The organism is Levilactobacillus lindianensis (assembly GCF_003946095.1).
GTDB lineage: Bacteria > Bacillota > Bacilli > Lactobacillales > Lactobacillaceae > Levilactobacillus > Levilactobacillus lindianensis.
Window position 1 is genome coordinate 57,672 of sequence record NZ_RHOD01000002.1, and the last position, 57,671, is coordinate 115,342.

At 49.7% G+C, this 57,671-nt stretch carries 55 protein-coding genes and 2 tRNA genes (2 of these 57 cut by a window edge); 6 read left to right on the forward strand and 51 right to left on the reverse strand.

What is annotated here, in order from left to right; all coding sequences use genetic code 11:
- From EKM70_RS00950 to EKM70_RS01015, 13 genes are all read right to left on the reverse strand, one after another.
- On the reverse strand, positions 1-678 hold the 5' portion of the coding sequence (locus EKM70_RS00950) for a DUF5776 domain-containing protein (RefSeq protein WP_125544405.1). It extends 1,158 nt beyond the left edge of the window; 678 of the gene's 1,836 nt are visible here — the first part of the coding sequence; it begins with the start codon at positions 676-678; the stop codon falls past the left edge of the window.
- 349 nt (positions 679-1,027) lie between these two features.
- The gene (locus tag EKM70_RS00955) at positions 1,028-1,675 is read right to left on the reverse strand and encodes a FusB/FusC family EF-G-binding protein (protein WP_125544407.1); all 648 of its coding nucleotides are present in this window, start codon (positions 1,673-1,675) and stop codon (positions 1,028-1,030) included.
- A gap of 303 nt (positions 1,676-1,978) precedes the next feature.
- Positions 1,979-2,452, reverse strand: a complete 474-nt coding sequence (gene smpB / locus EKM70_RS00960) for an SsrA-binding protein SmpB (RefSeq protein ID WP_125544409.1) — start codon at positions 2,450-2,452, stop codon at positions 1,979-1,981.
- A gap of 15 nt (positions 2,453-2,467) precedes the next feature.
- Positions 2,468-4,870, reverse strand: a complete 2,403-nt coding sequence (rnr, locus tag EKM70_RS00965) for a ribonuclease R (protein ID WP_125544411.1) — start codon at positions 4,868-4,870, stop codon at positions 2,468-2,470.
- 17 nt (positions 4,871-4,887) lie between these two features.
- The gene (locus EKM70_RS00970) at positions 4,888-5,631 is read right to left on the reverse strand and encodes an alpha/beta hydrolase (RefSeq protein ID WP_125544413.1); all 744 of its coding nucleotides are present in this window, start codon (positions 5,629-5,631) and stop codon (positions 4,888-4,890) included.
- A 78-nt stretch (positions 5,632-5,709) separates the two neighbouring features.
- Positions 5,710-5,946: a preprotein translocase subunit SecG gene (gene secG, locus EKM70_RS00975; RefSeq protein ID WP_057878697.1), complete on the reverse strand. Its 237-nt coding sequence runs from the start codon at positions 5,944-5,946 to the stop codon at positions 5,710-5,712.
- 104 nt (positions 5,947-6,050) lie between these two features.
- Positions 6,051-7,595 carry a ClC family H(+)/Cl(-) exchange transporter gene (locus tag EKM70_RS00980; RefSeq protein WP_125544415.1) on the reverse strand — a complete coding sequence of 515 codons (1,545 nt, stop codon included), beginning with the start codon at positions 7,593-7,595 and terminating at the stop codon, positions 6,051-6,053.
- 464 nt (positions 7,596-8,059) lie between these two features.
- Positions 8,060-8,677: a hypothetical protein gene (locus EKM70_RS00990; RefSeq protein ID WP_125544417.1), complete on the reverse strand. Its 618-nt coding sequence runs from the start codon at positions 8,675-8,677 to the stop codon at positions 8,060-8,062.
- A 114-nt stretch (positions 8,678-8,791) separates the two neighbouring features.
- The gene (gene eno, locus EKM70_RS00995) at positions 8,792-10,111 is read right to left on the reverse strand and encodes a phosphopyruvate hydratase (protein ID WP_125544419.1); all 1,320 of its coding nucleotides are present in this window, start codon (positions 10,109-10,111) and stop codon (positions 8,792-8,794) included.
- Between the two features lie 108 nt (positions 10,112-10,219).
- Positions 10,220-10,978 carry a triose-phosphate isomerase gene (gene tpiA, locus EKM70_RS01000; RefSeq protein WP_125544421.1) on the reverse strand — a complete coding sequence of 253 codons (759 nt, stop codon included), beginning with the start codon at positions 10,976-10,978 and terminating at the stop codon, positions 10,220-10,222.
- Between the two features lie 143 nt (positions 10,979-11,121).
- A complete protein-coding gene (locus tag EKM70_RS01005; RefSeq protein ID WP_125544423.1) occupies positions 11,122-12,324 on the reverse strand; it encodes a phosphoglycerate kinase in 1,203 nt (400 codons plus the stop codon).
- Positions 12,325-12,505: 181 nt separating this feature from the next.
- Positions 12,506-13,516, reverse strand: coding sequence for a type I glyceraldehyde-3-phosphate dehydrogenase (gene gap / locus EKM70_RS01010; RefSeq protein ID WP_125544425.1), 1,011 nt, complete (start codon positions 13,514-13,516; stop codon positions 12,506-12,508).
- A 69-nt stretch (positions 13,517-13,585) separates the two neighbouring features.
- The gene (locus EKM70_RS01015; protein WP_125544427.1) at positions 13,586-14,614 is read right to left on the reverse strand and encodes a sugar-binding transcriptional regulator; all 1,029 of its coding nucleotides are present in this window, start codon (positions 14,612-14,614) and stop codon (positions 13,586-13,588) included.
- Positions 14,615-14,870: 256 nt separating this feature from the next.
- On the opposite strand from EKM70_RS01015, the gene EKM70_RS01020 reads away from it, so the two are divergent.
- Positions 14,871-14,942 (forward strand) — tRNA-Arg (locus EKM70_RS01020).
- A 53-nt stretch (positions 14,943-14,995) separates the two neighbouring features.
- Here EKM70_RS01020 and EKM70_RS01025 read toward each other — a convergent pair.
- Positions 14,996-15,598, reverse strand: coding sequence for an ECF transporter S component (locus EKM70_RS01025; RefSeq protein WP_125544429.1), 603 nt, complete (start codon positions 15,596-15,598; stop codon positions 14,996-14,998).
- A 126-nt stretch (positions 15,599-15,724) separates the two neighbouring features.
- Here EKM70_RS01025 and EKM70_RS01030 point away from each other — a divergent pair.
- A tRNA-Arg gene (locus tag EKM70_RS01030) sits at positions 15,725-15,796 on the forward strand.
- An 87-nt stretch (positions 15,797-15,883) separates the two neighbouring features.
- On the opposite strand, the gene EKM70_RS01035 is transcribed toward EKM70_RS01030, so the two are convergent.
- Both EKM70_RS01035 and EKM70_RS01040 read right to left on the reverse strand, forming a co-directional pair.
- The gene (locus EKM70_RS01035; protein ID WP_125544431.1) at positions 15,884-16,618 is read right to left on the reverse strand and encodes a LiaF transmembrane domain-containing protein; all 735 of its coding nucleotides are present in this window, start codon (positions 16,616-16,618) and stop codon (positions 15,884-15,886) included.
- A gap of 5 nt (positions 16,619-16,623) precedes the next feature.
- Positions 16,624-17,070 carry a LytTR family DNA-binding domain-containing protein gene (locus tag EKM70_RS01040; RefSeq protein WP_125544433.1) on the reverse strand — a complete coding sequence of 149 codons (447 nt, stop codon included), beginning with the start codon at positions 17,068-17,070 and terminating at the stop codon, positions 16,624-16,626.
- Positions 17,071-17,376: 306 nt separating this feature from the next.
- Here EKM70_RS01040 and clpP point away from each other — a divergent pair, with 306 nt between their 5' ends.
- Positions 17,377-17,973: an ATP-dependent Clp endopeptidase proteolytic subunit ClpP gene (gene clpP / locus EKM70_RS01045; protein ID WP_048732353.1), complete on the forward strand. Its 597-nt coding sequence runs from the start codon at positions 17,377-17,379 to the stop codon at positions 17,971-17,973.
- A 101-nt stretch (positions 17,974-18,074) separates the two neighbouring features.
- Here the strand turns inward: clpP and whiA are convergent, their stop codons facing one another.
- The 29 genes from whiA to EKM70_RS01190 all read right to left on the reverse strand — a co-directional run bounded on the left by whiA (position 18,075) and on the right by EKM70_RS01190 (position 49,078).
- The gene (whiA, locus tag EKM70_RS01050) at positions 18,075-19,013 is read right to left on the reverse strand and encodes a DNA-binding protein WhiA (RefSeq protein ID WP_057878708.1); all 939 of its coding nucleotides are present in this window, start codon (positions 19,011-19,013) and stop codon (positions 18,075-18,077) included.
- 3 nt (positions 19,014-19,016) lie between these two features.
- Positions 19,017-20,030, reverse strand: coding sequence for a gluconeogenesis factor YvcK family protein (locus tag EKM70_RS01055; RefSeq protein WP_125544434.1), 1,014 nt, complete (start codon positions 20,028-20,030; stop codon positions 19,017-19,019).
- Entirely contained in the window at positions 20,027-20,911 is an 885-nt protein-coding gene (rapZ, locus tag EKM70_RS01060; protein ID WP_125544436.1) for an RNase adapter RapZ, read from the reverse strand. Before rapZ ends, EKM70_RS01055 begins: the two co-directional genes overlap by 4 nt.
- A 170-nt stretch (positions 20,912-21,081) precedes the next feature.
- A complete protein-coding gene (locus EKM70_RS01065; protein ID WP_125544438.1) occupies positions 21,082-21,627 on the reverse strand; it encodes an HdeD family acid-resistance protein in 546 nt (181 codons plus the stop codon).
- Between the two features lie 146 nt (positions 21,628-21,773).
- Positions 21,774-24,644: an excinuclease ABC subunit UvrA gene (gene uvrA, locus EKM70_RS01070; protein ID WP_125544440.1), complete on the reverse strand. Its 2,871-nt coding sequence runs from the start codon at positions 24,642-24,644 to the stop codon at positions 21,774-21,776.
- 15 nt (positions 24,645-24,659) lie between these two features.
- Positions 24,660-26,666, reverse strand: coding sequence for an excinuclease ABC subunit UvrB (gene uvrB / locus EKM70_RS01075; RefSeq protein WP_125544442.1), 2,007 nt, complete (start codon positions 26,664-26,666; stop codon positions 24,660-24,662).
- Positions 26,667-26,785: 119 nt separating this feature from the next.
- Entirely contained in the window at positions 26,786-27,307 is a 522-nt protein-coding gene (locus tag EKM70_RS01080) for an acetyltransferase (RefSeq protein WP_125544443.1), read from the reverse strand.
- A 1-nt stretch (position 27,308) separates the two neighbouring features.
- Complete coding sequence (locus EKM70_RS01085; protein WP_125544445.1) at positions 27,309-27,947, reverse strand: YfbR-like 5'-deoxynucleotidase; 639 nt, start codon at positions 27,945-27,947, stop codon at positions 27,309-27,311.
- Between the two features lie 79 nt (positions 27,948-28,026).
- Positions 28,027-28,968 (reverse strand): thioredoxin-disulfide reductase, encoded by a 942-nt coding sequence (trxB, locus tag EKM70_RS01090; RefSeq protein ID WP_083488549.1) that lies wholly within the window; start codon positions 28,966-28,968, stop codon positions 28,027-28,029.
- A 64-nt stretch (positions 28,969-29,032) separates the two neighbouring features.
- Positions 29,033-29,938: a UTP--glucose-1-phosphate uridylyltransferase GalU gene (galU, locus tag EKM70_RS01095; RefSeq protein WP_125544447.1), complete on the reverse strand. Its 906-nt coding sequence runs from the start codon at positions 29,936-29,938 to the stop codon at positions 29,033-29,035.
- Between the two features lie 32 nt (positions 29,939-29,970).
- A complete protein-coding gene (locus EKM70_RS01100) occupies positions 29,971-30,984 on the reverse strand; it encodes an NAD(P)H-dependent glycerol-3-phosphate dehydrogenase (protein WP_125544449.1) in 1,014 nt (337 codons plus the stop codon).
- Between the two features lie 15 nt (positions 30,985-30,999).
- Entirely contained in the window at positions 31,000-31,860 is an 861-nt protein-coding gene (gene lgt, locus EKM70_RS01105) for a prolipoprotein diacylglyceryl transferase (RefSeq protein WP_125544451.1), read from the reverse strand.
- Positions 31,861-31,865: 5 nt separating this feature from the next.
- On the reverse strand, positions 31,866-32,810 hold the full coding sequence (hprK, locus tag EKM70_RS01110; RefSeq protein ID WP_125544453.1) for an HPr(Ser) kinase/phosphatase: 945 nt from the start codon (positions 32,808-32,810) through the stop codon (positions 31,866-31,868).
- Between the two features lie 88 nt (positions 32,811-32,898).
- Positions 32,899-33,270: a phage holin family protein gene (locus EKM70_RS01115; protein WP_125544455.1), complete on the reverse strand. Its 372-nt coding sequence runs from the start codon at positions 33,268-33,270 to the stop codon at positions 32,899-32,901.
- A 1-nt stretch (position 33,271) separates the two neighbouring features.
- Entirely contained in the window at positions 33,272-33,604 is a 333-nt protein-coding gene (locus EKM70_RS01120; RefSeq protein ID WP_125544457.1) for a PspC domain-containing protein, read from the reverse strand.
- A gap of 141 nt (positions 33,605-33,745) precedes the next feature.
- Positions 33,746-34,423, reverse strand: a complete 678-nt coding sequence (gene phoU / locus EKM70_RS01125) for a phosphate signaling complex protein PhoU (RefSeq protein ID WP_125544459.1) — start codon at positions 34,421-34,423, stop codon at positions 33,746-33,748.
- Positions 34,424-34,433: 10 nt separating this feature from the next.
- Complete coding sequence (gene pstB / locus EKM70_RS01130; protein ID WP_125544461.1) at positions 34,434-35,192, reverse strand: phosphate ABC transporter ATP-binding protein PstB; 759 nt, start codon at positions 35,190-35,192, stop codon at positions 34,434-34,436.
- A gap of 17 nt (positions 35,193-35,209) precedes the next feature.
- On the reverse strand, positions 35,210-36,034 hold the full coding sequence (gene pstB, locus EKM70_RS01135; RefSeq protein ID WP_125544463.1) for a phosphate ABC transporter ATP-binding protein PstB: 825 nt from the start codon (positions 36,032-36,034) through the stop codon (positions 35,210-35,212).
- 12 nt (positions 36,035-36,046) lie between these two features.
- The gene (gene pstA, locus EKM70_RS01140; protein ID WP_125544465.1) at positions 36,047-36,931 is read right to left on the reverse strand and encodes a phosphate ABC transporter permease PstA; all 885 of its coding nucleotides are present in this window, start codon (positions 36,929-36,931) and stop codon (positions 36,047-36,049) included.
- Complete coding sequence (gene pstC / locus EKM70_RS01145; protein WP_125544467.1) at positions 36,931-37,860, reverse strand: phosphate ABC transporter permease subunit PstC; 930 nt, start codon at positions 37,858-37,860, stop codon at positions 36,931-36,933. Before pstC ends, pstA begins: the two co-directional genes overlap by 1 nt.
- Positions 37,857-38,744 (reverse strand): phosphate ABC transporter substrate-binding protein, encoded by an 888-nt coding sequence (locus EKM70_RS01150; RefSeq protein WP_125544469.1) that lies wholly within the window; start codon positions 38,742-38,744, stop codon positions 37,857-37,859. Before EKM70_RS01150 ends, pstC begins: the two co-directional genes overlap by 4 nt.
- 198 nt (positions 38,745-38,942) lie before the next feature.
- Positions 38,943-40,310, reverse strand: coding sequence for a sensor histidine kinase (locus tag EKM70_RS01155; RefSeq protein WP_125544471.1), 1,368 nt, complete (start codon positions 40,308-40,310; stop codon positions 38,943-38,945).
- Complete coding sequence (locus EKM70_RS01160; RefSeq protein ID WP_125544473.1) at positions 40,307-41,014, reverse strand: response regulator transcription factor; 708 nt, start codon at positions 41,012-41,014, stop codon at positions 40,307-40,309. The genes EKM70_RS01155 and EKM70_RS01160 overlap by 4 nt, the downstream gene beginning before the upstream one ends.
- A 3-nt stretch (positions 41,015-41,017) precedes the next feature.
- Complete coding sequence (locus EKM70_RS01165) at positions 41,018-42,172, reverse strand: PDZ domain-containing protein (protein WP_125544475.1); 1,155 nt, start codon at positions 42,170-42,172, stop codon at positions 41,018-41,020.
- A gap of 399 nt (positions 42,173-42,571) precedes the next feature.
- Positions 42,572-43,688, reverse strand: a protein-coding gene (prfB, locus tag EKM70_RS01170) for a peptide chain release factor 2 (protein WP_125544477.1) whose coding sequence is annotated in 2 segments (ribosomal slippage) — positions 42,572-43,615 and positions 43,617-43,688 — 1,116 coding nt in all. Because the reading frame shifts where the segments join, the coding sequence is not laid out codon by codon here.
- 152 nt (positions 43,689-43,840) lie between these two features.
- The gene (secA, locus tag EKM70_RS01175) at positions 43,841-46,204 is read right to left on the reverse strand and encodes a preprotein translocase subunit SecA (protein WP_125544479.1); all 2,364 of its coding nucleotides are present in this window, start codon (positions 46,202-46,204) and stop codon (positions 43,841-43,843) included.
- Between the two features lie 195 nt (positions 46,205-46,399).
- Complete coding sequence (gene hpf, locus EKM70_RS01180) at positions 46,400-46,951, reverse strand: ribosome hibernation-promoting factor, HPF/YfiA family (RefSeq protein ID WP_057878733.1); 552 nt, start codon at positions 46,949-46,951, stop codon at positions 46,400-46,402.
- 139 nt (positions 46,952-47,090) lie between these two features.
- Positions 47,091-47,753 carry a ComF family protein gene (locus EKM70_RS01185; protein ID WP_225416351.1) on the reverse strand — a complete coding sequence of 221 codons (663 nt, stop codon included), beginning with the start codon at positions 47,751-47,753 and terminating at the stop codon, positions 47,091-47,093.
- A gap of 5 nt (positions 47,754-47,758) precedes the next feature.
- Positions 47,759-49,078 carry a helicase-related protein gene (locus EKM70_RS01190; protein WP_125544483.1) on the reverse strand — a complete coding sequence of 440 codons (1,320 nt, stop codon included), beginning with the start codon at positions 49,076-49,078 and terminating at the stop codon, positions 47,759-47,761.
- A 74-nt stretch (positions 49,079-49,152) separates the two neighbouring features.
- Here EKM70_RS01190 and EKM70_RS01195 point away from each other — a divergent pair, with 74 nt between their 5' ends.
- Positions 49,153-49,806: a YigZ family protein gene (locus tag EKM70_RS01195; RefSeq protein ID WP_125544485.1), complete on the forward strand. Its 654-nt coding sequence runs from the start codon at positions 49,153-49,155 to the stop codon at positions 49,804-49,806.
- 79 nt (positions 49,807-49,885) lie between these two features.
- Here the strand turns inward: EKM70_RS01195 and EKM70_RS01200 are convergent, their stop codons facing one another.
- The 3 genes from EKM70_RS01200 to EKM70_RS11565 all read right to left on the reverse strand — a co-directional run bounded on the left by EKM70_RS01200 (position 49,886) and on the right by EKM70_RS11565 (position 53,498).
- Complete coding sequence (locus EKM70_RS01200; RefSeq protein WP_125544487.1) at positions 49,886-50,980, reverse strand: glycosyltransferase family 4 protein; 1,095 nt, start codon at positions 50,978-50,980, stop codon at positions 49,886-49,888.
- A gap of 392 nt (positions 50,981-51,372) precedes the next feature.
- Entirely contained in the window at positions 51,373-53,208 is a 1,836-nt protein-coding gene (locus EKM70_RS01205) for an APC family permease (RefSeq protein WP_125544489.1), read from the reverse strand.
- 167 nt (positions 53,209-53,375) lie between these two features.
- Positions 53,376-53,498, reverse strand: coding sequence for a hypothetical protein (locus tag EKM70_RS11565; RefSeq protein WP_263853578.1), 123 nt, complete (start codon positions 53,496-53,498; stop codon positions 53,376-53,378).
- A 124-nt stretch (positions 53,499-53,622) separates the two neighbouring features.
- On the opposite strand from EKM70_RS11565, the gene EKM70_RS11610 reads away from it, so the two are divergent.
- Positions 53,623-54,465 carry a CatB-related O-acetyltransferase gene (locus tag EKM70_RS11610; RefSeq protein ID WP_318531960.1) on the forward strand — a complete coding sequence of 281 codons (843 nt, stop codon included), beginning with the start codon at positions 53,623-53,625 and terminating at the stop codon, positions 54,463-54,465.
- 72 nt (positions 54,466-54,537) lie between these two features.
- Here the strand turns inward: EKM70_RS11610 and groL are convergent, their stop codons facing one another.
- From groL to EKM70_RS01225, 3 genes are all read right to left on the reverse strand, one after another.
- Positions 54,538-56,163, reverse strand: a complete 1,626-nt coding sequence (gene groL, locus EKM70_RS01215) for a chaperonin GroEL (RefSeq protein WP_125544491.1) — start codon at positions 56,161-56,163, stop codon at positions 54,538-54,540.
- 59 nt (positions 56,164-56,222) lie between these two features.
- The gene (gene groES, locus EKM70_RS01220; protein WP_057878742.1) at positions 56,223-56,507 is read right to left on the reverse strand and encodes a co-chaperone GroES; all 285 of its coding nucleotides are present in this window, start codon (positions 56,505-56,507) and stop codon (positions 56,223-56,225) included.
- 233 nt (positions 56,508-56,740) lie between these two features.
- Positions 56,741-57,379: a redox-sensing transcriptional repressor Rex gene (locus tag EKM70_RS01225; RefSeq protein WP_057878743.1), complete on the reverse strand. Its 639-nt coding sequence runs from the start codon at positions 57,377-57,379 to the stop codon at positions 56,741-56,743.
- A gap of 234 nt (positions 57,380-57,613) precedes the next feature.
- Here EKM70_RS01225 and EKM70_RS01230 point away from each other — a divergent pair, with 234 nt between their 5' ends.
- Positions 57,614-57,671, forward strand: the 5' portion of a protein-coding gene (locus EKM70_RS01230) for an ABC-F family ATP-binding cassette domain-containing protein (RefSeq protein ID WP_125544493.1). It continues 1,895 nt past the right edge of the window; the window shows 58 of its 1,953 coding nt (coding positions 1-58); the start codon lies at positions 57,614-57,616; its stop codon lies beyond the right edge, outside the window.

Sequence of the window (57,671 nt, forward strand, 5' to 3'; positions counted from 1 at the left end):
GTCAGTGTTGAAACTCGATAAGTTATAATTAGAAACTTTTCGTAACTGAGTGAACATGTTCGTCATGTCTGTCACGTGACTCGTATCAAAGTGCGAAACATCCAATTCGGTCAGCACGTTATTGCCATTTTTCGTTTCGTTATCTTCCGGGTCCACGTAGGCTTGGTCCGAATAGAACATCCCCTTCATCGAGGTTGCCGCCGACGTGTCCAATTTATCAAGGTTAACATATTCGCTCACATGACCAAACTGGGCAAAGAGGTTAACTGCATTGGCTGAAGTTGCCACTGGTCCGTCCAAGACCACTTTGGTAACTTGTTCACCGACCTCTTGTAATTGTGGTAGTTTGGGGTCGGTAATCCCCTGTGCTTCAGCAATCTGTGTCGATAACTGCCCATTGTTTGAGCCGTCACCCGTGGTTGGTGGAATTGGTGTATCCTCTAATGTTCCTGCACCTAAATGTAATTCGCCCGCGGCCGTCAAGTACCAATGCACACCGTAGTCCCCTTCAGCGACAATATCGCCTTTAGTTTCGTCGGAGTGGCTCGCTTCAGATTCCGTGGTTGCGGCCTGAGCCGTTACAGTTGTTTGTGCGCTAGGTGTAGCTAATACAGCAATAGGTTGGGTAATTCCAAGGACGAGACTCGTGAATAGGAGCGTTGCTTGCCATTTCTTCATGGTAGTTTCCTCAGCTTTCGTTTTTTTATATTATGTGAAGTTTTGTACTTCATATCTTGGAAATGATAATACCATCGTTCGGTCAGACCTGGCTACCCTTCTCAGTTCTCACTGGCAAAAAACGACCCATTTGGTTCGGCATCTGCACCATAAATTCTAAAATTCACAAAGTCGACGTTCCCGCAGCCGCCCCACGTCAGGTTTCTTCATGGGTTAAATTTAAAGTTTAATTTTCGAATAGTTATCATTGCTTTTTTCTGATATTTTTTGGTGAATCTACAACACGAAAAAGCCGCTACCCACGTTGAACGAGGATAACGACTCTATTTAAAGTTTAAATTTAATTAGACTAGCGTTTTGAACGCACGGTCTCGATGAACTCTGCTAAGGCCTGCGGATCGGTCAACTGCCGATTACACTGGTCACTGTCACGGCAAATATAATTGCCGTTACGTGTGTAGGTCCCCAGCCCCGACTTCTTCGTCGTGGAGACAAAGAGCGAGACATTCCCAATCGTGTGGCAAATGGCACACAGATTTTTAACGGTCTTGGGACCCATATCACCCTGAATACCGATCAATTTGCCTTGATACGGCGCCACCAGATATTTCTTCTGATTACCCCCATCATTCCAGCCCAGATACGTGAGCTGATGTCGGTTGACCGACGCCCATTCGGGCTGTTTCAGTTTCTTGACCTTCCTAAACAATTTACTCAATTGCTTCGGCGTCAGATCTGGAAAGGGGTCGACTAGCGGTTCCAGCGTCGGAAGTAAGGCTGCGGCAGCCTCACGTGTCAATCGATCCGGCTTCAGACGCTCTAAGAACGCTTCGGTAATCGGATTGTCAGTCGGTAGAATCGCCTGAATCTCGGCAATGGTGCTGTCGCGAATGACTCGCCGCATGCGGCTGTCGTTGACCGAGAGATAGGCGCTAACGAGCGTATTGACCTTCTGGGTGATATCACTATAGTTGTATGCAGTTATTGTTGTTTCCATGAATAAAGTTTCCTTTCAGATTTAAACCTGACACTTCTCTGAAAGGTAATGCAGAAAAGTGTCGCTAACAGCCAGCACTCTTCCGTACAAATAACGATGCCATCATCGTCGATCATCTCCTTGCATTCAGTTTTTTTAGCTGAATTGTTTACTAGTGTACCGAATCTACCAGCGGATTGCAACTCCAAAGCAATCAAAAGAAGCGAGTGTGGCAAAAGGCAGTTAGTCAATGCGTATTAACCGCCGATAGACGTTTGGAACGCAAAAAGTGCCTAAGACATTTGTCTCAGGCACTTCCTTTATCTAATAGCGTTTCATCACACGTGCAATCTGGCGGTCTTGCTCTCGTCGTTTGATGGTCTCACGCTTGTCATACTCCCGTTTCCCTTCGGCAACGCCAAGGAGAACCTTCGCAAACCCATGCTTGAGATACACCTTCAACGGAATCAAAGTGACCCCTTTGTTCTGTGCCGCCAGTCCTAACCGGTGAATCTGCTTCTTATGCAGGAGCAGTTTCCGGTTACGAAGCGGATCATGGTTAAACCGATTACCTTGAACGTACTCACTGATGTGAATGTTCATTAGCCAGGCTTCACCATTGCGAATCTGAGCGAACCCATCTTGCAAGTTAATCCGCCGCTCACGTACCGATTTGATTTCGGTCCCAGTCAAAACCAGGCCAGCCTCAACCGTTTCGGTAACTCGGTAATCATGCCGAGCCTTACGATTTTGCGCCAAAAGATTATCTGGTGTTTTCTTGGATTTTGTTTTAGCCAAGTCTCGTCACCTCGTTTAGTGCCGACCACCTTGCGAGTTATTACGGTGTTGACCACCGTTGTTGTTCTGGCGGTGACTGCCGTTATTGCCTCGCTGATTAGTTGATCGTTGATTCCCATTGCGGTGGTTGCCATTACGGTTACCACCGCCGTGGTTATTGCTATGGTTATTACTCCCACCACGGTTGTTGGAACGGCCATGGTAGTTACCAGCACGTGAACGGTGTTCGCGATGTGGCAACAGATCACTGACCGGGGCAGCTTCCGGATTGAGTAATTCAAAATCAATTTCACTTTGTTCCTTGTCGACGTGGATTAACTTAACGCAAATCTCTTGGCCGATTCGGTACGTCCGCCGCGTGTTCCGACCGACTAGGGCCATGAACTTTTCGACGTATTCGTAGTAGTCATCCTTCATCCGACTGATATGAATCAAACCTTCGATGGTGTTTGGTAATTCAACAAACATCCCGAACTTCAAGACTGAAGCCACAACCGCATCGAACTCTTCACCAACGTGATCGGCCATGTATTCGGCCATCTTCATGTCGTTAGTGTCCCGTTCGGCATCGATTGCCCGCCGTTCGGCTTCGGAGGTATGAACCCCAATTTCTTCCAAAATTGGTGCAAACTTTTCCTTGCTGGCGGCATTAATCCCATGGTCTTCGTAATAGTGAATCATCCGGTGAACCATGGTATCTGGGTAACGACGAATTGGGGACGTGAAGTGGGTATAGAACTCTGCACCCAGTCCAAAGTGACCCAGTGATTGGTCTGCATAACGGGCTTGCTTCAAGCTCCGCAACATCATCACTGAAACCATGGTTTCTTCCGGTTGACCCGCAACCTGCTTTAAGACACCTTGCAACATCTTGGGCCGTAAGTGGTTCGGATCACCCTTAACGTTAATCCCAAAGGCCGTTAAGAATTCGAAGAAACTCTTCACCCGATCGCCATCTGGCGTTTCGTGAACCCGGTAAAGGAATGGTGCCTTAGCACGGAAGTAGTGTTCCGCAACCGTTTCGTTGGCAGCCAGCATGAAGGATTCGATCATCCGTTCAGCCATCCCCCGTGTCCGCAACTTCACGTCAATAGCGTGACCCTTGTCGTCCACGATGATTTCAGCTTCGCGGTCATCAAAATCAATGGCCCCACGACGCTTCCGTTGCTTAACCAGGATACGGTGAAGTTCGCCCATGGCTTCAAACATTGGGACCAATTCATCGTAACGCTTCATAGTAACGGGATCGTGAGCTTCCAAGATCTGGTTAACCGCCGTATACGTCATCCGCGCCTTAGAACGCATGAATGACGGGTGAATCCGGCGCTTGATCACATGACCTTCTTGGTCAATTTCCATGTCACAGCTCATGCACAAACGCAATTCGCCCTCGTTAAGAGAACAGATCCCGTTGGATAAGCGCCGTGGCAACATTGGGATAACCCGGTCGGTCAAGTAGACACTGGTCCCACGCTTGTAGGCTTCCTTGTCGAGAATTGAGTCTTCCTTGACGTAATGGGAAACGTCGGCAATGTGGACCCCTAAATGGTAGTTCCCATTAGGTAATTTCCACACCGTAACGGCGTCATCCAAGTCTTTAGAAGATTCGCCATCAATCGTGACCAGGTTTTGCTTAGTCACATCTTCACGGCCCTTTAATTCCTCAGGTAAGACGTGGTCTGGAATCTCATCGGCGGCCTGCATGACCTCTTCTGGAAATTCTGATGGAATATTGTGTTGGTAGACAATCTGCAGGATATCAATCCCAGGATCGTCAACACTCCCGATCACTTGCTTGGCAATCCCCACCATGGCATCGGGGTGCGCTTCATTCGGAAACTCCGTAATTTCAGCGGTAACCACTTCACCTGGTGTGGGGTTCAAGCCCACGTTAGTCACGTAGAACTTGTACTTCATGATCTTCTTGTCGGTTAGACGCACTTGTCCCAAGTATCCAGCATCGTCATCGGTCTGCATGAACTCACCCACGACTTGTTCGTAGTGGTGTTCTACAATTTCCGTAACTTTACCTTCGGGGCCCTTACCCGTACGCGGATCACCGGCACGAACGATTTCAATCTTGACGGTATCGCCATTTAAAGCACGTAACGTATTGTTAGGAGCAATGTAGGCATCTGGTTCAATCTTGTCTTCGTCATAAGCCACGAAGCCAAAGCCCTTGTCATTCCCATGGAAAATCCCAGTCAACGTGCGTTGGCTCGGGTCAAGTTGAAAATGGCCGTGTTCAGTAACCTGAACTAAGCCGTCTCGTTCTAACTGTGCCAGCTCCTGTACGATCAGCTTAAAGGCAGCTGATCCATGGTAATGGAGCGCGTCAGAAATATCTTCTACTGTGTAGCTCTCATCCGAGTGTGCCCGGAAGAACGCGGTTAAATCATTCTTTAAATTATCTTGCACTATCGATTCCTCATTATTTAAAAGATTGTGTGTAAAAACGTCAGTAAGTCAGTTTCCAAAGCGTGGTGCGCGCTGTTCACGGTTAAAACGTGACTCGCACCTACATACTCGTGAAAATCAACTTGAGTCGCCGGATAGGCCGCCGCTAACCATTGGCCCGATCGGGGGTCAATCATCTCATCAGCCGTTCCTTGGGCGATGAACACGGGTTGCTTAATCCGGTTTAAATGCGTTGCGGTCGTATCCGCAAACGCTTGAATTGCCATTAGTTGCGCTGGCAGATGGTCCTGAATCCAGGTCATCTTTGCCTGCAGATCCGCCGCAGGAAGCTTCTCCTGCCGATAAACTGTCTGTGCCATCCGAACGAACGCGGCTGGAACGTGAGTCGTTCCCCGAAAGATAACGGGAGAAGCAAACGTGCCACCCCCCACCAACGTAGGATCCTCGCGTAAAGCCCGGGTCGCAAACAGCCCACCAAGTGATAGTCCAAAGATAGCAATGCGTTGATAGCCACGTTGGCGTAACAATGCTATCGCATCCTGGGTATCTTGCCACCACTGCTGCGGTGAACCGTCACGTAAAATATCCGCGGGGTCCCCGGTCGCGTGGCCCGTAAAGATCGGTGCCAGAACCGTATAGTTCTGACCCTGAAGATAGCGTGCTAGCAGGCGCATATCGTTAGAGCTACCCGAATAGGCGTGGAGCAGAATAACTGCTTGTGGTCCCCCTTCAAAGAAGAGTGGGACTGGTTTTCGAATCATGTCAAACCACCACTTTCCACGATGTTGAGATAGTCTGTAAAAAAGCCCCCTGTAACGAACAAACAGGAGGCTTAATCTCTAGTGTGAAGATAGATATACTAAAGCCAATGCCAGTCCGAAGAAGATGGCTCCCAAAATAACCGTTACTTTTTGCATGAAGGCTTCAAAGCCACGGGGTTTTTGTTTGGCAAATAAATCATCGGCACCACCAGATAACGCGGACAACGCATCATTGGTCTTAGCGGGTTGCATCATTACAGCGATGATGATCAACACACTGACAATTAAGATACAGGTCATTAAAAAATTATACACAAATTTGCCTCCTACCTATCGAATAGGTCTAATAGGTCTAACTATACTCTGTCTAATTTATCATAGTCGCCGGATTTTTACCAGTCTCCGGCCTAATCTCACGATCATTCAGGCAAATCGTTCAATCTTCCTAACCGCTGTCGGACATAGGCGCGGTTACGATGATAAGTCAGCACGATTAGCGTGTCCCCTGCCCGCAGGAGCGTATCCCCATGGGGAATGACTTCGCGTTCACCACGACGGACCGCAACCAATAAGGAACCTGTTGGCCAGGAGAGATCCCGGACTTGTTTATCCACAAAACCAGAATTCTCACCAATCGAATACTCTACCCGATCGGTAATTCCCGCAGCGTTGGGTTTAGCTGGCGTGACCAGTTGCTGAAGCATAGCCTCATAGATTGGCGCACCACCCAGAACATCCACCGTAATGTAGGCAACGATCGCTACTACCGCTAGCGGCATCAAGTGATGCAAGGTCCCCACCATTTCGGTAATCAAGAGGATCGCCGTAAAGGGGGCCTTCGAGATCCCCGCAAAGTACCCTGCCATGGCGTAAATAATAAAGTTCGCCACAAACATTGGGGGTAACCAACCCAGACTCACAAAGCCACGAGCACCAATGGCACCCAATAAGGCCCCGAGTGCCAAGATTGGCAAGAAGATCCCACCAGGAAGTCCAGAATTATAACTAATAATAGAAAAAACAAATCGTAATACGAAGAAACCAATCAGGGGCCAAATCAGTGGCGTTTGCTTGGCAAAGGTCACAATCATCTGATTCCCCCCACCTAACGTAATTGGCCAGAGCAACCCGATCGGAATGACCAATAAGAATGGAATGATGCCATTCAAATGATTGGGCAACCAGTTAATCTTGGCATACCACTCACTGGCGTGCAGGGTAATCCACTGATAGCCGAAGCCTAAGACACCAAGCAAAACACCCAGGAGTAGTAATAAGCCATAATACTTCAGTGGTAAGGCTTGTTCATAAAGAATATGTAACACGGGTGTGAGGCCAAATACTTCGTTCGACACGAAGTTAGCCATGACGGCACTGGTCAGTGACGTCAGCCACACCAGTGTTGAAAAGTTATGGTACACCTCTTCCAAAATAAAGAGTGTTGCGGCAATCGGCGCGTTAAACGCTGCGGAAAGCCCCGCGGCGGCACCACCAGCAATGATTAGCCGGCGGCGAGTCCCGGTAAAACTCAAACGATCTGCTAGTCCTTGTGCAACAGTTCCCCCCAATTGAATCGAAGGTCCTTCACGTCCGAGGAAGAGCCCGGAACCAATCCCGAGAATTCCCCCAACAAACTTCTTCCAAAGAACTGGCCACCAGGCGTAATCTATTTCACCGGCTAATTGTCCCTCAACCTGAGGAATCCCAGATCCATTGATCATGGGCGTGGCCTTCATCCAGTGACCAATAATAATGGCCAGGACAACCATCAAGGCGGCCCACGGAATTAGCCCGAGAGGATGTTGGCCGAGCCAACCATAGATTACCTGAACACCAGTTAGCATGTGTTCAATGATTAAGCGAAAAATGCTGACTACCGCGCCGGCTAAGAGTCCCACTAGGGCCCCAAATAGAATTGCATTCAACCGGGTTAAATCATGCGGTGTTTGTCGCTTCTGCTTCATTAGCCAATCCCTCCACTGTGATTTTTTGTCTACTAATTAGTTTATCACAGTTTTGGCGGGATTTAATGGAAAAGCCGGCGAAGTCCACCCAAGCTAGCTAAAATACTAGCCATAATAAGGCCCCACCAGCCTGCTAGTCCACGTTTCTCGTTAGTTTGAGGGAGTTGTTGCTTAACCGAGCGAGAACGATGAGCGTGGCTACTAGCGGGCTTAGCATTGATTCGATGTTGCCTTCGCTTTTCTGAGCTACTTGGCTGTTTGTTTTCGATTAACGGATGGTCTGGTTCCATGGCTGTAACGGGCACCACTTCGTGATCAATTGACTCGGCCCAGTCTGGCAGTGGATGAATCAGGGGGATGGGCTTCTTATCCGGAAGCTCTTCAGGAAGTGGTTGTGGTTGTGGTTGTGGTCGTGGTTGTGGTTGTGGTTGTGGTTGTGGTTGTGGTTGTGGTTGTGGTTGTGGTTATGGTTGCGGCACAGTCGTTGGTGGTAAAACTGGGGCTACCGGCGGAACTAAGACCGGTGGTTGCTCTGGGACTGGCTTCTCGGGCTTCTTATCAGTAGTTGACTCGTTGCCCTCAGTCACATCCCCAATTACCACTACGGGAATCGTCCAATTATTCTCCTTCTTCGTAGCCATCTGTAACACCCCTTTACCAGGCGTCAACGCATACCCTGCTGGTGCGACTAACTTCACCCGACCACCAATCGTTAATTTAGGCGTCGAGCTGTATCTGCCAACTGTCCGCCCGTCAGAACTATAGGCCACTGACACATGCGCCGGTACTCTTCTGTGATAATGCCAGTCAACCTCAGCATCTTCCCCAAAAGAACGTGCTGAGTACGTCAAGAATGTCGATAGTTCAGCATTAGGACGTAATGCTTCACCAATTTTTCCAACCTGCGATTCTTGTTGATAAAGCCAATCGACTTTCTCTCCGTCATCATCAGTTGCTTCAACCATATGCCGCACCTTCACCGTGACCGATTTTCCATCCGCAGCGTACCCCGTCACAACAGCGCCGCCTAAGCTCCCCAGCATCATGGCTCCTAGAACCAGCTGTACCCGTAAATTAATCATCGAATTCCCCCTTCGTTAAAGTTAACTCCGGGAAACAACCGGAAAAATTCGCAGTGGGATCAAAAAAATCGGTCAACCCCTAAAGGTCGACCGATTTTGAAAGCTTAATTTGAATTACTTGTTGATGATGGCCAAACGGGCATCTTCATCCAAGTTGTAGAAGGAGTGAATCCCCTTGTATTCGGAAGTCTTACCTAATTGGTCTTCGATCCGCATTAATTGGTTGTACTTAGCGATCCGTTCGCCACGGCTCATTGAACCAGTCTTGATTTGGCCAGCATTTAAGGCCACAACCAAGTCAGCAATCGTCGTGTCTTCAGTTTCACCAGAACGGTGAGAGATAACGGCCGTGTAACCAGCTTGCTTAGCCATTTCAACGGCTTCAACGGTTTCAGTCAAAGTCCCGATTTGGTTCAGCTTGATTAAGATAGAGTTGGCAACACCCATCTTGATCCCCTTTGCCAAGTAGTCCGTGTTCGTAACGAATAAGTCGTCACCAACGATTTGGACCTTCTTGCCAAGGCGTTCAGTGGCCATCTGCCAATCAGCCCATTCGTTTTCGTCCAAAGGATCTTCGATGGAAACGATTGGGTACTTGTCAACGATTTCTTCCAACAAACCAACGAATTCGTCAGCCGTGTAATCCTTGCCGTCACCCTTAAGTTCGTACTTCTTGGTGTCAGCATTGTAGAATTCGGAAGCAGCACAGTCAAAGGCAATCGCAATGTCCTTACCAGGAACATAGCCAGCACGCTTGATAGCGTCAACTAAGATTTCGAATGGTTCTTCGTTGTTCTTCAAGTCAGGAGCGAAACCACCTTCGTCACCAACGGCAGTTGAGTAGCCCTTTTCGTTGAGCAAAGCCTTCAGGTTGTGGAACGTTTCTGAACCCATCCGAACGGCTTCCTTAACGGACTTAGCACCAACAGGCATGATCATGAATTCTTGGAAATCAACCTTGTTGTTGGCATGCTTCCCACCGTTGATAACGTTCATCATAGGGGTTGGCAATACGTGACCGTTGAACCCGCCAAGGTAGTTGTACAATGGTTGGCCCAATTCGTCAGCAGCGGCACGGGCAGCGGCTAAGGAAACACCTAAAATGGCGTTGGCACCTAACTTACCCTTGTTTGGCGTACCATCCAAGTCGATCATGGCTTGGTCAATGGCACGTTGGTCGGTAACATCGTAGCCAATGATTTCCTTGGCAATTAAATTGTTAACGTTGTCAACGGCCTTAGTAACACCCTTACCCATGAAACGACTCTTGTCGCCATCACGAAGTTCAACGGCTTCGTGTTCACCAGTAGAGGCACCAGAAGGAACGATCCCCCGGCCCATTGCACCGGCTTCGGTGTAGAGTTCAACTTCAACAGTTGGGTTACCACGAGAATCTAGGACTTCGCGTGCGTAAATATCAGAAATAATAGACATTTTTTGTATTCTCTCCTTATGAAAGTTTGGCTTCACGGGAACAAGACAACCATCCCATGCTTTATTTTATAAGTTTAACTTTGAACTTTCAATCACAATTTTACCTATTTACATATTTTGGTAGTTTGCTAATTCGACAAAGGACTGTTCATCGAGGCTAGAGCCTCCGGCCAGCACCCCATCGACATTCGCATTTTTCATTAGGCCAGCAATGTTATCTGGCTTAACACTCCCACCATAGAGCACCCGAACGCCATTAGCCAAGTCATCTGAATAGATATCAGCCAATGTCTGCCGGATCAGGTAACAACCTTCTTCAGCTTGGTCAGAGGAAGCTGTCGTGCCACTGCCAATCGCCCAGCTTGGTTCATAGGCGACGACAATTTTAGCGGCATCTTCCGCACTGACACCCTTTAACGCAGCTGAAACTTGGTTGACGACCCAGTGAATTCTTTCACCAGATTCACGGCGACCCATCGTTTCATCACAACAGATAATCGGGGTCATGCCGTTTCGAAAGACGGCCTGAACCTTACGATTAATCACATCATCCGTTTCGTTAAAGTACCGACGTCGCTCAGAATGACCCACAATCGTATAGGGAATCCCCATCGCGTGGAGGGCCTTAGGGCTAGTTTCACCCGTGTAGGCCCCTTCATCTTCGTAATAACAGCTTTCAGCCGCAATACGGAGAACCTCTTCCTGATTAGCGTCCAACATGGTCTGCAAGAACAATGCTGGGGCAGCGATCGCCGTTTCCACGGTATCGGCTGCTGGTAATTTACCTTGGATGGCAGTAATGAAGCTCTGAGCCTCCGCCACCGTCTTATTCATTTTCCAGTTACCTGCAATGAGTGGTATTCGCAACCTACTCCACCCTCTCTAAAAATAAATTGACTACGATCATCATCTTACCGAATTGGGGGCAGATAAGCCAGCGAAGACGCTTCAACGGTGACCATGCTCAGAACAAAGAGCCGCGATGACGGGCACCACAGCTCTTTATAAAGTTATTTATCAGAAATTGCAGCGATCCCTGGCAAAGTCTTACCTTCGAGGTATTCGAGGGAAGCCCCACCACCAGTTGAGATGTGGGAAAGTTGATCAGCAACGCCGAGTTGTTGAACGGCAGCAGTAGAATCCCCACCACCAACGATCGTCTTAGCATCCTTCAAGGTTCCTAAGAACTTACCAATTTCCAACGTGCCTTCTGCATAATTACTCATTTCAAAGACACCCATTGGTCCGTTCCAAACGACGGTCTTAGCGTCCTTCAAAACATCTTCGAATGCTGCAACAGACTTAGGTCCGATATCCAAGGCCATGTAGCCATCAGGAATATCGCCTTCAACCGTCTTGTGGGCTACATCGTTGTCAAACTTTTCGGCAACGATTGAGTCAACAGGCAATACCAGCTTGTCGCCGGCCTTGTCCAATATTTCCTTGGCCAGGTCAATCTTGTCGGATTCAACGAGAGAATTCCCAATCTTCATACCCTTAGCAGCGTAGAAGGTGTAAGTCATCCCACCACCGATAAGAATCTTGTCAGCCTTAGCTAACAAGTTATCGATAACACCGATCTTGTCGGAAACCTTGGCACCACCCAAGATAGCAACGAATGGGTGTTCAGGGTTGTCCACGGCACCGCCGATGAAGGTGATTTCCTTTTCCATTAAGAAACCAGCAGCGGTTTGGGCCATGTTAGAAGCAATACCAACGTTAGAAGCGTGGGAACGGTGAGCCGTACCGAACGCATCGTTAACGAAGACGTCACCTAATGAAGCCCAGTACTTGCCTAATTCAGGGTCGTTACCGGATTCACGCTTAACGTATTCGCCATCCTTGACGTCTTCATAACGGGTGTTTTCCATAACTAAAACATCACCGTCGTTTAAGCCATCAATAGCATCTTCAAGCTGCTTGCCTTCAGTCGTTGGGACAAAGGTAACTGGCTTGTTCAATAAGTTAGAAAGTCGTTCTGCGACTGGACGCATGGACAGACCTGGCTTGTCTTCTTCCTTCTTAACCCGGCCTAAGTGAGACAACAGAATTGCCTTACCACCGTTTTCGATAACGTACTTGATCGTTGGCAAAGCTGCCACGATTCGGTTGTCGTTACCAATCACACCGTCTTTAATTGGGACGTTGAAGTCCACACGCATCAGGACTTTTTTGCCCTTAACGTCTAAATCAGAAACTGTTAATTTAGCCAATTTAGAAAAACCTCCTTGAGTGCTCAAATATTTATCAGATTACGGTCACAATATACCGTAAATCCATGGGAATTTCAAAGAACTTCTGTCCTTTGTGTCAATGAAAAACGCGTCGGAGAATTCCCTCCTCCGCCGCGTCTTTGTTAATCAATTTTATTGGCGTTACGCCGCTAACTCTCTATTAAAGGGTAGCGAAGTGCAATAACGTCCGAACCATGTTACAAGTGAAGCCCCATTCGTTGTCGTACCAAGCAACAGTCTTAACTAATTGCGTGTCACCGGCAGTGGTAACTTCCGTTTGAGTTGGGTCAAAGACGGAACCATGAGGGTCATCGATGATATCAGTTGAAACGATTTCGTCACCATTGTAACCAAAGGCATCGTTACCTTCAGTGTGCTTCTTGATAGCTTCGTTAACTTCGTCGGCCGTAACGTTCTTGTCCAGAACAGTAACCAATTCAGTCAGGGAACCGTCAACAACACCAACACGTTGTGCATGGCCTTGTAACTTACCCTTTAAGTCAGGGATTACTAAACCGATAGCCTTAGCGGCACCAGTTGAGTGAGGAATCGTGTTGATACTTGCGGTACGGTTGTTCCGCATCTTCTTACCACGAGGTCCATCCAAGATCATTTGAGTTGAAGTGAAGGCATGGATAGTGGTCATAGTACCGGCCTTAATGCCAAATTCTTTGTTCAAGAAGTATGCCATTGGAGCCAAGCAGTTGGTCGTGCAAGAACCAGCAGAAACGATCACGTCATCCTTGCTCAGGACGTCCAAGTTAACACCTGGGACAACGGTCGTAACAGCACCGGCTGGAGCAGATACTAAGACCCGCTTAACACCAGCATCGATGTGCGCTTGTGACTTTTCTGCGGAAGTGTAGAAACCAGTACATTCGAGAACGAAGTCAACACCATCGTTCTTAACCCAAGGAATGTTTTGTGCCTTAGGTTCAGCGTATACAGGGTATTCCTTACCGTCAACCACGATACCATCGTCCGTAGCTGAAACTTCGCCAGGGAAACGGCCATGAGTTGAGTCATACTTCAACAAGTAAGCTAACATTGAAGGTGTCGTCAAATCGTTGATGGCAACAACTTCGATGTCACTTGAGTGGAGTTCGTGAATCCGCTTGAAAGCCAAACGGCCGATACGTCCGAAACCATTAATACCAATCTTTACAGTCATACTGTGATTTCCTCCTTCAGGAAGCAAATAAAGAATAATTTTTTTAAAAAGCAGTACATGTTAAGTGTATCACTTTTTTAAAACAAAGTCAGCAGCTCCTTCGTCGGTAATGAGCCAAGTCGAAGCTGGCGCTAAACGCATGTATGCCGCGATTGCGGTGCCTTTTTCAGCACCACCCGCAACGGCAATTACCAGCTGTTTAGCGGCTAAATCTTCAATTTCCACGCCAATCCGTGGAAATTTACTAACCACGTGCCCTTCGGCATCGAAGAAGTACCCGAAGGCCTCCCCCACCGCATGGGCCGCAGTCAAGTCATCAATCACATGCGGGGCAATATTGCGCCGCTTCGCCATGACCAATGCCTGCCCAATCCCGTGAATCACCACATTACTATGGGCGATGAGTTCCAGAACCTCATGAATGGCTGGCTCTGCAAACAAGGGCTTGTAGGTGGCCGTGTTGAGTTGCTCGGGAATAAACAATGATCGGAAATCACTGTTCGTTCGTTGGGCCATTTGTGCGCTGACGGCATTCGCCTGAATAGCGGGCGACTCGCCAACACCCCCACGAGCGGGCACAAACAACAAGTGGCGGTTTACCGCTAGTGATGGCGTCAACACTGAGGCCACGGTGGCCAACGTATGACCACCCATAACGGCCACGGTGCTCGCACCTAATGGCAACTGGTCTGCCAGCACCTGTCGTGCCGCGCGGGCTAGACCCATCAGTGATCCAGTCGGTGCGGTGCTATCCCCCGCCACGATGGTACAGTGGGCAATCCCCAGCTTCTTCGCCAAGGCCGCCTCCTGTTGCTGCCGGCCCAAGAGATCCTCCATTACTGGACCCAAGCCGTGCAAGAGTTGTTGACCGGCCCGGGTCATTTGCATCCCCTTGGCCGACATTTGAATAAATCCCAACTCGGCTAAAGCATCCGTGGTCGTCCGCACCGCGCGTTCGGAATAATCCAAACTCGTTGCTAACGTCCGCCGCCCAACGGGTTGTAGACTCGCAATGGCCTGAAGAACACGGAAGCGGCTGGTTAACTTGGTAACCATCTTGGGTACAATTGCATTGACCCACTGCCAATCTTCACGCATCCTGCTTACCTCCTAGTGGGACGATGATCGACCAGCGAGGGCTAATCAAGGCCCACCCTGGCCAAAAAAATCGAGGTCAACTATTGCCAACCTTCCTTTGATAGTATAAGCCCTCACAATGGACAATGCAAGCCAGGTCTCCCTATCAATAATTGCTATCGTCGACGGTGACTTTCAGAAAAAATTGGTCCGGCCCCTTGAATTTATATTCAGCTTCGGGTATAGTAGTTAGGTGCTCGAGAAGAGCAAGTGCAATGCGCCCGTAGTGTAATGGATCGCACGTAAGATTCCGGTTCTTGAAATGGGGGTTCGATTCCCTCCGGGCGCATAACATCACCAATGGTCGGTCCTAGGCAGCTGCCTAGGACCTTTTCTTTTATCCTATTTTGTAACCGTGAGGCGATCCCAACGCCGACGCAAGGGTTCTGCCAACAAGGGAGCCACCAGGACATCCAGAGTCAATTCTGGCACCGCATTCGTGGCAACGGAAATCAGTAACACGTAGCCCAGTGTCTGACTACCATGAGCCCCAAAGGCCGTCGCCACGGCCGGTGTTTGGTAGAAAAGGTACACTAAGCCTAGGACCAAGCCGCTATTAATCACCGCACTGGTAGCTGCCGCTAACCGCATGGCTCCGCGCATTGACCAGCGTCGTCGTGCCCAACGATAGACCAATCCAGCAGCTATCCCCATCAGCAACCGAGGAACGATCGAAATCAAAGGATTCGTAAAAATCAAAGGAGCCACGGGACTGGAAGGCCAGGCAAAGGCTCGTACAAAGGTAATCAATCCCCAAAAACCTCCAATGAGGGCCCCGTCTCTGACATCTAAGGCACTTCCAGCAACTATCACTGTCAAGCCAATTAAGGTCATGCTAAAGGGACCTAGGGGCACATAGCCCAGAAACGGTACAATATTTTGAAGTAACACGATCGCCATCAACAAGGCATCAACCACCAGGCGAAAAGTCTTCTCTCGCGTCATCTTGCGAACCTCCACAAAAAGTTAGTGCCGTTATTATAGCATGTTTCTATCGAATAAAACCCGATCCCGCCTTGTATTTTTATCCATAATCAGTTATAGTAGTTAAGGTATTGTTTCGCATTATTTGCGCCCGTAGTGTAATGGATCGCACGTAAGATTCCGGTTCTTGAAATGGGGGTTCGATTCCCTCCGGGCGCATAACATCACCAATGGTCGGTCCTAGGCAGCTGCCTAGGACCTTTTCTTTTGCCAAAAAAGAGCACGATTGCTCGTGCTCTTCCAGTTCTAAATGTAGATAATGTTTAAACTTCCCAGTGAAATGTCCCCTTGGATTGTCACCTGCGGACCTTCTTCGGCGGACTCCTGAATGCCCTGCTCTTCGACAACGCCTAGGCTGGTATTGACGTTTGGCGTCACATTCCAGGTCCGTGGCAGATACAGTTCAATTCCACCTAAGGAACCATCCACCACAATAGTGGCGCCGGCTTCATCTAAGACCACATTATCAAAGTAAACTTTGGCGTTCCCCATGGAAACCTTAATCATGGCCTGTTTGAAATCCGTTGATTGTAAGTAGCGAATACTACTACTCATGTTTACGTCAACGATCAGTTCGGACTCATTGACCGTCTTAATGTCATCATACCCATGGTGAAAATTCTTATCCCAACGCCGACCCTGATGGCCGCTCCAAACAGACACGTTACGATGCCAGCGCCAACGTGGCTTGATAATCATAGACAGACCAATCGACAACAACAGCGCAGCTCCTAGGATTGTCCACGGCGCTAAGGCCACGATACCCAGTGGTTTCGCAAAGATGATGGCCAAAAATGCTAGCGAGAAGATCATCCCGGTCACACTGATTTGAATTAGACTACCCACGAACGTCGCCACTAAAAACATGGCAACCAGTAACGTCCAGAAACCAATGTGATAGCTCAGAACGCCAAGCTGACTTGCGATGAGGATTCCCGCGGCTAGCACGAAGAATGTCCCCCAAAACCAATTTCTATGCATTTTAATTACCCCTTTCGCTCCAGTGCTTCCTTGAACCCCTTATAAAAGCGGCGCGACACGTAAAGCTGCTTGTGTGAATTCTGAAACTTAACGAGATTCCCCGTAACGGACTTCGTCAATGAGAAGACCTGATCACAGTTTAGAATGGCAGACTTGGAGACTCGTAAGAAACTAGCTGGTAAGGCTTCTTCCAGTTCATACAACCGCTGCCGCGTGGAAAAAACCTCGCTTGCCGTGTGCACCATCACTTGGTGGTCCGCGGCCTCAAAGAACAGGACGTCACGTAATGTCACCTGATAGTTCTCGCCGCGCTGGCTAAAGGTCATACGTGTTGCTGTCGCCCCCACGCCCTGGATGGCGTCGACGAGTTGATCAACGTCCAGATTTCCTGGTGTTCGAATCGTAATCTCCGGTTCTGCTAATTGATCGTCGACCTCAACTCGAATCTTCAAGTGCGCACCCCCTTTCGTTAATCCTAGTAAACCATATTATGTATGGAAATAAAATAGGTCCCCCGTAACCGGTCACGTTTGCTCCGTAAGTGGTCACTTTTAATCCGTTAGCCGGCCTTTCCCAACCGAAAATACCGTGACAGAATACGTGACGTTTGGTCAAACTCTGGTATGATAGTTCTAGTCAAATGGTTGTGGGAATTAACAGAGTCTAATCGTTTGACCTGTTTTGACCATAGCGGTACACTAACAATATGTTAGCGAAACGCTAGCCATTCAAACGTTAATAAGGGAGGCTATCTTGTCATGAATTTAGTACCAACAGTTATTGAACAATCATCCCGTGGCGAACGGGCCTATGATATCTATTCACGACTCTTAAAAGACCGGATCATCATGCTATCTGGTCCAATCGAAGATGACATGGCAAACGCCATCATTGCGCAATTGCTCTTCTTGGACGCCCAAGACTCCACTAAGGACATTTCGCTTTACATCAACTCACCAGGTGGGGTTGTTTCTTCCGGCTTGGCAATCTACGATACCATGAACTTCATCCAATCCGACGTACAAACCATTACGTTAGGTATGGCTGCTTCCATGGCCAGTGTCTTGGCTTCATCCGGGACTAAGGGTAAGCGTTTCGCCTTACCACATGCCCAAGTGATGATTCACCAACCATCCGGTGGTGCACAAGGTCAACAGACTGAAATCGAAATTGCTGCTCGTGAAATCTTGAAGACTCGGCAATTAATCAACCAAATCCTGGCTGATAATTCCGGTCAACCCGTTGAACGTCTGAACCAAGATACTGAACGGGACAACTACTTGAGTGCTCAAGAAGCCGTCGATTATGGTTTAATCGACCACATCATGACCAACAGTAGTGAACAAAAGAAGTAATTTAATCGGAACCACATCATGCTTGCCGTGATGTGGTTTTTTTGATCGAACAAGGGCGCCGTAACCTCCAATCGGAGGCAACGGCGCCCTTGTGTGTTCAACTACGCGGAAGCTTCCCCACGCAGTTGCTTGGCATAATCATTAATTTTACGTAAACGATGATTGATCCCTGACTTGGAGATGGGACCGCCGGGAACGAGATCACCTAATTCCTTTAGGCTAACCTCTTGGTGAGCCATCCGAGTTTCAGCGACTTCACGGAGCTTAACTGGTAACTGACTTAGCCCAACCGTGGCATCGATGAACTGAATGTTATCGATCTGACGGGTCGAGGCGTTAGCTACCTTATCCAAGTTAGCATTCTCGCAGTTGACCAACCGGTTCACGGAGTTGCGCATGTCGCGCATAATTCGAATATCTTCAAACTTCAGCATGGACGTCGTCGCGCCAATGAGGGACAGGAAGTCTGCGATTTCTTCGGCACTCTTCAGATACGTAATGTAACCAGAGCGGCGAACAATCGTCCGGGCATTCAAGTCATAGCGGTTCATCATCTCCGCAATCATCTGGTTATGCTCCTCGTATAGTGAGTAAATCTCCAGGTGATAACGGCTGGTTTCCGGATTATTCACGGACCCACCGGCCAGAAAGGCTCCACGAAGATACGACCGTACCGACATATCAGAACTCAGAATCTCATCGGGCACAGACTCTAAGAGCTGCATGCCATCAAAGATTCCCAGATCGGACAGAACTTCTGTCGCGCCGGTCTTAACCCGCACAATGTACAGGTTGTTTTTCTTGAGTTTCATCTTACGTCGAACTAACAGTTCACTTTCCAAATCGTAGAACTGCTTCAGAAGCTGGTACATCCGGCGCGCAATGGCAGGATTTTCAGTCTGAACATTCAAGACAAAATGGTGGTTTGCCAACCCCAACGCCCCGTTCATCCGAATCAAAGCGACTAATTCCGCCTTGGCATTCTCTCGATGAACTTCAAGCGTCGTGAGTTCTTTTTTTACTTCGCTGGCATACGACATGTCTTATGGCCTCCGTTTCATCCGGTAACGCGGCTGACCAATCAGGTTCAAGAGTTCGTGAACGACCTCTTGCCCATTATGAAAGGCCCCGTTATCCCTTAGTTCAAGAAAGTCCGTCGAAATCACCCGGCAGCCTTGATCACGCAAGCCTTGGAAGTCATGACGAACTGGCTGAGACATCTCGTCCCAGCGCTGATAATCAATGTATTTATCCGGTACCTTCCGCGTGTTAACCAGGACGGTATCGATGAAATTCGTGTGTAAATGTTGATTCAAAACGCGGACGTGGTCGGCATCGGTAAAGTTCTGCGTTTCACCCTTCTGGGTCATGATATTACAGATATAGACAACCTCGGCGGGACTCTCACGAACGGCCTGGCCGACACTATCAATCATGAGGTTCGGAAGAATACTGGTAAAGAGACTCCCGGGTCCCAAGACGATCTGATCGGCATCCATGATAGCGTCGATAACGGGTTGAACCGCTGTCGGCTGGTCATGATGGTCACTAGTTTCCACCCAGACCCGCTTAATCAGCTTGTGAGCAGCCGTAATTTCAGATTCACCACTCAGGGTGGACCCATCGGCGAACTGCGCATGGAGCTCGAGAGGTTCATCAGAAGCCGGGTAAATATGCCCGTTGACCCGCATCAACTGCGAGAGTTCTTGTACGGCGTCAAAAATACCGCCTCGCATCTCGGATAAAGCGGCAATGATGAGGTTGCCAATCGCATGGCCCGCAAAAAAGTCATCCGTCGTTTCAAATCGGTACTGAAATAAGTCTTTATAAACGGCAGGAATTTCGGCTAAAGCAACCATAACGTTTCGAATATCTCCAGGCGGCACCACGTTGACGTAGTGGCGAATAATGCCTGAAGACCCCCCGTCATCGGCGACCGTAACCACGGCCGTGATGTCGACGTCTTGATCGCGTAGGTTTCTTAAAATAACCGGCAGTCCCGTCCCTCCGCCGATCACCACAATTTTGGGACGGCGGGTACGTAACGGATCTCTCATGAGCGGTTGGTGGACTCCTTTCGCCTGTTGATATCACGATGGGTCACGTGCACGGGATAAGTATTCCCAAGGGCTTGACCAATCCGCGTCGCAAGGGCCACGGAACGGTGTTGACCGCCCGTACACCCGATCGCAATGGTCAGATTAGCCTTACCCTCTTTCTTATAGCCGGGCACAATCGTCGTGAGTAACTTCAGAAATTGGCCATAGAACTCCTCCGTCTGCGGTTGACTCATAACGTAATCGTAGACAGGTTGGTCCAACCCGGTCTGGGGTCTTAGTTCTGGTACATAGTAAGGATTAGGAAGGAATCGGACGTCCATCACGATGTCGGCATCGATGGGTAACCCATACTTAAACCCAAACGACATCACTTCAATGTGGAAAACTTGGGCCGATTCCGTTTCATAGTTATGAAAAATTTCTTCACGTAATTTCCGGGGGCTCAAGTTCGTGGTATCAATCACCAGCTGAGCTGCCTGCCGAATGGAAGCGAGTAAAGTCCGTTCCCGCTGAATGCCTTCCATCACCCGGCCATTGCGGGCCAAGGGATGTGAGCGCCGCGTTTCCTTGTAACGGGAAACCAACTCCTCATCAGAAGCATCCAAGAAGAGAACCTGGGCGTTCATGCTCCCATGAACTGCCACATCATTTAGCATCCGCACGATCTCGTCGTAGAAGGCCCGCGACCGTAAGTCAATGACCAACGCAACCTTGGAGATCTTGCCAGATTCATGGATCAAATCCCAAAATTTTGGCAACAGTGTGGGTGGGAGATTATCGACACAGAAGTAACCAAGGTCTTCAAAACTCTGCATGGCCACGGTCTTCCCGGCACCACTCATTCCCGTAATAATGACGAAATGAATCTCATCTGTCATGTTTCTCCTCCAACTTCCTGAAAAAACGTCTTTAAGCAGTATAACACACCGGGCGTGTCTTTCCTAATTTATTAAAAGATAACCTGAAATATCGGGCTTTGACAACCAGTCAGCCACTGAAAAAGGCCCTCAGAGAATTCTGAGGACCTTGCTTTGATGATTAAGTAAACTTACTGACGACTCCGAGCAAAGGCGATCCAGATCGCGTTAATCCCGAAAACAGTAAAGAACATAGCGACCAATAGGTTGATAGATAAGGCCGCCACCACGGGATGCACGAACAGGAGAATTCCCACCACGAGGCTCAAGACGTCCAAGATGATGGAGAACCAGAAGTAGCCACCACCGAAGGCGCGTAGGTGACTCGCCACGATCAGGCGTTCGACCGAATCCAGAATAAACCAGAGGGCAAACAGATAACCCAAGGTCACGATGGCACTGTTCATATCGAAGAAGAAGACGACCGCAATCAAGATATCCAGGATACCAAGAACCAACGCAATGTTGGCCCGCATCCCCGTCACCTCACGTAGCTTACGGTAACCCGCAATCGTGGTCAACCCACTCAGCAGCGCCATGAAAGCAAAGATAATGGCTAATCCCATCAAACCGATCTTGGGCGACCGTATCAGGCCAAAAGCGGCGACTAGGAATAGAATTCCAAGAATAAACTCTCCCCAGTCAAAACCCCAGCGTGTCCGATTCATATTAAACATTGACTGCATCTCCTCACAGTTCCGGTCAAGTGCCGACCGGTTTTTACCTATTGTACTGGTTTTCCGGAATTCCCACAAGGTACGCTGAACCTAAAAAAACGGTCAAACCGTGAAAGACCGGCTCGACCGTTACTCATGACATTTTGTTAGTGTTTCGAAGTCGCGGGTTTCTCATCGGCTTTTGTTCGCGCCGTATCCCGTTCCAAGACTGGCTTTAGGTACTGACCTGTGTAACTCGACTTAACTTCGGCAAGTTCTTCAGGAGTCCCGGTAGCCACGACATTACCGCCAGCTTCCCCACCTTCAGGACCTAAGTCAATCAGGTGGTCTGCTGTCTTGATAACATCCAAGTTGTGTTCGATAACCAGGACGGTGTTCCCCTTATCCACTAACCGGTGCAAGACGGCCAACAAGCGCTTGATGTCGTCGGTATGCAACCCAGTCGTGGGTTCATCTAGGATATAGAAGTTCTTTCCGTTCTGTTGTTTATGCAGTTCAGCGGCCAACTTCATTCGTTGAGCTTCCCCACCGGACAGCGTCGTTGCCGGTTGTCCCAGCTTGACGTAGCCTAAACCAACATCCTGAATGGTCTGAAGCTTCCGGGTAATCTTAGGAATAGCTTCGAAGAACTTCAAAGCCTCGCTAACCGTCATGTTGAGCACGTCAGAAATGTTCTTTCCCTTGTACTCAACTTCCAAGGTCTCGGAATTGTACCGCGTTCCATGACAAACTTCACAGGGAACGTAGACATCAGGCAAGAAGTTCATTTCGATCTTCAAGATCCCGTCACCATGACAAGCCTCACAACGGCCCCCCTTGGTGTTAAAGCTGAACCGACCTTTTTGGTAGCCGCGTAACTTAGCGTCATTGGTCTGCGCAAACAATGCCCGCACGTCGTCAAAGACACCCGTATAGGTTGCCGGGTTACTCCGTGGGGTCCGCCCAATTGGGCTTTGGTCGATATCAACCAACCGTTCGATATTTTGAACGCCAGAGATGGTCTTGTACTTACCAGGTTTTTCCGAGTTACGATTTAATTTCTGTGCCAAGGCTCGTTTCAAAATAGTGTTGACCAGCGTTGACTTACCGGAACCCGAAACCCCGGTTACCACGACAAATTCACCCAATGGGAAATCAACCGTGATGTCCTTGAGATTGTTTTCAGCGGCTCCGGTAACCTGAATCATCTTGCCATTTCCGGACCGTCGCTTCAATGGAACCGGAATGTAACGTTTCCCCGCCAAGTACTGTCCGGTCAGGGACTTTCGAGAACGCATCACCTGCTTGGGTGTCCCGGCAGCCATGATATGGCCCCCGTTTTCCCCCGCACCAGGGCCCACGTCTACGATGTAGTCCGCGGCTCGCATGGTATCTTCATCATGTTCAACCACGATTAAGGTGTTCCCGAGATCCCGCATCTGTTTCAGCGAGGCGATCAACCGATCATTGTCCCGCTGATGCAACCCGATTGAAGGTTCATCCAGAATGTAAAGCACACCAGAGAGGTTCGAGCCAATCTGAGTGGCTAAGCGAATCCGTTGGGCTTCCCCACCGGACAAGGTCCGAGCAGAACGACTCAACGTCAGGTAATCCAGCCCCACGTTCCGTAAAAACGTTAACCGGTCCCGAATTTCCTTTAGGATTGGCTGCGCAATGACCTGGTCCTGTTCGCCAAAGCTGAGATCCTTAAAGAAACTCAGTTCCTTATCAACAGGTAAGTCAGAGACTGCCCCAATGTGTTGATGGTTGATCTGCACACTCAGGGCCTTACGGTTCAGCCGGTAGCCGTGACAAGTCTGACAGGTCAGTTCGGCCATGTACTTGCGCATCACGTCACGGGTGAATTCACTGTTGGTTTCCTTGTAACGCCGGTCAACGTTAGGAACGACCCCTTCGAAGGCCACGTCCACGTCACGGACCCCACCAAAGTCATTTTCGTAGTGGAAATGGAAGGTCTTGTCGTGTGATCCATATAAAACCAGATCCTGTTCATCCTGTGTCAGTTTTTCAAACGGCGTGTCTAAATCGACGTTAAATGCCGCACACGCCTGTTCCAGCAAAGCTGGGTAGTATTGCGAACTAATTGGATTCCAGGGTGCCAGGGCGCCCTCACGCAGGGTCTTGGACTTGTCTGGCACGACAAGGTCCAAGTCGACCTCCAATTTGACACCAAGGCCGTCACAATCCGGGCAAGCCCCGAATGGCGCATTAAAGGAGAAAAGCCGTGGTTCCAGCTCCCCCACCGTAAAGCCACAGACCGGGCAAGCATAGTGTTCAGAGAAGATCAGAGGATCCCCGCCGATCACATCGGCAATCGCATACCCACCACTCAACCGCAGCGCCGCTTCGAAGGAATCGAAGAGTCGGGAACGAATTCCTGACTTGACCACAATCCGGTCGATAACGATCGCAATGTCATGACTCTGATTCTTATTTAATTCTGGGACGTCGTCGATGTCTAAGATGTCACCATCGACTCTGACCCGAACGAAACCTTCGCGGCGAATCTTTTCGAAAATCTTCTTATGTTGCCCCTTCTTGGCCCGCACGATCGGTGACAAGATCTGGAGCTTCGTCCGTTCAGGCAAGGCCAAGACTTGGTCGACCATCTGTTCCACACTTTGGCTGGTAATCTTGGTCCCATCATTGGGACAGATAGGTGTGCCAACCCGCGCCCACAAGAGACGGAGGTAGTCATTAATTTCCGTGACCGTTCCCACCGTCGACCGAGGGTTCTTAGACGTCGTCTTTTGGTCAATGGAAATGGCCGGACTCAACCCATCGATCGAGTCAACGTCTGGTTTATCCATTTGTCCTAAGAATTGACGCGCATAGGAAGAGAGGCTCTCCACATAACGACGTTGTCCCTCAGCATACAAGGTATCAAAGGCTAGGGAACTCTTTCCCGAACCAGAGAGGCCACTGATGACCACCAGCTTGTTCTTGGGAATCGTCACGTCAACATCCTTTAAGTTATGGGCCCGTGCCCCATGGATGATAATTTTATCGTTTGCCAAATAACATTCTCCTCACTAGTCCCCGATCTCGGTCTTCATGTCCATGACAGTGTCCCGCAAGGACGCCGCTTGTTCGAAGTCAAGTTTCTTAGCGGCTGCCCGCATTTCGTCTTCAAGCCGCGAGATCAGCTTTTCCTGATCTTCCTTGGACATGTCTTCAAAGTCACTGGCCACGAAGTCATCCTTTTCGCCTTCATGTTCGTTGGTCTTGGTGACCGCAATCAGATCACGAATTGGTTTGATAATCGTGGTTGGGGTAATTCCATGTTTCTTGTTGTACGCAATCTGAACTTCACGCCGTCGAGCCGTTTCATCCATAGCTGCTTGCATTGACTCCGTGACGGAATCTGCGTACATGATTACGGCCCCGTGAGAGTTCCGGGCAGCCCGCCCGATCGTCTGAATCAATGATCGCTCGTTACGCAGGAACCCTTCCTTGTCGGCATCGAGAATCGCTACCAACGAAACTTCGGGAATATCGATTCCTTCTCGCAACAGGTTGATCCCAACCAAAACATCGTACTTGCCAAGCCGCAGATCACGCATGATTTCAGTTCGCTCCAACGTCTTAATGTCGGAGTGTAAATAAGCAACCTTGATTCCCAAGTCCTTCAGATAGTCGGTTAAATCTTCCGACATCTTCTTGGTTAACGTGGTGACAAAGGTCCGTTCATTGGCAGCGACCCGCGCGTTAATTTCACCGACCAGGTCATCCATTTGCCCCATAATCGGTCGGACCTCAATCGTCGGATCCAACAGTCCAGTCGGCCGGATAATCTGTTGAACCACGTGATCGGTCTGCTCGTGTTCGTAGGGACCGGGCGTGGCCGACATGTAAATGACTTGATTAATATGCTGTTCAACTTCATTTAGCTTTAACGGCCGGTTGTCCAGCGCACTCGGTAGCCGGAAACCATAGTCTACCAGCTGTTGCTTCCGGGCCCGGTCACCGTTGTACATTCCCCGAACCTGCGGCATGGTGACGTGAGATTCGTCGACCACCATCAGGAAGTCCTTAGGGAAGAAGTCTAGGAGCGTGTATGGGGGTTCTCCGGCCTTACGACCGTCCATCCAACGTGAGTAGTTTTCAATGCCGCTGGTATACCCCATTTCACGCATCATTTCTAAATCATAGGTGGTTCGTTGCTTAAGCCGTTGGGCTTCCAGCAACTTGCCGGCCCCCTCCAGTTCGCCAACGCGATCCTTGAGTTCACCTTCGATACCCGCTGTGGCTTTCGCCATAACGTCATCGTTAGTCATAAAGTGTGTCGCCGGGAAGATTGCCACGTGCTCGCGGTCGCCGACGATTTCTCCTGTCAGAGAATCCACTTCACGAATACGATCAATCTCGTCGCCAAAGAATTCAACCCGCAAGGCGCGATCATCACGCGATGCCGGGAAAATTTCGACCACGTCACCATGAACCCGGAACCGGCCTCGCTGGAAGTCGTAGTCGTTGCGCTCGAATTGAATATTAACGAGTTTACGTAACAATGCATCCCGCTCGATCTCTTGGCCCACCCGGAGTGAAACCACATGATTCTTATATTCGGTAGGATCCCCCAACCCAAAGATTGAAGAGACAGAGGCCACCACGATTACATCGTTCCGTTCTAGTAACGAACTGGTTGCGGAGTGTCGCAGCTTGTCGATTTCGTCGTTAATCGAGGAGTCCTTTTCAATATAGGTATCACTCGAAGGCACGTAGGCTTCCGGTTGATAATAATCATAATAACTGACAAAGTATTCCACCGCATTGTGCGGAAAGAATTGCTTGAATTCACCGTACAGCTGTCCTGCCAACGTCTTGTTGTGGGAAAGCACCAGGGTCGGCTTGTTCACCTGCTGAATAACGTTTGAAATCGTAAACGTCTTACCAGTCCCGGTGGCCCCTAACAGAATCTGTGCCTTCTCGTGTTCCTTAATGCCCTTCGTCAGCTGGGCAATCGCCTCGGGTTGGTCCCCCGTGGGCTGATACTTAGACACCAGGTCAAACTTACGATCCGTTTGTCGATCAATCATGGCCTAACCTCCCTACCAAATTATTTTTTCATCAGAAAAGATGGGAAGCGATCCGCTTCCCATTGCGCTCGAATATTTTACCATACCGAACATACTTTCGCCAGTAGCCTGCCTCAGCGTTAAAACTTGTCCTGATAAATGGTGACATTCGCGGTCCGCTCACCCTTAATGACCGTGGTGGTTTGAACCGCCGCCAATCCGAGGTCCTCCCAGAATGGCTTCATGACGCGATCGCCCATGAAGACGCTGAGCTGAAGTTGAACGGCTCCCGCCTCCTGAAGAGTGGCGGTCAGACTGCGATACCAGTCCGCTGACTGATCAGAACTGACATCCTTGGCCACCATCCACATTCCCAGCCAAGCTAGACTAGGTAACGGGTAGTCCACGATGAGGTCCACCAACACCTTCAACTCACCATCCTGGAAGAGACCCAGGTAAGCCTTCTGCTCCGGCACGGCATTTAGCGGAATGTCTGTAACATCTTGAATAGCCTCCTGACGGGTCACCGGGTGATCCTGGAAATGGCCAAAGTAAGCCGGATGTGCCGCCTGAAACGCGTAGATTAACTCATCATCGTCGTGGGTCAACTCCCGCGCCGTAACGCCTTTTAAGCGTTGATTCCATACTGTTGCTAATGCCATCTTAATCCTCCTGCTTCAATAATTCATTGGTTAACGCTGCCAGCTTCTGCCGATCACTGAAGTCTGCCGCCAACATTTCCGGTAGGACTTCGGCTAAGAAGTACTGCACACAGGCCAACCGCTTGAACTTCAAGATCGTACTCAGACTTTCTCGGTAAATCTCGGTGAAAACGGGCTCGGGGTTCCCCTTTTGAATCTCACCAAATGATTCGTATAAGAGGTCAACCTTATCTGCAACGGAAAGGATCTGCCCCTCTAACGTGGCATCCTTTCCTTCCCCTAGTCGCCGCGTATAGGCGGCCTGGAATTGTTTAGGAATTTCGTTTTCAATGAAGTTAGCGGTCAGGGAATCCTCGACGTCGGCCAGCATCTGCCGCAATTGTGGCGTGGCATACTTCACGGGCGTCTTAATGTCGCCAATAAAGCGCTCCGTGTAGTCATGATTCAGTGATTTCTCGTAGAGCAACCGCCAGTTGACTTGGTTGCCGGCATTTTCTTCGACGTCCCCCAGAAACTGGGCCACCTCGGCAACCTTAAACGAATGGGCCGCCACCGAATGCTGTTCAAACTTAAAGTAACCCGGCGCCCGGTCAATCGTTTCCAAATCACTCAGACTCTGTAAAAATTGATTCATCCCCATGCTCGCGACACTCCTTTTAATTTTAATTTCGCAAAAAAGCGGAAACGACCGCGAGGGTTGTTTCCGCTAGCTTTAACCTTTATTGGGCGGAAGCCGTTTTGTCCTTCAAAGTTTCCAGATAACTGAAAGCTTCTTGGCCGGCAATCCCACCATCCCCAACGGCAGTCGTAATCTGCCGCAGCGTCTTTTGCCGAACATCACCAATCGCAAACACACCAGGTACGGCGGTTGCCATGTCGTTGTCGGTCTTAATCCAGCCAGCATCATCGGTAATCCCCATGGTGGTGAAGGAAGACGTCATTGGCAAAGTCCCCACGTAAATGAAGACCCCACTAGCCGCAATCTCGCCGGTTTCACCAGTTTGGTTGTTCTTAGTGGCCACACCAGTAACCTTCATGTCGTCACCTAAGATTTCCGTAACATTCGTGTTCCAGACAAATTCAATCTTGTCGTTAGCGAACGCTCTGTCTTGTAAAATCTTTTGGGCCCGCAGTTGGTCACGCCGGTGAATAATGGTTACTTTAGAGGCTAACCCCGCGAGGTATAGGCCTTCTTCGATAGCTGAGTCACCGCCACCGATCACCACGACTTCACGGTTCTTAAAGAACGCACCATCGCAGACCGCGCAATACGAAACACCACGCCCACCAAATTTATCTTCGCCGGGAACTCCCAGCTTCTTGTATTCAGATCCGGTCGCAATAATCACTGCGCCTGCTTTGTAATCACCATCGTCAGTCTTGACGATCTTGTAATCACCATGGTCTTCAATGTTTTCCACGCTACCGTATGCAAATTCGGCACCAAATTGGGTGGCCCCGTCATACATGTCCTTAGATAGGTCTGGTCCGAGAACCGACTTGAACCCCGGGTAGTTTTCAATAGCGGCGGTATTGTTCATTTGACCACCGTAAATTCCGCGGTCCAACATCAATACCGAGAGGTTGGCACGGGAGGCATACAACGCACCGGTCATACCACCAGGACCCGCTCCAATCACAATCACATCATAGTTCTTCAAAGTTAACGCTCCTTTCTGCTCTTAGCCTTTAGGATACTTTACTAGTAAAAAGGAAGTTTGTCACCTATTTCGACTTGGAAGGCTTCTCATCTTCCTTGGCCAACTTCTGACCGAGGTCTTTAATGTACTGACGCAAAGGATCCTTGGTTTCGGGATGCTTCAGTCCGTATTCAATATTAGTCTGAATCCAGCCAAACTTGTTACCAACATCGTAACGCTTGCCCGTGTATTCGTGGGCAAAGACGCGCTGTGTCTTGTTAAGGTTATCGATTGCATCGGTCAGTTGAAGTTCGTTCCCCAACCCGACTGGCGTATTCTCCAAGGCCTCAAAAATTTCAGGCGTGAAGAGGTAACGACCAATAATAGCGAGGTCACTGGGTGCGTCATCTGGTTCTGGCTTTTCCACAAAGTTCGTGACGTTGTATAAACCGGGTGCGGTCTCTTCAGAGGGATTAATAACCCCATACTTGGACGTCTCTTCATGAGGAACTCGCATAACAGCCAGCGTGGAAGCCCCAGTTTCTTCGTAACGATCAATCAGTTGCTTCGTCAATGGCACCTTGCTGGAGGTCATGTCATCACCGAGCATGACCACAAAGGGTTCATCGCCGATAAAGGCCTTGGCAGTCAACACGGCATCCCCTAATCCACGTGGATAAGGTTGACGAATAAAGTAGAGATTCATGCCCGTGGTTTCTTGAACCTGACGTAACATCTCATCCTTATGTTTAGCGGCTAGGTTAGCTTCCAATTCCGGATTGGAATCGAAGTGGTCTTCGATGGAACGCTTCGACTTACCGTCAACGATCACAATGTCTTCGATCCCAGACTTGCGGGCTTCCTCAACGATAAATTGAATCGTTGGCTTGTCCACGATGGGTAACATTTCCTTGGCCAAGGCCTTCGTTGCTGGTAAAAAGCGAGTTCCCAAACCCGCTGCCGGAATGACAGCTTTTCTAACTTTTCTCATCTTTAAATATCCTCCCTGGTTCCCTACAAATTTTAAAATTCGGAGCGGCCTTCACGTTGCATTAATTCTGAGATGGCCTGCTTAATATCCTTACCTTCGTACAAGACTTGGTAAATGGCTTCCGTAATTGGCATTGAAACGCCACGTTCCTTAGATAATTCATATGCGGCCTTGGTCGTGGCAACCCCTTCGATCACCATGCCCATGTGACTGACAACGTCATCGAGCGCTTCACCACGGCCAAGTTCATCACCGGCCCGCCAGTTCCGTGAATTGGAGCTCGTGGCGGTCACGATGATGTCGCCAACCCCTGATAACCCGATAAAGGTCATGGGGTCCGCACCAAACGACGTGCCCAACCGAGAAATTTCGGCCAAGCCCCGCGTCATCAACGCTGCCTTCGCATTGTCACCATAGCCCAGGCCATGTAAGGCCCCGGCACCAAGCGCAATAATATTCTTCAAAGCTGCTCCAATCTCAACCCCAATCACATCAGGGTTCGTGTAAACCCGGAAGTATGGCGTCATGAAGAGCTTCTGAACGTGCTTAGCAGCATCCAGATTTTCACTGGCTGCGGTAATCAAGGTCAAATCATGCCGGGCAACATCCTCGGCATGACTAGGACCGGACAACACCGTAATGGCCTGCCGGTTCTCAGCGGGAATTTCTTCGGCTAAGACCTGTGATAACCGCTTATAAGTATTCTGTTCAATTCCCTTGCTAGCGTGAATCAGTTGGGGTTGTAACCCCGTCTTCTTTAAGATTTCGGCTACTTCACCAGCAACCGAGCGAATCGCCTTCGTTGGCACCACGAAGAGAATGGTTTGAACATCCTTCAATGCACTGGCCAGATCAGAATAAGCGACTAACGACGGAGAAAACTTAAAGTCTTTAATGTAATGCGAATTCGTATGCTGGGTATTTAGCTCCTCAACCTGCTTGGGATTGTAGGACCAAAGACGCACGTCATTTCCATTTTCATCGAGGACGCTCGCTAGAATTGATCCCCAGGAACCGGCACCGAGTACTGCAATTTTCTCTGACATAGTAATGGATTCTCCTTATTTAGTAAGTTTAGCTTTTTCTTGAAATGGGTTGCCCGCCAAATAATCGAGGGGTGACGACTTCCGCCGCCGATAGATCCAGATAATCAAGGCGCCCACGAACAATACGACAGATAACGCTTGAGAAATTCGAAGGATATGGAATAACCACAGACTGTCGGTCCGCATCCCTTCGATAAAGAACCGTCCTAATGCGTACCACATCACGTAACCGAGGAAGACCTCGCCTTGCTTGAAGAGTCCGGGCACGTGACGCAAACTCATGAGGACAATGAACCCCAACAGATCCCACGTCGATTCATACAGAAACGTTGGCTGTCGATAGGCCCCATTAATCAGCATTTGATTAATGATCCAGCCTGGCAGATGTAGCCCCTGTAAGAAGGCAAGACTGGTGATCCGACCAAAGGCCTCCTGGTTCATGAAGTTCCCCCAGCGGCCAATGGCTTGACCCAGAATCACGGTTGGTGCCGCGATATCCAACATCAACCACACCGGAATAAACCGTGACCGACAGAAGAAGAAGACCACCAAACCAGCGCCAATGAGCGACCCGTAAATGGCAATGCCCCCATCCCAAATGGCAATAATCTCGCCGGGATGCTTGGCGTAATAGGGCCATTCAAAGACCACATAATACGTCCGAGCGGCAATCAAGGCAGCTGGCAGGGCCCACAGAATCATGTCGTAAATATCGTCAGGCTTAACGCCGCGGCGCTGCCCCTCACGAACAGCCAGCATGACGGCAATAACCACCCCAGTGGCGATAATTACCCCATACCAGTGAACGGAGATCGGGCCTAGACGCATGGCGATAGGATTAAGCGCCGCCATAATTGGTGAAAAGATATCGCCCATCTCCCTTATTTTTTGTTGTTTTTATCTGAATTTTGTTTGATTAAACGATTCAAGTTGTCGTCGAAAACCTGCGTCGCATCGTAACCCATAGAACGGGCTCGGAAGTTCATGGCAGCGGCTTCAATGATGATCGCCAGGTTACGACCGGTCTTAACGGGGATGGTAATCTTCGGCACATCAACGTCGAAGAAGCGTTGTGACTCCGTGTTGTTCCCTAACCGGTCGAAGTGGTTGTCATCGTGCCACAATTCCAAGTGGACAATGAGATCAATGTCCGTTTCGGAACGCACAGCACCGGCACCGAACAGGTTCATAACATCAATAATACCGATTCCTCGAATCTCGAGCAAATGACTCAAGATAGCAGGAGCCGTCCCAACCAGCGTCTGTTCATCCTGTTGGTAAACTTCCACTCGGTCATCGGCAATCAATCGGTGACCACGTTTAACTAATTCCAGCGCCGTTTCACTCTTACCAACACCAGAATCACCGGTAATCATGACCCCAACACCGTAGATATCAACCAGTACCCCATGAACGGATTGCCGTTCGGCTAGTTTGCCGTCCAAAAAATTGGTCATGTTACTCAAGATTCGCGACGTTGTCAGCTTCGTCTCCAGCAAGGGAATGTGGGCTTCCTTGGTAGCTTGCTTAAGTTCCTCTGGCGGATCCAGTTGCGTCGATACCACAAAGGCCGGCGTCTCTGGTTGACACATCTTCTGCATGACATCCAAAAGTTTCTCATGCGACATGCCCTTCGCGAAGGACGTTTCGGTAATTCCCAATAATTGAATTCGTTTAGCAGGATAATAGTTAAAGTATCCGGTTAATTCCAATCCAGGCCGGGAGATATCACTCGTTGTGATTTCACGGTCTAAGTCGTCTTCCCCAGAATAAACTTCCAGGCGGGTAACCTTTACCAGGTCGGCCACTGTGACACTTTCAGGCATAGGAGTTCCTCCTCATTGCATAGTAAACTACTCTAATTTTAGCACTTTCACGGGGTGACTCCCACCAAATTCGTCTGTAGCGGTCAACTTAATTCCGGGCGAAATGATCGCTGATGATGGCATTAAAGAGGGCCATCACAATTGCCACAATTAACGTGACCCCAAACGACGAAAAGGTGAAGCCGCTACCGACCACCCAGGACGTCAATTCCAGCATGGCGGCGTTCAACACGAAGCCAAAAAATCCCAGTGTCAGCAAGGTTATGGGTAGCGAGAGCACGAACAGAATGGGTTTCACGATGGCATTCAGTAGCGCCAAGACAAAGCTTGCAATTAACGCAACTGCCACGCCCGAGACATAGAATGCATTCTGATAATGCCCGGCTAGTGAACTCTGGAAGAACCCTGCCAACGCGAGAAAAATGAGAGCGTTAACAAATATTCGAGGCCAAAACCGCACGCTACTCACCATCCTTATGTGAATCGGAAACATCATGTTCGGTCACATCGTGAATCACCTTGCGACCATCGTTTGGTTTTGGCTGCGTTGCGCGGAAGAGATCACTGAGACTCCCCCCACCCGGTTGGATTGGTGCCTGGGGCATAAAGGTCATCAAGATCACGTACACCAAAAGGCCGACAATGACGTGACCAAATGGAATGGCGATTGAAATCAGCACGTAAATGACCCGTAAGAGGTTCGCATTCCAGCCAAAGTATTCCGCAATACCCCCGAGAACCCCACCGACAAGCCGATTGGTCCGCGACCGTTCAAAACGCTTTTTTTCTGCCATTAAAGGTCACTCCTTTTTTGATTTTTTAAATGCGACCCGGCCACACCAGGTCAAGCTATTAGGCCAAGAATAACGAAAGCGGCCACTGAAAGCAAGTCATCAGTGGCCGTCTGGGCGAATCTTCAATTTAGATTAAGGTTTTTAGCCTTCAGTACCGGAACTAGCCGAATTCAATTCGATAATCTGGCCAGACTTAAGGTAGATAATCCATTCACAAACGTTCGTCACATAATCCCCAATACGGCTGAGATCTTGTGAAACGTTGAGGTAGATTGAAGCCCCCGTCTCAAATGACGGGTCTTGCCGCATCTGTTCATAGCTGTCCGCACGAACTTGATGATTCAAACGGTCCAACTTGCGATCGATATCCGCCAGCTCGCGGGCCTCATGTTCATCCTTATTCACGTAGGCGGTCAGCACGTCCTTCATCATCTGCGTGGTCAGACGCCCCATCTCCGCGATCAGCTGTTCCAACACGGGAATCTTCTGCTTTGTGCCGAACTTAATGGCCGAGTGCGCCACGTTTCTGGCGTGGTCTCCGGCGCGTTCCAATTCAGAGACAGCCTTTAGAATCGTCACGATCTCACGAAGATCAGTCGTGACAGGTTGATAAAGAGCGATCATCTCAAAGGTCTTCTGTTCCAAGGCGATTTCACGTTCGTTAATCTGGTGGTCCTGGTCAATGAGCTTCTGCGCGGCAACGGCGTCACGATTCATGAACGCGTCCACCGACTGCTGGATAACCTCACTCACCAACATCCCCATTTCTGTAAAGTCAGCGTCTAATTCGGCTAACTCATCATCAAATAATCTACGCATTACTGGCCTCCTAACCGAATCGACCGCTGATATAGTCTTCGGTCTGCTTCTGTGCGGGATTCATAAAGATATTCTTCGTCTGGTCCACTTCAATCAACTCACCATTCATAAAGAATGCCGTCCGGTCCGCGATCCGCGAGGCCTGATGAAGGTTGTGGGTTACTATAATAATCGTATAATCGTGCCGTAAATTCAAGAGAGTTGCCTCAATTTGGCTACTCGAAACGGGATCCAACGCACTGGTCGGCTCGTCCAGTAGGATAATCTCTGGGGAAACGGCCAAGACCCGGGCGATACAGACCCGTTGTTGTTGCCCCCCGGAGAGCGCCAAGGCACTCTCATGCAGGTGATCTTTGACCTCATCCCACACGGCGGCTTGCCGCAACGACTTTTCAACAACCGCATCCAACTTCTCTTTGTCCTTCTCACCGGCAATCCGCAAGCCGTAGATCACGTTGTCATAGATTGAGAATGGGAAGGGGTTAGGTTGTTGAAAGACCATCCCAATTTCCTTACGGATCTGAACCGTGTCTGCACTGGGAGCGTATAAATTCTGCCCCTTAAACTTGATGGTTCCCGTAATTGTCACGTTGGGAATCAAGTCATTCATGCGGTTCAACGTTCGCAGGTAGGTGGATTTTCCACAACCGGAAGGTCCGATCAGCGCTGTAATCCCCTTGTCCGTGAAGTTCAAGTTGATCCCCTTCAAGGCTTCTTTTTCCCCGTAATACAGATGTAAATCCTGTGTTGTTAAAATTTCCTCACTCATGGTGTTGTCTCCTCCTCTTAGCCGAAGTTCCCCGAAACATAATCACTGGTAATCTGAACCTGTGGATTGGTGAAGATATGACTCGTAGTGTCATACTCCAACACCCGTCCCTGATTGAAAAATGCCGTATATTCACTAATCCGACCAGCTTGTTGCATGTTATGCGTCACAATAATAATCGTGTACTGCTTCTTTAATTCCAACAAAGTATCCTCAAGTTGACTCGTTGATACCGGGTCCAATGCGCTCGCCGGTTCGTCCAACAACAAGATATCTGGCTTGACCGCGATTGCTCTGGCGATACACAATCGTTGTGCCTGGCCCCCCGACAAGGCTAGGGCACTCTTATTGAGATCGTCTTTAACTTGATTCCAGAGAGCGGCCTGTTTCAGCGACGTCTCCACAATCTCATCGAGCTCGTGCTTATCGGTCGTTCCCCGCAGCCGCAGGGCAAAGGCAATGTTGTCGTAGATCGACTTAGCAAAGGGATTGGGACGTTGAAAAACCATCCCTACTCGCCGCCGCATCTCGTAAACATCGATAGCTGGCTGGTTGATATCGACCCCACGATACATGATGCGTCCCGTCACCGTGGCGATCCGGTCATTCATCCGGTTCAGTGATCGTAAATACGTGGACTTACCCGAACCCGAGGGCCCAATGAGCGCCGTAATCTGGTTACGGGCAAACTGGAGATCACCTTCGTAGATGGCTTCCTTTTTCCCGTAAAACACATGGAGCTCCTCGGTCGACAGGACAATTGGGTGCTGGGCGTCTCGTGGTTGCACGATGTGCCGTTCCTGCATAGTTTCCGTGTTTGAAACATCGTTGCTGACAAACATGACACCCCTCCTTTAGGCTGACGTGAGTCGCTTGTATAGCCGCTTACCCAGGTAACGGGCAGCGAAGTTAAAGAGCAAGATTGCAAGGACCAAAACAGCCGACGACCCGGAAGAAATAGCCTTCGCGTCGGGCATGATCCCTTCGGAATTAATCTTCCAGATGTGGACGGCCAACGTTTCAGCCGGACGCATCGGGTTCAATGGACTGGAGATGTTGAAGGGATTCCAATCCGTGAAGTCGAGTGCTGGCGCACTCTGCCCAGCAGTGTAAATCAAGGCCGCCGCTTCACCAAAGACCCGACCAGCACTCAGGATGACTCCCGTCAAAATACTGGGAACCGCTGCAGGCAAGATGACCCGCGTGATCGTTTCCCACCGAGATAGTCCCAAAGCCAATCCCCCCTCACGTTGTGAAAGGTCAATGGTTCGCAGGGAATCTTCAATACTTCTGGTTAACAGTGGCAGATTGAAGAACGTCAGCGCAAAGGCGCCGGACAAGATAGAGAAGCCCAGACGTAACTTCACCACGAAGAAGAGAAAACCGAACAGGCCGACCACCACCGACGGTAACGAACTAAGAATTTCAATGGCCGTTCGAATCGTAGTCGTCACCCAGTTGTCCCGGGCATATTCATAGAGATAAATCGCCGCCCCCAAGGCAATGGGAAAGGAGATCAACATGGCCAGCAGCAAGAGGTAGAAGGAATTGTAGAGTTGCACACCGACTCCCCCGCCCGCGAGAAAGGCTTTGGCTGGTGCCGTCAGAAAGTGCCAACTCAACTGGGGTAACCCGCTGACCAGAATATAGCCGAGTAACGCCAAGAGAATCAAGACAACCAACCCGGCAACGCCGTACAACGTCCCAATGGCAATTTTATTTTGTGTTTTTGGATTCACTATTGAAGACGCCCCTTTCGGCCGATCAAGCGAATAATGAGGTTAAAGACCAGTGACATCAGCAACAATACTAGGGCCAGTGACCACAGAGCATTGTTTTGCAGAGACCCCATCACGGTATTCCCAATCCCCGTAGTTAACACGGAGGTCAGTGTTGCCGCCGGATCGACCAAGCTTCCCGGCATCAGTGCCGCATTCCCGATCACCATTTGAACGGCCAATGCTTCACCGAAGGCTCGTGCCATGCCGAAGACCACAGCGGTCATCAGGCCTGGTGTGGCGGCCCGCAGAACCACCTTGTAGATGGTCTGCCACTGCGTCGCTCCCAGCGCTAGTGAGGCCTCACGGTAGTACCGGGGAACCGACCGCAAAGCATCTACACTCATCGAAGTCACAGTTGGTAGAATCATGACGAAGAGCACACAGGTCCCGGAGAGAATCCCGAACCCACTGCCCCCAAAGATCGCTCGCGTGGCCGGTACGACCACCGAAAGGCCGATGAAACCGTAAACCACAGAGGGAATCCCCACCAGTAATTCAGTGACCGGTTGGAGAATCTTGGCACCCTTATTGGGAGAAATTTCGTTCATAAAGACTGCCGTCCCAATCGCAAATGGCGTAGCCACGACAGCCGAGAGGATCGTAATCAGAAACGACCCGACAATCATGGGCAGAGCCCCAACTTCGGGCTTCCCATTAGCATCCGTGATACCCGGGTTCCACTTTTTCTCAGTCAAGAAATCCCAAAGACTGACGTGATTACTAGTAAAGGTCGCAATCCCTTTGGACGCGACGAAACCGATAATCCCCACAACCACCGCAACGATCAAGAGTAAGGCTGAGAAACTCACCACCTTGCCCCAGATTTCCAGCTTGGCCGCCTTGGAGTGCCGCTTAAGTTGTCGTTCTAATTGCTGGGTTGTTTTCATGAATTGCCACCTTCCAGTCGTGTGACGTTGCCATGGACGTCCCGCTCAACCTTCATTTGATCCGGTGACAGGTAGCCTAATTGGCGCACCAGCGTCTTTTGAATGGCTGGTGACTGAACGTACTGAATGAAACGCCGAGTTAAGCCGCGCGGTTGACCCTTGGTATAGAGGTGTTCGTAAGACCAAATACGCCACCGATTCGTTTTAACATTATCCTCGGTGGGCGCAACACCATTCAAGCTAAGGGATTGTACAGTCGCGTTGACATAGGAAAATGCCACATAACTAATGGCCCCTGGTGTAGTCGCCACAATCTGACGAACCATCCCCGAAGAATCCTGTTCCTGAGCAGTCTTTGAGCGATGATTGGTCAACCCAAATTGTTCGAAGGTTGCCCGCGTCCCACTGCCTTGCGCCCGATTAATCAAGACGACAGGCAGGTTGTCTCCACCAAGTTCCCGCCAATTAGTGACCTGACCCGTGAAAACTTGAATCAACTGTTGCGTGGTTAAATTTTTTAGTCCAATTTTACGGTTAATGATGGGCGTGATCCCCACGACGGCTACCCGGTGATCGACCAGTTCCGTCGCGCGAATGCCCTTCTGTTCGCCAGCGAAAAGGTCGGAGTTTCCGATCTGAACCGCCCCTTCTTGAATCTGGCTGAGTCCGGTTCCAGTTCCCCCACCCTGAACGTTGATAAATGTTCCCAGGTGTTCACCGGTGTACTGTTCTCCCGCCGCTTCCACTAAGGGTTGCAGCGCCGTTGATCCAACTGCCGTGATGGATTCACCGGCATGACTGACCTGTCGCGTTTGGTAGGCAAAGATCCCCAGAGCCAAAACAAGCACGGCTCCAATGGCTTGCCACCAGCGTTTTTTCGACATTTCACTAACCTCCTACTAGCCGAGCGTCACGGCTCGACCTTACAAAAGCCAGTATACCGAACCAATGTAAATGTCCCGTAGTCGTATTGTAAAGGTTGTGTAAATGTAACCCGATGTTGATGAGTTGCGGGCCAAACCAGCTCATCAACTGGCCAATTAAGGTGATCAAAAAAGGCCTGACTGTCTGTCAGGTCTCGCTTAGGACTGCCTTGCATTCTGAGAATTAGTCGTTGGATCCGCGGTCACTGGGAAGGTTAGAATTACGGTGGTCCCAACTCCCAGTTGGCTTTGTAGATTGATCTTACCATTGAGTGACTGCACGAGCTCCCGGACAATGGCCAAACCCAAGCCACTCCCACTGACCAACTGATTAGAATGCGACACATCAGCCCGGTAGAAGCGCTCAAAGACTCTGAGCTGATCTTGAGGGCCGATACCAATTCCCGTATCCGCAATCGTTAGCGTCCAATTCTGCGGGGTTTGCGCGAGTGTAAGTGTAACGGTACCACCTGGACGATTGTATTTGATGGCGTTACTCATGATATTCTTCAGAATCTGATCGAGTTTGCGCTGATCGGTTACCGCCATAAAGGCTGAGTCGACCTGATTAACTAACGTGACCTGGTTGACCTGAGCCAGCGGTGCCAATAACGTCACTTGCGTGGCAATCTGCTGCCCCACCGGCACCATGCTAACCTCCACGGCGTTGCCGGATTCAAGATGGGAGATCGTCAGGACATCATTGATTAGTTCCACCAACCGTTCACTTTGCTGGTCGATAATGTGTAGAAACTCCGAACGTTTTTCGGGATCGTTCTGGGCGCCGGCCAACAAGGTCTTGGCAAAGCCTGAGATTGCGGTCACCGGCGTCTTCAATTCGTGGGACGCGTTGGAGACGAAATCCATTTGCATCTGTTCCACAGCGTAGACTTCCGTCACATCGTAGAGCAGGACCAAAACTTGAAAATAGTCTTGGGACGTGGCCGTATAAATGGCTCGGGCATCGACCGTCCGATCGTTAACCTTCAGCACGTGCTGCTGGGTCTGACGCTCAGTCAAAGCGGAATTAATCAGACTGGCTAACTCAAACTGCTGAACGTCCTGGGTAAACGGATGGCGCCGCGGCGAAATCTTGTGCTGTAAAAATTGCTCCATGGCAGGATTAGCCAATTCAACCTTGCGATAACGGTCAATGACCATAACCCCGATAGGCAAGTAATCCAGTAACGTCGCAAATTCTTGGTTCTGCCCTGCCATCTGGCGCTGAATCTTCCGTTGATGCGTCTGTAGATAATTAATTTGTAGGGCTAACTGTTGAAAGGGATCGTGTGGGGAGAGAAGGACGTGGGCTGGCTCCTCTTCGTGACGAATGCCCTCCACCTTTTTGGTGAGAATTCCAATACGCTGGTCCGCCCAATGTAACCCACAGGCAATGCCAGCAGCCTCAAGTAGTCCCACTAACCACGCAACAATCCAGGCTCCGGTCAGGTTCGCCGGCTGGACCAATGCGACCAGAACACTGTTGGTTAGACCACTGATCAGCCACACGCCAATGAAACGTCTCATGGTTGCGCCTCAAACGTATACCCAAATCCGCGGACCGTTCGTAGGAGCGTCGGGTGCTTGGGATCCCGTTCGATCTTTTCTCGGAGATGGGACACATGAATATCCACCATCCGGGTCTGCCCACTGTAGTCAAACCCCCAGACACCTTCCAACAACTGCTCCCGGCTCCAGACCTTGCCCGGCCGTTTCGCAAAGAACAATAACAGTTCGAATTCTTTAGGGGTCAAATCAATCAAACGGTCATCCCGTTTAACTTGAAACTTGTCCTGGTCGATCGTGAGATCGCCAACTTGTAAGAGATTGGCGGAATGTGTGCCCGTCTGGGGTTGATCATTCTCGTCGTGATAGCGCCGCATGACGGCTTTCATCCGAGCGATAACCTCCCGTGGACTGAAAGGCTTCGTAATGTAATCATCCGCCCCTAGTTCCAAGCCAAAGACCGTATCAAATTCACTGGTTTTAGCAGTAATCATAATAATTGGCGTGCTAACCTTTTCCTGACGTAACTTTTTGGTCACTTCAACCCCGTCTAACTTAGGTAACATCAGGTCCAAAAGAATCACATCAAACCGCTCGTGCAAGGCTAGATTCAGGGCCTGTTCACCATCAATCGCGGTCACCACCTGATAACCCGCCTGCTCGAGGTTGTACTGTAGTAAAGTAACAATTGCTGGTTCATCATCTACGACTAGGACTCTGCTCATGGGTTATCCCTCCAGATCTCGAAAGAGTACAATTCCAATTTCATGGGGCGCACCTGAATAGATGGCCGTTTCGGTCATTTTGAGTTCGCCGTTCATATCACGCACCCGTAGGTGACAATAGGCGGAGTTAGCCAATAAGGCTTCGTAAAAGCTTGTTTCACTGTTAATCGGGCAATGGTTACATTCTAGAATAATGTCTCCCGCCGCAAGGTCCAGCTTGGCTGCGGGGGTTCCTGGCCGAATCGCCAGCACCCGAACCCCGTCATCAACCTGAGAATACCAGAATTGTTGACGCTCATCATAATGTTTAGCTTGCCATAGAACGAGTGCATAACCAACCAACAGTAAAATTAACAGAATTGGGGTTACGGCTGGCCATAAGAAACTCCCCCCGAGAAATGCAGCCGCCACGACGCCTAGCCAGACAAACTTCTTGGCTAGACGTTGGTAAACGGCTCGCGGTGCCTGACGGAATACTGTAAATCGCAATCCCAGGACCAGAGGTAGTACTAAAATAGCGAAACTCTGGCCGTGTAAGTGAAGCACCGGCCAAAAGGCCCACTGGCTGGTAAACCAATCACCAGGAACCAGGGTCACCATAGGTAAAATTAAAAATTCTCGCCAAGGGTAACCAGCAATTCGTTTGCCCCGTTGCTTCGCATAGATCCTTGGGCTAATAAATCGACCCCCATAATGAGCCACCCAATGGCCCATCAACAGGAAGAATAGAACGCCTAGCCACAAGTAGTTCTGAACCCCAACACTTTGCCAGGTCAGCCCCACTGAATCCAGACTGAATGAATTCGTTATGTATGATCCGCTCCAAATCGTAATGGCCGTTGCTACTACGATCAGGGTCAGCGGGAGAATGGTGGTGGGGAGAACAATCAGTGTGACTAACGCCAAGACCTCGTAGACCAAAATCCACACGACCGGCAAACTGAATCCCACCAGAATGTTAATCAGCGAAAGCCCCGCCCCCAATAAAATTCCCTGTGTGAGCATATGGCGTAATTCAAAGTGATCACTATAGACAGCACTCCCAAAATCCTTGCGTTCTTGCTTGATGCGCGCACGGCTCACCAGCCACAACCGCAAGACGGCCAGCCAAACTAACGGCTGTAAAAGATAACTGCCACATGCTATCAACGTTCGCATGTCATCGACACCTTTCCTGAAAAAATAACTGTCACCAGTATAGCATGAAACAAAAACAGGCAACACGACATTCGTGTTACCCGCCCAAAGGTTCTTCATTTAGAACAATTACCAGTTATGACCGGTGCACTAGAATGACCACCCATTATGCCGGCTAAGATAGCGCTCTACCACGACTAAGGTTAAGTCACGACCTACTTGGCGAAGACACAACGTCCTAACTATTCAAAAATGGTAGCCACCACTGTTTATCAACTGAGTGATGGCTACCATAATTTTATTGTTTTAGAATCTGAGAGACATGCTCCGCTAGCTTGGACGGTATCACCTAGGGTCGCGTCGTGAGGTATATCCCTACTGTCATGCTGACCATCACTTTAGCTTGATCACGGCCTCAATTTACTGCGGATTCTTCTGACTCAATTGCCACTGTAGGTAGGCATCGATAAACGGATCGAGATCCCCGTCCATGACAGCCTGCCCATTTCCGGTTTCATAGTTCGTCCGATGATCCTTCACCATGGTGTATGGGTGGAAGACGTATGACCGAATCTGTGAGCCCCAACCAATGTCGAGTTGTTCACCCTCAATGGCTGCCTTTTCCTGGGCTTTCTTTTCTTCTTCCCGTTCGTACAACTTAGCCCGTAACATAGCCAAGGCCGTTTGCCGGTTTTGAAGTTGTGATCGTTGTGCCTGGCTTTGCGTCACGATACCCGTTGGCAAATGGGTAATCCGTACCGCTGAAGAGGTCTTGTTGACGTGTTGCCCACCGGCACCGGAAGCCCGATAAACATCGACCTTCAAGTCAGCTGGATTAATCTCAACGTCAACCGTCTCATCCAATTCTGGCAGAACGTCCACCGAAGCAAACGACGTGTGACGTCGACCGGCCGAATCAAATGGTGAAATTCGTACTAAGCGGTGAACGCCCTTCTCGGAACGCAGGTAACCATAGGCATTGCGCCCGGCGATCAAGAGCGTCGCACTCCCGAGTCCAGCGACATCCCCCGCTTGATAATCCAAGATGGTCACCTGAAAATGATGCTGCTCCGCCCAGCGGGTGTACATCCGCATTAACATCGCACCCCAGTCCTGAGATTCCGTTCCACCGGCCCCTGGGTGAATTTCAAGGATAGCGTTGTTTCGGTCGTAGCGTTGATTCAATAACAGATTCAACCGATACTGACGCAAGGCGTCCTCGGCCTTGGTGTAGTTCTGATCAAATTCGGCCTGCATATCGGCATCGGGTTCCTCTTGAAGTAACTCAACCGCAACTTCTAGATCGGCAACCTGATCGCGCAAGTCTTCGAACTCACTGACTTTCCCCTTCATCTCATTGGTTTCGTCAATCAGTTTCTGAGCGGTGTTAGCATCGTCCCAAAACCCTGGTTGGGCCATTTGAGCTTCGTTAACACTGATGCTCTCATTGAGGGCATCGAAGTCAAAGCGACCCCCTAAAGCCGTCGAGTTGTTCCTGCATGGCCGCAATGTTCCGTTTTGCATCGCTTAATTCCATTTTGTTTGGCTCCTTAGTTAAATAGATTTTGTCTGGATTGTGAACCTTGTGGAAACGTGTACTCATGGGCAGTCGGCTCCGTTTAACCCCACTAAGCACACTCTTTTCAAAAAAACGAGGCCGGAATCTCTTCCCGCCTCGCCAGTTCCCGATTATCGGGTAATATTTTGTCTAATTTCTGACTTCATGAACAACCGAGTGGCATCGTAATCGATATCTGAAATCATTTCTTCAAACATCCGGAAACCATCTTGTTGATATTCAACCAGTGGATTCAATTGACCATAACCCCGTAAGCCGATTGATTGACGCAATTGGTCCATCGCATCAATGTGGTCGGTCCAGTGAGAGTCAACGACCCGCAACAACACAACCTTTTCGAATTCCAGCATTTGAGCAGGATCATAGAGTTGCTTTTGCTTTTCGGCATAAACGGCTTCGGCTAAGCCCATGAAGTAGGCCTTAATCTCGTCGGCAGATTTGTCCTTCAATTCAGCAAGACTAATCTTTTCAGGTGAGACCATGGCCGAGATTCCGAAATCAAGTAACGTGTCCAAATCCCAATCGGCCTTGTCGCCTTGGGTGTGTAAGTTAACCACCCGGTCAACAGTCCGCTTGATCATTGGCATCAGAACCCATTTCAGAGAATCGCTTTGGTTGATGACTTCGTTACGTTCACCGTAGATCACGTCACGTTGTTGACGCATAACGTCATCGTACTGCAGCACGTTCTTCCGGGAGTCATAGTTATTCCCTTCAACTCGCTTCTGAGCGGATTCAACTTGCTTGGTGATCATGCGACTCCGAATCACGGCGTCTTCACCTTCAACGTTCATCCGTTCCAAGAAGCCCTTAACTCGATCGGAACCGAATCGACGCATCAGATCATCTTCCAGGGATAGGTAGAACTGTGTCATACCAGGGTCCCCTTGACGACCGGAACGTCCACGAAGTTGGTTATCAATCCGCCGAGATTCGTGACGTTCAGTCCCGATAACGGCTAACCCACCAATTTCAACCACGCCAGGTCCCAATTTAATATCGGTCCCCCGCCCAGCCATGTTGGTGGCAATGGTAACGGCCCCACGTTGACCGGCATTCTGAATGATGTCGGCTTCCTTGGCGTGGTTCTTGGCGTTCAAGACCACGTGTGGAATCTTTTCTTGGTCGAGTCGTTCGGACAGGTATTCGGACGTTTCAACGGCAACGGTCCCGATTAGCATCGGCTGGCCCTTGGTATGCAACGTCTTGATTTCTGTCACAACAGCATCGAACTTGGATTCCAAAGTTGGGTACAACAAGTCAGGTTGGTCAACCCGGACAACCGGTTTGTTGGTTGGCACGGAGACCACTTCCATGTTGTAAATTTCTCGGAATTCTTCGGCTTCGGTCTTCGCCGTCCCCGTCATCCCGGAAAGCTTCTTGTACATCCGGAATAAGTTTTGGTAGGTGATGTTGGCCATCGTCTTCGTTTCTTCTTGAATCTCCACGCCTTCCTTGGCTTCAATCGCTTGATGCAAGCCATCGGAATAACGCCGACCATCCATAACCCGTCCAGTAAACGAGTCAACGATGAGCACTTCACCGTCTTGAACCACGTAATCCTTGTCACGTAACATGATATAGTTCGCCCGTAAGGCTTGGTCCATGTGGTGAGTCAAGGCCGTGTTGTCGGTGTCGTAGAGGTTCTTCAGGTTAAAGTACTTTTCAGCCTTTTCGATCCCGGTATCAGTCAAGGCAACCGTCTTTGATTCCAAATCAATCTTAAAGTCGTCTTCTTCGTGCAGGGTCTTGGCAAAGCGGTCCACTCGTTGGTACAAAGCACTCGTACCTTCGGATTGGCCAGAAATGATCAGTGGCGTCCGGGCTTCATCAATTAAGATGGAGTCCACTTCGTCGACAATGGCGAAGTTTAAGGGACGTTGCACCATATCTTCCTTGTAAACCACCATGTTATCCCGCAGGTAATCGAACCCGATTTCCCCGTTGGTGGAGTACGTGATATCAGCCAAATAAGCTTCACGTTTTTCTTCGGAAGACTTTTCAGCGGAGTTCAATCCCACCGTTAAGCCCATCCAGTTGTACAATTCACCCATTTCAGTGGCATCACGTGCAGACAGGTATTCGTTAACCGTCACAACGTGGACCCCTTTGCCAGCTAAGGCATTCAGGTAAACTGGCATCGTCGCGGTCAAGGTTTTCCCCTCACCGGTCTTCATTTCGGCAATGTTACCTTCGTGAAGGACAATCCCACCCATGATTTGGACGTGGAATGGATAGAGGCCGAGGACCCGCTTCGCACCTTCACGAATAGCAGCGAAGGCCTCAGGCAATAAATCATCCAAGGTTTCGCCGTCTTGATAGCGCTGTTTAAATTCTGGCGTTTTAGCCTTCAGATCTTCATCTGACAGCTTTGCGTAATCGTCAGCGTAAGCGCCAACTTCATCCGCTAATTTACTTAGGCGTCGTAAAGTCCGTCGATCACTTTCGACCCATCGTTTCAAAATATTTGGCATGTGAGAATTCCCTTCAGTACTTTTATAAGTCTATTTAAAGTTACCTATTTCTTGGCAATAAATCAACCTACATTGTAACACTAACCCGGGCAAGATGAAACTTTTCTACCCACCTAGCGAATGATGAAAGCGGATTCTTTGAGTGCTGAGACTAAAAAAGCACCGCCGAGGCGGTACTTCGTTAGTTAGTCAACATTATTGGTCGTCGGCTTCAATCAGACCATAACGGCCGTCGTTGCGGCGGTAGACAATGCTGATCCCATTGGTTTCAGCATCCTCGTAGATAAAGAAGTCGTGGCCTAACATGTCCATTTGCAGAACAGCTTCTTCATTATCCATTGGCTTTAACGAAACGCGTTTAGTCCGGACAACCTCGAGTTCGTTACTTTCAGCTGGTTCTTCCGCAGCCTCTGAAGCGAAATCAAGATGCTTGTAGCCTTTTTCCCGAGACTTACGGTTAACTTTGGTCTTGTACTTGCGAATTTGACGTTCCAGCTTGTCAGTAACCAGGTCAACACTTGCATATAAGTCCGGAGAGGTTTCCTCCGCCCGTAATGTCAAGTATGGGAGTGGGATTGTTACTTCAACCTTCGCTGTCTTGTTTTGGTAGACCTTCAGGTTGACATGCGCAATTGCCTCAACTTTGTTGTCGAAATATTTCTCCAACTTGCTGATACGCTTTTCAACGTAATCCCGTATTGCGTCAGTAACTTCGATGTTTTCACCACGAATATTAAATGTGAGCATAAAACTTCTCTCCCTTCAGCCAAGAGATTGCTTGGCTTGCTCAGCACTAGAAGGACCACTCTTCTAATATGCTTTGCTTACATTTATTATAATAGAAAGCCCTCTCATAAACAATTAATCTTGTCATTTTTATGACCACCTAACGCGCTAAAGTCAGGCTAGTAACCGCTTTCGCGCCACCCAAATAAATTTGCTGTGCGGCATGCCGTAAAGTTCGCCCTGTGGTATACACATCATCCAACAGTAAAACCCGCCGATTAGCTAGAACCTCACCGGCCCCCGCCACCAACTCAAATGGCTGAGGGGTCAGCAGTCTTTCTTGTCGCGTCTTGGCCGACTGTGGACGATCCTTATGGGTTGCCGTGACCGCCAGCACTTGTTGAAAGGGTTGACCCGTCAACCAGCCTGTCACCTGATTGAATCCACGAGTCTGCCAGGTCCGCTGGTCAATGGGAATCGGCACCAAAACCTCATAATTTTCCCGTTTCAGAGCCGTGCTCAACGCCGCTTGTAGTCCCAGTCGCAACCGATAGTCTCCTTGAAATTTGTACTGCTGCATGTAGGCCTTCATCCCCGCATCATAACAGTATAGGGCCCGGTTTCGAAGGTTATCGGGCCACCGTCGACAATCGTGGCAGACCTCACTGGTAGCCTGTTGGCGGCCACATTGGGGACAATACTGTGACCCAATCGGTGTCAGCTGTTCCCGACAGGCCGGGCACAACGCTGGTTGGGGTAACGGTCGCCACTGCCAAATCATGGCTACCGTCAGTGGCAGGCTAAACAATCGTCCACACCACACGCAGCCTAACATTGCCGGCCTCCCTGCCGTCGGCCCTGACGATTCAAACGGGTGATCATGGCCCGGGCCCGCTGGACATTGCGTGCATTACTATGGCAGTAAGCCAGGACTTGACCCCCGGGATCACTGGCCAGTCGGCCAACCCGGCCGGCAATCTGAACCAGCGCCGCCGTCGAGAAGACCGGATCATCGGCCCCGAGAATTGCCACCGCCACGCTGGGAAATGTCACGCCCCTTTCCAGAATGGTGGTGGTTACCAGGTATCGCTGTTGGCCCTCACGAAAGGCTTGGACCTTAGCTTGCCGATCAGGATCGGCGGCATACACCGTCGTCCCACCACTCAGACCGTTTCGTGCCAAAACTGCCGCTACTACTGACAGATCAGCCACGTGAGGCACAAAAATGAGGAAGGGTCGCCGGGCTTGCCACCAACGATTCAACTGGTGCTGCAGTCCCATTGGCAAACGCCCCTGTCGCAATTGCTGCCGCCAACGCCAACTAATCTTGAGTTGAATGGGGGGCAAGAGATACCCGTGATAACGCAACGGTAAGTAAGTCACCGCCACCTTCCCTTGCTTTATCTCCCGTTGGAGACGCTCTCCCGGCGTTGCCGTCAGATATAGACAACTTCCCGCTTCCTTCTGCGCGCGGTCAATTGCCACCTGTAACATGGGACTGGTGGCTAACGGGAACGCATCAACCTCATCTACCACGATCCAATCAAAGGCCCGATCGAAACGTAGAAGCTGATGAGTGGTGCAAATTGTGAGTTGACAATAGTGATAGGCCACCGGCTGCCCGCCATAGAGCACGCACTGCTCAACCCCACCAAAATCGCGTTGCAGGCGGGGCGCGAGTTCCAAACAAACGTCGACTCGCGGCGACACCCAGGCTACCCGCCAACCCTGGCGTAACGCTTCAGCCAAGGCTGGGTAGACAATCTCAGTCTTCCCGGCCCCCGTCACGGCCCACAAGAGTTGGCGATGCCCGGCCTGAGCATGCGCTTGAACGGCCGTAGCAGCCTGGGCTTGCAACTCACTGAGCTGGCCCCGCCAGGTGCAACCCCCACTAACCAGTCGAGGAAAGCGATTTGGTTCCGGAATAGTGTATAATCGATCCTGAGTGGTCAGCCGGCCTAACTGCAGACAAGTGCGACAGTACCGGTCCCCATTGGGGAGTCGATCCGCTGGCGCAACCCATTGATAGCATCGTTGACACCGCCAACGCGTGCCCACCGCCACAATCGCGGGACTAGTTACCATACCTGGTGCCCCCGGCAGTGGCGTCGGCGACCGCCGCCCAAATAATTCCGAAAAATCTGTCATATGTCATCCCTCCCTAGTCCTTCAGGGATAACTCCGTAAACGACAGCTTAAAATTTGTAAAGGATGGTTATTTTATGGAAACTGATTACCTCACCATCAAAGCAGCCGGTCAACACGCCTTAGAGATCAAAAAATCCCGGTTCATCGCCGACGTGGGCCGCGTGACCACCGAAGACGACGCCCAGGCCTTTATTGACAATGTCATTGCCCGGGAGCCCAAGGCGACCCACCATTGCTGGGCCTACGTTCTGGGTGAACACGACGAAATCCAGCGGGAAAGTGACAATGGCGAGCCTTCCGGAACCGCTGGTGTCCCAATCCTAACCGTCCTCAAACGAAACGATCTGCACAACGCAATAACCGTGGTTACACGGTACTTTGGGGGCATCAAGCTTGGTGCCGGCGGGTTAATCCGAGCTTACAGCAACGCCACCTCCACCGGAATCGAAGCCACGGGGGTGGTCAAACTAGTCAGGCAGCGTGAACTCACGCTCACGGTCTCCTATCCCCTCTACGACCGTCTGGTCCACTACCTGACTGAGAATGCCATCAGTGTGCTAGACACGGCCTACACCGACGCCGTCGCCGTCACCATCGCCGTTGACCTCGATGCGGTCGCTACGACTCAGGAGGCCATTACGAACCTGCTGAGCAACCAATTCACAGTCCAGGAAGGCCCAGTAGCCTACCACGAGGTCCCCGTTGAAATTCATGCCAGCAATCGCTAACGTTTCGTCCATAGACGTTGGGAGCACAAAAGTGCCTGAGACTTTTGTCTCGGGCACTTTTCGTTTCGCGTCGAAAACCTTAATCAGAATTCTTCGACGTCAGTTTTTTAACAATGTGATTGATCCAATGTAGCAGTGGCTGTCGGTCGGAACCAACCAAGCCAATGGCTTCCACGAAAAGCTCCAAGCCAATCAGAATGGCGATGGTCAGCAGGACTGACCCCCAGATCGTGGAGAGCGGGTAAAGCAAAGAAATAAAGGAGAAAATTAGGGCAATACCGTAGATGACCAACACCGTTTGTCGGTGGGTCAAGCCTAACTGCATCAACCGGTGATGCAGATGGTGCTTGTCCGCATGGGAGATCGGCTGCTTATTTAAGATCCGCCGAATCATGGCGTAAACAGTATCGGTGATGGGAACTCCCAGAATAATAACTGGGATAATGACCGAGATAAACGTAACGTTCTTCAACCCGTACAAGGAGAAACAAGCGATCATGAACCCAATAAATTGGGCCCCGGTATCCCCCAGATAAATCCGAGCCGGGAAGAAGTTGTAGGGCAGAAAGCCCACCATCGCTGCCACTAAGGCGAAGATCATGATGGCGACCCAAGTGTTCGCCACGTTGAGGAAGAAAAGACCTGTAATTCCTGTCGTCGTTAACGCAATGATGGAGACCCCGGTTGCCAACCCATCGAGGCCATCGATCAGGTTGATAGCATTGATGATGGCCACGATCCAGATTAAAGTAATCGGTAAGGCTAACCACCCGAAATGCCAGACGCCAACAAAGGGTAACGTCAGGTAACGCATCCGGACACCGGCAATAAAGTAAACTTCTAAGGCAGCCAGCGTTTGAAACATCACCTTTTGGCGTGGCCGCAGTTCAAAGACATCATCGATCATCCCGCCGACAACGATAATACACTCGCCACCGAACAACCCCCATAGCTGCTGGGTTGGCATCTGATCACGGAGTAAAAACATGGTCGAGAAGGTGAAGGCAATAAAGATTGCCAAGCCACCCAATGTGGGCATGGGCACCTTGTTGACGCGTCGCTGATTTGGTTTATCCACCGCACCAATTTGAAACGCAAGGCGGCGTACAAACGGCGTTAGGACTGCGGAGATAATCATGGTAGCGAATAAGCTAACAATAATCTCAAATTTCATAAAGTGTCCTCTTTCTTTTCTATCGGTTCTTTTGCTAATTATACAAATCTCACAAATCAAACACAACCGCCATTTCAGATCCCCCACTAACCTTACGGAAGATTTAAACGGTGTCCTTATTCACAAATTAATGGAATCCATTTCATAAATTGAACAATATTCTCAGTTAGCCGAAGGCCGCCAGTCTGCGGCACCCCGGGGTCATCGTCCATCTCCACCCACACGATCGTTAAGTCACCCCACTTGTGAAATTTCCGACCAACTCTCAGAACTCGCGCCCAAATTCAATCGCTAAATTCTCCTAAATTCAGATCAAAAAGGCGGCAGACCCGCTTCACAGAAGGCCCACCGCCGGGTATTGGGGCCACCGAGGAAGCTCCTCGGCACCACAACTACTCTTTTAAGTGATAGTTATAAGTTGACACAATAATATTTTCACGTGAATTCAGCGTTGCCCGCAGACGTAAGGCCGTCTGGTTATGCAACACATTTTGCCACGGATGCCGCGGCACGAATTGTGGCACCAGCACGGTGGTTGTGAAGTTTCGTTCGGCCGCCCGCTTGGCAATCACATCACAGAAACGCAACGTTGGCGTCGCAATTGACCGGTAGGAGGAGTGAATATCCACGAACCGAATGTCCGGGAATTCTTCCTTAAATTCCTGGGCAGTCTTGTGTTCCTTCTGCGGATTTTCATCAAAGGAAACGTGCATCGCAATGACATAATCCCCGATGGACCGGGCGTAATTGATGGCCCCAGTCGTCACCCGGGTGATGTTGCTGACCAAGACAATCACCGTGGCGCCATCATACTCGTGAACCTCGGCCTTAGCCTTTGCAGCCACTCGTAATTGCTTGGCAACCTTGCCATAGTGCTCGTGAATGCGGTAGAACAACCGCAGAATCAGTGGCATGATGATCAGATATGGCCAAATGTTGCCGAAACGCGTGATCAAGAGAAAAGTTACTAAAACCACAGAGATCAAAGCCCCAATAAAGTTAATGAAGGCTTTTCCTTGCCAGAAGCCCTCGCGCGTCCTGAACCAATGAATAATCATCCCAGATTGAGATAACGTAAATGGCACGAACACCCCAATAGCATACAGTGGGATCAGTAACGTCGTCTGTCCATGGAAGATGAAGATGAGGGCAATCGCCCCCAAGGCCAACGAGATAATCCCATTGGAATAACCCAATCGGTCTCCTCGGTCCAGGTAGGCGTGTGGTAAGAACTTATCTTTAGCCAAGTTATAGGCCAGAATTGGAAACGCTGAGAATCCGGTATTGGCGGCGACAGCTAAAATTAAGGCAGTAGATAATTGGAAAAGATAATAAATGAGGCCATGACCGAAGACGTTGGTTCCAATTTGAGACAGAACCGTTTGGCTGGCCTGTGGTCGGATACCCATGTAGTAACTCATGAAGGTAATCCCACCAAAGAAGATCGCTAAGATGGTTGCCATAATAGCCAACGTTGCGGCTGCATTATGACTCTTAGGCTTCTTGAAGTTTGGCACCGCGTTACTGATGGCTTCAACCCCAGTCAGTGATGATGACCCAGAGGAGAAGGCTCGGAAGAACAGCAGCAACGTCATCCCGGAAACCGTGCCCCCTACTGGTGCCGCAGCATGGTAGGTGATGTTTCCAGTGACGATATTGTAGAACCCAACACCAATCATCACGAAGATCATCGCAATGAAGAAGTACACCGGTAATGTTAAGAACGCCGCCGATTCTCGCATTCCCCGAAGGTTCATTAACATAATCCCAACAACGATTAATACCGAGACCAATACAGAATACTTCGACAAACCGGGAATCGCCGACGTGATCGCTTCAGTTCCAGAGGTCGTGGACACGGCCACCGTTAACATGTAGTCGACCAGTAATGATCCACCCGCGACTAATCCCGCGCCTTCACCCCAGTTGGTGCTGGCAACCACATAGGCCCCACCACCAGAAGGATAGGCATGAATGATTTGCTGGTAAGAAAGCGTAATCGCAAATAACAGAACTAAGACCAATGCCGCAACATATAATTGATACATCATCGCCGCTGCGGATAAAGTAATAAGAACTGTGGTGATTTGCTCAGTACCATATGCCACCGAGGACAGAGCGTCGGATGACAGTAAGGCTAATGCCTTAAACTTGGTCAACGCTTGACCGCCCTCGTCCATGGTTTTTAGAGGTTTCCCAATTAAAACCCGCTTTAAATAATGCCACATGACTAGTTACTCCTTATCTCCATAAATAATGAAAACGGGTCAAGACCCGCTCAACGTTGCTTGATTTATTGAAGTTCAAGTGCAGACGTAATTCTACTACAACTGTCTAAACATTACCACAATTACCGCAGTTAGCAACCGCAAATCGTGGCAGACGAACTTCCCCATTATCCGGCAACCTTTGCTGGAAATAAAGCCTTGATTTTATCCAAATTCTGTTGCTGGTCTTCGGGAACTTTTCTGGTATCGGTTTCATTGCCGTGGTATCTGGCAAGTCGTGGTTGAATCATACACCCCGTTTCCCGTCAATAGTTGTGGCTAATCATTGTTAAACCGCTTACAAAACTGGTTGATTATTTATCAACTTATTATCGTTTTATAGTATGCTAGGACCAAAGAAAGAAGTGTTTTGAGATGTCAACTCTAATCAATGGGGTCACCTTTTTTCAAAATAATCTAGTGGCGACCCACTCACATCGTAGCCAAACTGTGCCGTTTACGCCGGAACTTGCCGATTTTCTAACGGCCCGACACATCTATACTCGTTCGCGACATCCTGGAAGCCACCGCATTCACTCTCTGCGGCCCGTTCGGCTCCCCGTTAACCTCCAGATCGAGCCTTACAGCCAGTTCCTATTTGGCCGCCATTTCTTTAGTATGGGGGCCTTTAGCTCCACCAATAGTAATCTTCCAGTCAACACGATAATCGGTCGCTACTCATCCATTGCCACCAACGTCACTCGCATGCAGGGCAGTCACCCGACAACCCGTTTCACAACATCCATGCTCACTTACGATGACCGGGTCACGGCCTTCAACGACTACCTAAATACCACCGAAAACACCTTTGAACGCAAACCCAGTCCGGTTCGCAACGGAGGACCGATTGTGATCGGCAACGACGTCTGGATTGGCCAGGATGTCCGCTTCACCCCGGCCGGTGCTACGGTTGGGGATGGCGCTGTCATTGCCGGTGGTGCTCTGGTCACTAAGGATGTGCCAGCCTATGCCGTGGTCGGTGGTATCCCGGCACGCGTACTCAAGTACCGTTTCCCACAGGCGGTCATCGACCAACTCATCGCGCTGAAATGGTGGCAATATGGCTTCGGTGACTTCCACGGGGTGACTCCCGACGAACCGATTGAAAGCTTCATCGACAAGGTTGGTAACCTGGTCGCCACTGACGCCATCCAGCCATTTACACCGACTAGCACCAGTTTCGACGACCTAATCGCGGCCACTCAACAAACTGAATGATAAAAAAGAAGCCAACCGAATGAATCGGTTGGCTTCTTTAGATTCAGCACTAGCGAACTAGCGCGTTAATTTTTACATCATGCCGCCCATTCCAGGACCGGCAGCTGGTGCGGCTGGGGCTGGGTTGTCGCTAGGCTTTTCAGCCACGACAGCTTCAGTCGTCAGCAACAAGGCAGAAACGGAAGCCGCATTCTGTAAAGCAGAACGGGTAACCTTGGTTGGGTCGGTGATTCCGGCCTTAACCATGTCTTCATACTTGTTGTCAGCAGCGTTGTAACCAATCCCAGGCTTTTCACCCTTCAGGTGTTCAACGACAACTGAACCTTCAACACCGGCATTTTCAGCGATTTGACGAACGGGTTCTTCCAAGGCACGGAGGACAATGTTAACCCCGGTCAATTCGTCGCCTTCGGCTTCAACCTTAGCCACGTCACCAATGACGTTGATTAAGGCAGTCCCACCACCAGCAACGAAGCCTTCTTCAACAGCGGCACGCGTTGCGTTCAAGGCATCTTCGATCCGGTACTTACGTTCCTTCAATTCGGTTTCGGTAGCAGCACCGACCCGAACCACAGCAACACCACCGGCTAACTTAGCCAGACGTTCCTTCAACTTGTCGCGGTCGAAGTCAGAGGTCGTGTCATCGATTTGACCCTTGATTTCAGCAACTCGTTCAGCGATTTGGTCCTTAGCACCGGCACCTTCGACAACAGTCGTGTTGTCCTTAGTGACGTTAACCTTTTGAGCTTGACCTAATTGGTCAATCGTAGTGTCCTTCAAGTTGAGACCGAGATCATCAGTGATGACCGTCCCACCAGTGAGGATAGCTAAGTCTTGTAATTGGGCCTTACGACGGTCACCAAAGCCAGGAGCCTTGACAGCAACGACGTTAAAGGTCCCACGCATCTTGTTCAGAACCAACGTTGGCAAAGCTTCACCAGTAATGTCATCGGCAATGATCAAGAGTGAACGGCTTTGTTCAACGACGGATTGCAATAATGGTAAGATATCTTGGATGTTGGCAATCTTCTTATCCGTAATCAGGATGTAAGGATTGTCCAAGTTGGCTTCCATCTTGTCGTTGTCGGTAACCATGTATTGTGACATGTAGCCACGGTCAAATTGCATCCCTTCGACAACGTCCAAGCTGGTATCAACCCCACGGGATTCTTCAATGGTGATGACCCCGTCGTTACCAACCTTTTCCATGGCGTCGGCAATCAACTTACCCGTTTCTTGGCTAGCTGATGAAATTGACGCGATTTGCGCAATATCTTCCTTAGTCTTAACGTCAATGGACATCTTGTGTAAGGCTGCTACAGCTGAACTCGTGGCCTTTTCAATCCCGCGACGAATGCCAACAGGGTTAGCACCGGCAGTGACGTTCTTCATCCCTTCGTTAACGATGGCTTGCGTCAGAACCGTGGCGGTCGTCGTCCCATCACCAGCGATATCGTTGGTCTTGGAAGCAACTTCGGAAACTAACTTAGCACCCATGTTTTCAAAGTGATCTTCGAGTTCGATTGCCTTAGCAATGGTAACCCCATCATTGGTGATGGTTGGGTTGCCGTAACTTTGTTCCAAAACAACGTTACGTCCCTTAGGTCCCAAGGTGGTCTTAACAGTATCAGCTAACTTATCTACACCAGCAAGCATCTTGCTACGTGCATCTTCAGAAAATTTCAATTCTTTAGCCATTATTCCAATTCACCTCATATTAGTTTTTTTATTGTCGCTTTGGTATCAGTGGGAAAGTCCTAGTCAATAACTGCGACTAAGTCCTTTTCGTGTAAAACAAGGTAAGTGTTGCCTTGGTACTTAACTTCCGTACCAGCGTACTTATCAAACAATACTCGGTCGCCAACCTTCACAGTTGGGGCCACCTTATCGCCATTGTCTAATACCCGGCCATCGCTAACAGCAACAACGTTCGCCGTTTGGGGCTTTTCTTGGGCGTTACTTGCGAGCACGATGCCGCCAACCGTCGTTTCTTCTTCTTCTGGTTGATCTAAAATGACACGGTCTCCTAATGGTTTTAACACTTAAATCCCTCCAATGAACTTACTTTTTAGCACTGTTAGCACTTGACTAACATAAGTGCTAATCACAATATCTAATATATGGTTTTTCGTTTTAAAAATCAAGGAATTTGGTAGACGAATTTTTCGAGGACACGCCCGGGGCTTACGGGCACTTGTCTTCTGGCTTTCAATTCGATTAACTCACAACACAAACAAAAAAGGAGCCTGAGATTTCTCCCAGACTCTTCCGTCGGCTAACCTAAGTTGTTGTAGTGTTCCAAGAAGTAGATCAACGTCTGTAATTCATTGGTCAAATCAACATTTTGAACCCGGACACCCTTAGGAACCGTGATTCGCAGTGGCGTGAAGTTCAAGATCCCCTTCACACCGCCGGCAACCGTTTCGTCCGTGACTTGCTGCGCAACGTCGGCGGGGACCGTTAAGATCGCCACTTCAATCTGCTGTTCTTCCAATTGCTTCCGCAGATCGGTCATGGGATAGATCGGCACCCCACTCTGCACGGTGTTGGCCATCGAGTCCTTCACATCAAAGGCAGCACTGATTCGCACATTGCCATCCTGATGGAAGTTGAAGTTCAGTAACGCATGACCCAGGTTACCTACCCCGATCAATGCCACACTCGTCAGTCGATCCTGATTCAGAATCTTCTTAAAGAATTTAATTAAACTTTCTACGTCGTATCCGTAGCCTCGCTTACCCAGCGCACCAAAATACGAAAAGTCCCGGCGAATAGTGGCTGAATCTACCTTAACGGCATCTGATAATTCAGTCGACGAGACCCGAGTCTTATCTGCATCCAGTAGGATGTTGAGATAACGGTAGTAAATGGGCAGTCGTTTCGCTGTCGCCCGGGGAATCTTATGTTCAGTCAAAGCTTGAAACCTCCTAATCAAAAATCTCTTACCGGTGTTCACAAGCACCGGCTTTTTGCGGCCTATTTGTCTGGATTGTGAAACTAACTTTCTTACAAATTATAGCATACCCCCTCTTCTTGTGAAAGAATTTGCAAAAAGTTTTCACAAGTTAGGTTGGATTTCGGTCTGACCCCAGAATATGCTAAAATAGTGAGTATTAACTCAGTGAAACGAAAAGGAGGTTGGTTCACCGTGATACTTTTACAAGTTCAACAAGTCACCCGGCGCTTCGGAGCCAGTGTGCTCTTTG

Bases quoted from the DNA above. Each gene is read 5' to 3' on its own strand.
- EKM70_RS00955 (WP_125544407.1), bottom strand. From the start codon at position 1,675: ATGGAAACAACAATAACTGCATACAACTATAGTGATATCACCCAGAAG.
- EKM70_RS00970 (WP_125544413.1), bottom strand. From the start codon at position 5,631: ATGATTCGAAAACCAGTCCCACTCTTCTTTGAAGGGGGACCACAAGCA.
- EKM70_RS00980 (WP_125544415.1), bottom strand. From the start codon at position 7,595: ATGAAGCAGAAGCGACAAACACCGCATGATTTAACCCGGTTGAATGCA.
- EKM70_RS00990 (WP_125544417.1), bottom strand. From the start codon at position 8,677: ATGATTAATTTACGGGTACAGCTGGTTCTAGGAGCCATGATGCTGGGG.
- eno (WP_125544419.1), bottom strand. From the start codon at position 10,111: ATGTCTATTATTTCTGATATTTACGCACGCGAAGTCCTAGATTCTCGT.
- gap (WP_125544425.1), bottom strand. From the start codon at position 13,516: ATGACTGTAAAGATTGGTATTAATGGTTTCGGACGTATCGGCCGTTTG.
- EKM70_RS01015 (WP_125544427.1), bottom strand. From the start codon at position 14,614: ATGCGTGAAGATTGGCAGTGGGTCAATGCAATTGTACCCAAGATGGTT.
- EKM70_RS01025 (WP_125544429.1), bottom strand. From the start codon at position 15,598: ATGACGCGAGAGAAGACTTTTCGCCTGGTGGTTGATGCCTTGTTGATG.
- EKM70_RS01035 (WP_125544431.1), bottom strand. From the start codon at position 16,618: ATGCATAGAAATTGGTTTTGGGGGACATTCTTCGTGCTAGCCGCGGGA.
- clpP (WP_048732353.1), top strand. From the start codon at position 17,377: ATGAATTTAGTACCAACAGTTATTGAACAATCATCCCGTGGCGAACGG.
- whiA (WP_057878708.1), bottom strand. From the start codon at position 19,013: ATGTCGTATGCCAGCGAAGTAAAAAAAGAACTCACGACGCTTGAAGTT.
- EKM70_RS01055 (WP_125544434.1), bottom strand. From the start codon at position 20,030: ATGAGAGATCCGTTACGTACCCGCCGTCCCAAAATTGTGGTGATCGGC.
- rapZ (WP_125544436.1), bottom strand. From the start codon at position 20,911: ATGACAGATGAGATTCATTTCGTCATTATTACGGGAATGAGTGGTGCC.
- EKM70_RS01065 (WP_125544438.1), bottom strand. From the start codon at position 21,627: ATGTTTAATATGAATCGGACACGCTGGGGTTTTGACTGGGGAGAGTTT.
- uvrB (WP_125544442.1), bottom strand. From the start codon at position 26,666: ATGATTGATCGACAAACGGATCGTAAGTTTGACCTGGTGTCTAAGTAT.
- EKM70_RS01080 (WP_125544443.1), bottom strand. From the start codon at position 27,307: ATGGCATTAGCAACAGTATGGAATCAACGCTTAAAAGGCGTTACGGCG.
- EKM70_RS01085 (WP_125544445.1), bottom strand. From the start codon at position 27,947: ATGGGGATGAATCAATTTTTACAGAGTCTGAGTGATTTGGAAACGATT.
- galU (WP_125544447.1), bottom strand. From the start codon at position 29,938: ATGAGAAAAGTTAGAAAAGCTGTCATTCCGGCAGCGGGTTTGGGAACT.
- EKM70_RS01100 (WP_125544449.1), bottom strand. From the start codon at position 30,984: ATGTCAGAGAAAATTGCAGTACTCGGTGCCGGTTCCTGGGGATCAATT.
- lgt (WP_125544451.1), bottom strand. From the start codon at position 31,860: ATGGGCGATATCTTTTCACCAATTATGGCGGCGCTTAATCCTATCGCC.
- hprK (WP_125544453.1), bottom strand. From the start codon at position 32,810: ATGCCTGAAAGTGTCACAGTGGCCGACCTGGTAAAGGTTACCCGCCTG.
- EKM70_RS01120 (WP_125544457.1), bottom strand. From the start codon at position 33,604: ATGGCAGAAAAAAAGCGTTTTGAACGGTCGCGGACCAATCGGCTTGTC.
- phoU (WP_125544459.1), bottom strand. From the start codon at position 34,423: ATGCGTAGATTATTTGATGATGAGTTAGCCGAATTAGACGCTGACTTT.
- pstB (WP_125544461.1), bottom strand. From the start codon at position 35,192: ATGAGTGAGGAAATTTTAACAACACAGGATTTACATCTGTATTACGGG.
- pstB (WP_125544463.1), bottom strand. From the start codon at position 36,034: ATGTTTGTCAGCAACGATGTTTCAAACACGGAAACTATGCAGGAACGG.
- pstC (WP_125544467.1), bottom strand. From the start codon at position 37,860: ATGAAAACAACCCAGCAATTAGAACGACAACTTAAGCGGCACTCCAAG.
- EKM70_RS01150 (WP_125544469.1), bottom strand. From the start codon at position 38,744: ATGTCGAAAAAACGCTGGTGGCAAGCCATTGGAGCCGTGCTTGTTTTG.
- EKM70_RS01155 (WP_125544471.1), bottom strand. From the start codon at position 40,310: ATGAGACGTTTCATTGGCGTGTGGCTGATCAGTGGTCTAACCAACAGT.
- EKM70_RS01160 (WP_125544473.1), bottom strand. From the start codon at position 41,014: ATGAGCAGAGTCCTAGTCGTAGATGATGAACCAGCAATTGTTACTTTA.
- EKM70_RS01165 (WP_125544475.1), bottom strand. From the start codon at position 42,172: ATGCGAACGTTGATAGCATGTGGCAGTTATCTTTTACAGCCGTTAGTT.
- secA (WP_125544479.1), bottom strand. From the start codon at position 46,204: ATGCCAAATATTTTGAAACGATGGGTCGAAAGTGATCGACGGACTTTA.
- hpf (WP_057878733.1), bottom strand. From the start codon at position 46,951: ATGCTCACATTTAATATTCGTGGTGAAAACATCGAAGTTACTGACGCA.
- EKM70_RS01190 (WP_125544483.1), bottom strand. From the start codon at position 49,078: ATGACAGATTTTTCGGAATTATTTGGGCGGCGGTCGCCGACGCCACTG.
- EKM70_RS01195 (WP_125544485.1), top strand. From the start codon at position 49,153: ATGGAAACTGATTACCTCACCATCAAAGCAGCCGGTCAACACGCCTTA.
- EKM70_RS01200 (WP_125544487.1), bottom strand. From the start codon at position 50,980: ATGAAATTTGAGATTATTGTTAGCTTATTCGCTACCATGATTATCTCC.
- EKM70_RS01205 (WP_125544489.1), bottom strand. From the start codon at position 53,208: ATGTGGCATTATTTAAAGCGGGTTTTAATTGGGAAACCTCTAAAAACC.
- EKM70_RS11565 (WP_263853578.1), bottom strand. From the start codon at position 53,498: ATGATTCAACCACGACTTGCCAGATACCACGGCAATGAAACCGATACC.
- EKM70_RS11610 (WP_318531960.1), top strand. From the start codon at position 53,623: ATGTCAACTCTAATCAATGGGGTCACCTTTTTTCAAAATAATCTAGTG.
- groL (WP_125544491.1), bottom strand. From the start codon at position 56,163: ATGGCTAAAGAATTGAAATTTTCTGAAGATGCACGTAGCAAGATGCTT.